Here is a 56,802-nt window from a genome sequence, read left to right on the forward strand (position 1 = left end):
CCATATTGTCAAGAGGGCTTCGCACCAAACAATTACTCGTAAAGCACGCCTCTTTAGGCTACTGTTGACGGAACAACAGGTTCAGACATCATGCTGAACAATTACTTGTACGACTTCTTGTCGCACGTATGACTGCAAAATTAGAAAAAATCATTAAAACGGCAAGTAAAAATTTCATTTTTGCTGTTTTAATGATTTATGTGTGTCAATTTGATGCCATCACTCTTGGTTTTCTATCTTTTTCAGGTAGCCAACAGGCATTTCTACCATTGCACACCCCAGCATGTTAAGTCTGACAGAAACTTGGCTTTTTCCGTCTATTTCTATTAGTTCACCTTTCAGTCCGCATAATGGGCCTTTAATTACTTCAACTTTTTCTCCCGGTTTTAATTGTTCATTAGTAAATTGTACAGCCTCATCTGAATAATCCAACATGAACATAAAGCGTTCCATTTCTTCGTCTCTTATTATAGCCGGTTTATGTGTGGCCTTATCTATCATTGTACCGTTTATGGAAGGGACATTCTTTAGAATTTCAATTCTGGTTTTTTCATTCGACTTTACAAATATAATCATAGGAATAATAACCACTTGTATTTTTTTCTTTCTGTCGCTCCATTGTCTGATGGTTTCCTGCAATGGCAAATAGTTAGTGATTCCCATATTGGAAAGTTTTTCTGCTGTTTTTTTTTCGTGATGCATTTTTACGTACATCGCATACCAATGTTCGTTTTCCATCTGTACTTTGCTGTTTAGTTCTTATTTTAAATTGTGCAAAAATATAAATAAAAATCAATACTACATTTTTATTCTGTAAAACTTTCTTTGTTATGTGTTTTCTATTATTTCATGATTTATAGTGTAAGCTATATTTTTTTCACTATATTTGTTATTGATATGGTAATAGCAGATTTATATGAATGAAATAGAAGTTATTTTAATAGGAATATCTAATTTATTAAAGCCGTCTACATCGCACGCTCTGATTTTGGAAGAAGTTACCAGTTGTGAGGTAGGAAGGCGTTTAGCCATGATTATAGGTGATAGGGAAGCTACAGATTTGAGGACATGCATGACAGGTTATAAATCTCCTCGTCCATTGACTTACGATTTTGTCAATTCTATATTGCATGAGGCAGGCGTTTCTATAGATAAGGCTGTTATATATGATGTAAATGATGGCATTTTCAATTCCTATGTTTATTGTAAACGCTCTGATGGAAGCACTTTTAAAATAGATTCACGTCCTACAGACGCATTGGCTTTGTCCTTTAAAATGGGATATCCTGTCTATGTTTTAGAAGAATTGCTTGAAAAGGAAAAAATACGCCTTGTAACACCCGATGGCTCCGGATTTAGTATGCCGCTAAATTCTGTAGGTACAGATATGTTGAAAATGGATTTGGAGGCTGCTGTTAATAATGAAGATTATGAGAGGGCTGCGATGCTTAGGGATGAAATTTCGAGGAGGAAAAGTAATACTTAGTGTTAATAAATATTCTTAAGAGGTGTATTAGTATAATTTTATTGTGTAAAAAAGTTAAATATAAAATTTTTCTTTTGTATTTTATATGTTACATAACATAAAACCTGTATATTTGCACTGTGTTTTTCATGGTATTAGATTTAAGGTTAATGAAGATTGGGAGTCTGGGAAGATTCCCTTTTTTTATGCCTAGCCTTTTTATTGGAAAAAAACAGAATAATTATGGAAACAGAAACTATAAAACTATTGAAAGAGTGGGCTGCCACTTACCATTGCGCATCGTTTATTCCGGACGATCCGGTGCAGTTTCCACACAGATATGTTGAGCAGAAGGATATTGAGATTTCGGGCTTGCTGACGGCAGTCCTCAGTTTCGGCAACCGCAAGATGATACTTCGCAAGGCGGACGAGCTGGACGTCATTATGGGGCATTCACCTCTTGAATATATTCTCTCCGGAAAGTGGAGAGATGATTTCTGTGCCGACGACAAGAGCAGTTTCTACAGGATGGTATCGCATTCCGACTTCCGTTTTTATCTTGAAAAACTTTATTCCGTCTATTCCGAAGGAAAAACTTTGGAAGACAGGCTATTGGAATATGCCGGAACACCTATGCAGAAACTATGCGCGTTTCTTGAGGTGTCCGACCGTTCGCCTCAGAAAAAGTTAAACATGTTCCTGCGCTGGATGGTACGTCAGGACTCGCCGGTTGACTTCGGTGTGTGGAAAAGGATGTCTGCCGCCGACCTGATTATTCCTCTTGACACCCACGTATGCCGTGTGGCTCATCTTCTCGGCCTTACGGACAAGCCCGTGTTCTCGCTCACAAACGCCAAGAGGATAACAGACGCCCTTAACGGGATATTCCCCGGCGACCCGTGTATGGGCGATTTCTCCCTCTTCGGCTATGGTGTGAACAACAAGGATACAGACGAACTGTAGAATAACAGATACAGATATGATATTACGTGAACCTGAAATATACTATGCGGCAGTCTGTCTGGTTATGGTCTGCTCGTCGCTGTTTTGTGCGTTGGTGCGTTATTTCCATTTATGCCGTCCTTTCGATGAGCATGAGGAATATTTCTATCCTGCCCGCAAGCTGATAACGTTTGTCTATACATGTTTTGCCATGCCCGCAGTATGGCTTTTCCGCATGGACAGTCCCGACGCGTGGCTTTTCGTACAGGTCTTTCTCGTTCTGTTCCTTCCCGGAGCCGCCGTTATTTCCTTCCGCCATTTTTTCTTTTATGAGAAGAAACATCGTTTGCCGGTGTTCTTCATTGTCGGTATCATGCCTTTTCTGCTGATAGCGGCATTGTGGGCTTTTGCGTGGATTGGGGGCGATGTGCTATATCGTCACCGTGGAATATTGATGCCTTTCATAGGTGCGTATTCCTTGCTTATAATGTTTGAGTTGCTTCACGTCACGTTGCGGCTTTACCGTCAGATAAGGAAACATCACAGAGAGGAATATTCCAACGACGATGATTTTCCTGTGCGTTTTGCCGGTTTTGTGGTGTTTCTTCCGTTGGTTTATATCATTGCCTCATGGATACTTTTCGTTTCCGGCAGTCGTGCCTACAACATGCTGCTTCAGGTTTGCGTTGCTGTCATGCATGTTGTGATTCTGATTAAGATACTTCATCCGCAGCGTAGCGGTCTCGGTAATGTGGTGGAAGAGACCGGAGCCGCAATTACCGAAAAAATTGAGGAGATTATTTCTTCCGTTCAGACTGCGGACAAGGATAATACCTTCACGCTTCCTGCCGCTACCATGGATGAGCTTGAGGAAAAAATCCGTCATGCTCTTACCGTACAGAAACTTTACCTTAATCCTAACCTTAAATTGTCGGACATTGCCGATGCGTTGGAGAGCAACAGTAAATATGTATCTTTGGTGATGAACGAACGTTTCGACTCGTTTTATGCCGAGGTGAACCGTCTTCGCATAAAGGCAGCCATCAAATATAAGGAACAGCATCCGTCGGCCGACAGGGAAGAAATAGCCGTGAACAGTGGCTTCTCGAATGTCAAGACATATAGCCGGAATTTGAAGTTGTATTCTTAAAATAACATGGCATTGGTGCGGTAAAAAAATACTGTTTTCCTTAAATTGTCCCTCATATTTTCATAGATTGTCCCTCGTGTGTCATTCATAGAGGTTAATTTTGCGCCGTTTTCCCGTAATAAGGGTGAACGGTTTTTTATTAACAGATTAATTTGAAAAATAGGATGAGAAATTACGAAGAGACAAAATCGGAGTGTAATATTTATGAGGCTCCCAAGTGTGAAATTATTTAAGTACAGAACGAGGGCGTGCTGTGCGGAAGCGTAGACAGTTATGGTTCCTCGAATGAATCTTTTGAAGAAACTCACTGGAATGGTGTATGGGACAACTAAAAAAACGGACGAAGACAATGAAAACAATGAAACATCTTTTCGGGGCATTGCCCTTAGTCGCACTGGCGCTGAGCTTTACCGCCTGCGGCAACGACGAGACTTTCGGCGAACCGGAGACCACGCCTGCGGGAAACCAAGTGACCATGACCTTTACCGCCAACGCCCCCGCCCCGGCGGCCGGCACGCGCACCTCGCTGCAACCGGGCGATGAGCAAGGTTCCCATGCGGTGTACTGGACTCCCGATGACGTGATAGGCGTATACTCCTGCACATCCGAAGAGTTTTATGTAGAAGAACCGGGCAGCCCCTTTACCACCGACCTGTCGGCAGCAGCTCCCACCGCTACCTTTACCGGCACAGCCGAAGCGGATGCCCTGCAATACATAGCCGTCTATCCGCGGGACATGTTTGCGGGATGTGAGTGGAGCTCTGCGATGACGATGCTTGGGTTTACCCTCCCGACCGTGCAGACGGCCGAGGCAGGAGGCTTTGACACCGGGCTGAACCCCTCGTGGGCAATGACTGCCGACATGGGAGGCGACCTGAGCTTCCAGAACCTCTGCGCGCTGGTGAAGTTCAGCATCAGCTGCGGAAATGCCGACGAACTGGAGAGCGTGACGCTGACCGACCTGGGAGGAACAGGCCTCTCCGGTACTGCACAGTATGGATATACGCCGAGTATGGAAATGGTTATGGCGGCAGTTCCCTACGTGACCCTGACCGGGTCTTTCACTACCGGTACGGACTATTACTTTGTGGTAGCGCCTTCGGTGAATACTGATAGCGGACAACCCGCCGCGCTGAAGAACGGTTTCTCCCTGACCTTTACCCGTCGGGACGGCACCTCTTTCACCAAGACTGCCAGCGGCGGCATCGGCGATACGAATCTCGCCTCAGGCATGATTCTCGACTTGGGAACCATCGACCTCAGCGGCGCCACCTACCAGGAGGCGATTACCAACCCGGCGTTTATCAATGCGGTGGGTAACCAAGTGGGATGGGAAGTGACCGGTGGCGGTGGCACCGTGCTCCTGACCGAAGAAAACAAGAAAGCAATAGAAGCGGTAACATCACTGAATATCGAAGGTAAGAATCTGACCGATATTTCCGGCATAGAATACTTTACCAATCTGACAAGCTTGTCTTGCGGTGACAACCAGCTAACCGCATTGCCTGTGGAGAAACTGACCAATCTGACAAACTTGTATTGCAGTGACAACCAGCTAACCGCGCTGCCTGTGGAGAATCTGACCAATCTGACACTACTGTATTGTTCCAACAACCAGCTAACCGCACTGCTTGTGGAGAAGCTGAGCAAGCTGACAAACTTGCGTTGCAACGACAACCAGCTAACTGCGCTGCCTGTGGAGAATCTGAGCCAGCTGACAGAATTGTCTTGCTCCTACAACCAGCTAACTGAGCTGCCTGTAGGGAATCTGACCGAGCTGACAGTACTGAATTGCGACAACAACCAGCTAACCGCATTGCCTGTAGAGAATCTGACCGTGCTGGAACAATTGAATTGCGGTACGAACCTGCTTACTGAGCTTGATATCGAGAAGCTGACCCAGCTGAAAAACTTGAATTGCGGTGACAACCAGCTAACCGCGCTGTCCGTGGGGAGCCTGACCAATCTGGCAGTTTTGGATTGCTCCGAAAACCGCCTTACCGAGCTTGATATCAGGAATCTTAACCTGAATAGCTTGTATTGCGGCAACCAGACGGACGCCGCGGGCGAGCCCCAGAATCTGAAACTTATCCTGACATCGGCACAGGAAACGAAGTGGAATAACATGTGGAAGAATTGGAGCTACAACGAACGCGTCACTGTGGAAGTGAAAGATTTAGGCAGCACCGCCCACTGGTAAACCCCTTCCTCATAACTGATTTTTGAAAACCGTACAGCGGTCTTAAAATTTGCAGAATGTGAAAGAGTAATATATCAGGCAGAAAAACGAAAGAATAAAATTTACAGCTCTTTTGTTTTTCTGCCTATTTTTGTATCTTTGTTCCAAACGTACGCCCGTTATTAATTGTAAATTGGTATCGTTGACTTTAGCTTCGCTGACCGTTGGTTCAGTTCTTAATTTTTAATTTTTAATTCTTAATTGAATAACATGAAATACCCCATAGGAATCCAGAGCTTTGAGCAGATAATCGAAGACGGTTATGTCTATGTTGACAAGACCGACCTGGTATATAAACTTACCCACGAAGGCAAGATTTATTTCCTTAGCCGTCCGCGCCGTTTCGGTAAAAGCCTCCTTGTCTCCACACTGAAGAACTATTACTTGGGGCATAAGGAACTTTTCAAGGGACTGAAGATAGACAGCCTGGAGAAGGACTGGAATGTGCATCCCGTGTTTCATGTGGACTTCAATGGATCGAACTTCTTGGAGGAAGGCGTTTTGGAGAAACGCCTGTATGCTTATGTGAGGGATTGGGAAAGGCAGTATGGTCTTGTTTCGGATGCTGACAGCCTTGATTTGGGAGGACGTTTTATGGAAGTCCTTCGTGCCGCCCACGAGCAGACAGGCCGTCGTGCCGTAGTCCTGATTGATGTGTACGACAAACCTATCTTGGATGTTCTGGATACAGATTCCGGTCTTGAAGACCGACACCGCAACGTCTTGAAAGGATTCTATTCCGTGTTCAAGGTGGCGGACAGTCATCTACAGTTCGTGCTTCTCACGGGAGTAACGAAATTCTCTCAGGTTAGTGTGTTCAGCGGCTTCAACCAGCCAGACGATATCAGCATGGACGGACGATACGAGACCCTTTGCGGCATAACGCAGGAAGAGCTCCGGACTTATTTCTCCGAGCCAGTCAGGGATATGGCATTCGTTTACCATTGTACGGAGGAAGAGATGATGCAAAGACTGAAAGGACAATACGACGGTTATCATTTCAGCGACAGCCTGACCGATGTCTATAATCCTTTCAGTCTGCTGAATGCTTTCAACAAGAAAAGTATCCGTGACTATTGGTTCAGCTCGGGCACTCCGACGTATCTTATCCGTCTGCTTGCCCATTTCAAGGAGAACATGAACGAACTGACAGGCAAGTATTATCGTACGGAAGAGTTCATCGACTACAAGGCGGATGTTGAACAGCCTTTACCTATGATTTACCAGAGCGGCTATCTTACCATCAAAGACTACAACATGCGCCGTAATACTTTTCTTCTTGACTTTCCGAACAATGAGGTAAAGAACGGTTTCCTGACTGCCATTGCCACTTCTTATCTACAGCCTAAGAAGCGTGTGGAGGGTTGGATTTTTGACGTGCTGGATGCTTTGGAAGGTGGCGATACAGGCAGACTTTGCAGTCTTTTCACCTCTTTCCTTTCGAGCATCCCCTATACGGTGCGCCGCAAAGACAATGAAGTGGAGCGTGAACGCTACTTCCAATATACGTTCTACCTGATTCTCCGCCTGATAAGCGTCTATACCGTTTATGTTGAGAAAGTGCAGAGCCAGGGCCGTGTGGACTGCGTGCTTGAGACACCTCAATATGTCTATATCTTCGAGTTCAAGCTGGACGGCACGGCGGACGATGCGTTGCGTCAGATAGAAGAGAAAGGTTATGCCAATGAATACGCTTCGGATACACGTACCCTTTATAAGATAGGCGCAAGCTTCTCTTCCGAAACGGGAACGATAGGAGACTGGAAATGTATAGAACCCAATAACCAATAACTAAGAACTAACAACTTATCTCTTAATTTTTAATTATTAATTTTTAATTCTTAATCGACCGACATGAAATACCCTATAGGAATCCAGAGTTTTGAGCAGATAATCGAAGACGGTTATGTCTATATCGACAAGACCGACCTGGTATATAAACTTACCCACGAAGGCAAGATTTATTTCCTTAGCCGTCCGCGCCGTTTCGGTAAAAGCCTCCTTGTCTCCACGCTAAAGAATTATTACTTAGGGCATAAGGAGCTTTTCAAGGGACTGAAGATAGACAGCCTGGAGAAGGACTGGAATGTGCATCCTGTGTTTCATGTGGACTTCAATGGATCGAACTTCTTGGAGGAAGGCGTTTTGGAGAAACGCCTGTATGCTTATTTGAGGGATTGGGAAAGGCAGTATGGCCTTGTTTCGGATGATGACAGTCTTGACTTGGGAGGACGTTTTATGGAAGTCCTTCGTGCCGCCCACGAGCAGACAGGCCGTCGTGCCGTAGTCCTGATAGACGAGTACGACAAGCCTATCTTGGATGTTCTGGATACTGATTACGGTCTGGAAGACCGTCATCGTAACGTATTGAAAGGATTCTATTCTGTATTCAAGGGAGCCGACAGCCACCTCCAGTTCGTACTTCTCACGGGAGTAACGAAATTCTCTCAGGTTAGTGTGTTCAGCGGCTTCAACCAGCCCAAGGACATCAGCATGGACGCCCGCTACGAGACCCTTTGCGGAATCACTCAGGAAGAGCTTGACAGCTATTTTGTCGAGCCTGTATCTGCCATGGCAGAAAGAAGCCGTTGCTCTTTTGAGGAAATGAAGTCTCTTTTAAAACAGAAATACGACGGTTACCATTTCAGTGACAACATGACCGATGTCTATAATCCTTTCAGCTTGCTCAATGCCCTTGACAGCCTTCGTCTTCAGGACTATTGGTTCAGTTCCGGCACTCCGACATATCTTATCCGTCTGCTTGCCCATTTCAAGGAGAACATGAACGAACTGACAGGCAAGTATTATCGTACTGAAGAGTTCATCGACTACAAGGCTGATGTGGAACGTCCGCTTCCTATGATATATCAGAGCGGTTATCTGACCATCAAGGATTACGACATGGAGTTCAATACTTTCCTTCTTGACTTTCCGAACAATGAGGTCAAGAACGGTTTCCTGACTGCTCTGGCTTCATCTTATCTGAAACCCTCAGAAGAGACGGGTGGTTGGATTCGTGATGTGGTACGTACGTTGCGGGCAGGCGATACCGACAGACTGTGCAGTCTTTTCACCTCTTTCCTTTCGAGCATCCCCTATACGATGCGCCGCAAAGACGATGAGGTGGAGCGTGAACGCTACTTCCAATATACGTTCTACCTGATTCTCCGCCTGATAAGCGTCTATACCGTTTATGTCGAGAAAGTGCAGAGCCAGGGCCGTGTGGACTGCGTGCTTGAGACACCTCAATATGTTTATATTTTTGAGTTCAAGCTGGACGGCACGGCGGACGAGGCGTTGCGCCAGATAGAAGAGAAAGGTTATGCCAATGAATACGCTTCGGATACACGTACCCTTTATAAGATAGGTGCAAGCTTCTCTTCCGAAACCGGAACGATAGGGGATTGGAAAACGGTCTGAAGGAAATGAATTTTTCTTTTTATCAGAAATTCATCGAAGCATAAACCCCGTAATGGCCGTCACCTGCTACGGGACTTATCGTAAGGTTATGTCTTTTTGCAAACGGGCGTGTGAATATGTATGAGCTTGCAGTACCGATAACGGCTCCAGCTGCGACGTCCCACCAGTCGTGTTTCTTGCCATAGACACGGCTCCAGCCTACATACGTGGACAGCACGTATGCCGGTGCTCCCCATTTCCAGCCATAGCGGCGCTGTATAAAAGACGCTGCCGCAAATGATACTGACGTGTGCATAGAAGGAAAGGAGTGAAAGTTACTGTGGTCAGGACGTTCTTTTTTAACGGCATATTTCAGTGCGTATGTCACTCCAAGAGTTGTTATTCCAGCAAACACTCCTTGTTTTAGTCCCTGCCAGTCCTTGTTTATAAGAATAGCGGTCAGTCCGGCTACAGGTAAAAGTACTGCGCCTACATCTCCCGATGTACGGACAGCCTTACGACTTCCGGTAACTTCGATGGTTTGTGCGCTTATGGAAAATGACATTGTACAAACCATAAATAATATGCTGATTCTTTTAATCATATTTTTATCATTTAGTATAGAAATGCAAATTTTGGTGTGTTAGTTTATCAGAGCATTTCCATTATTTTAGGGACAAATATTATCAATCCTACTATGGCTGCTGAAATGGCAAGAATCAGCACTGCTCCTGCAGCAAGATCTTTTGTACGTTTGATAGCTTCATTATATTCAGGCGAAACGAGGTCTGCAATGGCTTCGATGGACGAGTTTACAGCTTCTGCTGCGAGCACTGTTCCAATAGCAAACGTTACTGCTATCCATTCTGTAGTGGATATGTCGAAAGCAAATCCGGCAATTATGACGCAGAATGCAGCAGAGCAGTGTATCCATGCGTTGTGCTCTTTGGTTATGAGGAGTTTTATTCCGTTGAAGGCAAATTTGAAGCTCCTGAGTCTTTTTCTGAGTGTGAACCCGTCGTTCTTCATTTTTACTTTATAAATCGATGGTTACTTCTACCGGACAGTGGTCCGAACCGAATATTTCTGTATGTATTTTTGCTCCCTGAAGTTTATCAGCAAGGCGTGCAGAAGCCACGAAATAGTCAATACGCCACCCTGCGTTCTTTTCGCGTGCCTTGAAACGGTATGACCACCAGGAATAGATATTCTCCATGTCAGGATAGAAATGACGGAAAGTATCAATGAAACCGGCATCGAGCAATGTCTGGAATTTTTCTCTTTCCTGGTCGGTAAATCCGGCATTCATGCGGTTAGTCTTTGGATTTTTCAGGTCTATTTCCTTGTGTGCCACATTCAGGTCTCCGCAAACCAGTACCGGTTTTTTGCTGTCAAGGTTCTTGATGTATGCCCTGAAATCGTCTTCCCATGTCATTCGGTAGTCAAGACGTTTCAAACCGTCCTGTGAATTAGGGGTATATACTGTTACAAGGAAGAAGTTTTCCATTTCGAGTGTTATCACACGTCCTTCGTGGTCATGTTCGTCAATGCCTATGCCGTATGTTACGTTCAGAGGCTGGTGACGTGTGAATATTGCTGTACCAGAATAGCCTTTCTTTTCGGCATAATTCCAGTATGATGTGTATCCTTCGAAACTGAGGTCAAGTTGTCCTTCCTGCATCTTTGTTTCCTGCAGGCAGAAGAAATCGGCATCAAGTGCCTTGAATGAATCACGGAAACCCTTGTCGCAGCAGGCGCGGATTCCGTTTACGTTCCATGAAATAAGGCGCATATTTAATTAATAATTAAGAATTAATAATTGAGAGTTACGGGTTGTCGGTTGTTAGTTGTCATAACCATTCGGACAGAAACTAACAACTAAAAACTAACATCTCACTTCGTTATATCAAAAAGATAAGTGATTTTACCGCATATGTAAGTATGTGCAGAGCGTGAGAAATAATCTTTTTTTGTTGTGTTGAAGAAATCGCTAAGTCCGAAATAGTATCTGCCTTCAAGAAGGAAATGTCCTATGCCGGTACGTATCTCCAGACCTCCACCTCCAATCAGTCCATAGTCGAAACCGTTTTCTGCAGCTTTGCCGTATTGTTCATTTTGTATTGAAGGAATGGCATGAGTTTCCTTTTCATTAAGAAGGAAACCTATTTGCGGACCGAGGTTAAGGATGAAACGTGCTCCGTTGCCATATTCTTTTCCGAACGCCAGATGAGCCATGAGCGGTATTTCTACATAGTTCATAGCTCGTTGGTAGCTGTCACCACTTCCGTCTTCTATCACCTCTTTCCATCCGCGCTGGGAGTAGTTGACCTCCGCCTGAATACCGCAAATCATGCTGAAATATTTCTCTGATATATATCTGGCGGTAAATCCCATTTGCGGACCTATTAAGTAACCTTGTTTTATTCTTGGTGAGAAATCAACGTTTCCCAGATTGACTCCTCCGTTTATACCTATGGAAAAGTTATGTTTTTGTTCCTGCAACTGGGCGTTGGCTGTAGAAACATTAAAGCCAAGGATAATACCAAGCAAATAGAGTATATATATTTTTTTTATCATTCAAAGTCAAGTTTTATCAGTTCATAATCCTTAGAGAAGTGTACGAAGAATACTTTCCGGTTAATAAATCCTCCCCAGTTGTTTACCCTTTCAAACTTGAAACCGGTCTGTATAGGTGTCACCTGTATTGAGTTCAGATTTTCCTCCAACTTGTTTCCGTATTTAGACAGACCTTTTAGGAAGAAATATCCTGTGTCGTATCCCAACATTCCGTATTTCGGGTATATGTTTGCCATGTCCTTACTGTACCAGCGGCGGTATGAGTTGGTGAAATGGACAGCAGCAGGGAAAAGATTGTTTGTATAGAATGACGAATAGAAATAAGTATCTATTTCGTAAAAACTTGCAAGATAGTCGTTTGTATAAGTCTGCCATTCAGGATAGCCGAACAGGTTCATCATATAGTTTGGACGTTCGCGTCGGATCTGTGTCAATTGTGGAAGAATTTTTACCAGTGCGGTACTTTTTCCTGAAGTAGGTATGAATATGTTGTTTCTCAGCGTATCCATAACTGTAGTTATCTCATAAAAATTATCAGTTACGGTAAAATCGCGATAGCTTATGCCATTGTTCCTTAATTCTGTCTTCATACCTTTGATGAACTCATCCTTTTCTCTGTCACCATTGCTTGCGTTCAGGAATATCACGTTGCTGTCGCTGAACTTGCGTGTAAAGTGTTCGTAAACTTCGGAATACAGATATGACTGTGGAGTATTTATCTGATAGATGTGAGGATTTTTGAAAACCTCATCTACTTTAGGAGCAAACGGGACTACCAGACGTATGTTGTTCTTGTCGGCGAATGTTGCCAGAACATCAATATCCTGTGCTTTTGCCGGACCGAATATTATGTCCATATTCTTCATTTCCTTTTTTGAGAGGATGCTGTTCAGGGTAGCTTCTCTTCCTTTCGTGTCGTATGTGTAAAGATCTATGGATACACCTTGTTTTTTCAGACTATCCACTGCCATAAGGAAGCCTTCGTAATATTCCACCATTCGTACTTGCTCATCCATATTGGTGCTTGTACCTGCCATAAAAGGTAACATTACTGCCGCTTTGATAGTCTTTATGTTTTTTTTCAGTTCTTCGTTCTGACTGAAAACCTCTTCGTTGGTAAGTTCTTTTGTTATAGGTTGTGATTCTGACTCTTGTTTCTTGTCATTCTTTCCGTATGGTATGAAAAGGAATGTACCTTTTTTCAGCTTACCTTTCTTCAACTCAGGGTTTGCTGCTATCAATTCTTCTTCTGTTATGCCATATTCACGGCTGATGCTGAAAATGGTTTCTTTCCTTTCCACTTTATGCATGTCTTTCCAGTCGTTCATCTTCACGTTTGTGTTCTCCTGTTCTTCGATTTTAGGAGTCTCTTTTTGTGGCTTGGAATCTGACTGTACCGGAATTATTATTACCTGTCCCGAGCGGAAATTCTCTGTACTCAGTCCTGGATTGGCTTCGCATATAGCCTGTGTGGTGACATTATATTTCACCGATAGACGGTACAAAGTTTCGCCTGCTTGTATTGTGTGGAATACAGGTTTGTCGGAGTTTGTTGTAGCTGCCTGTGGAATTTTAAGTGCAGCTCCCTCTCGGATTTGCTTGTCGCTGCCTGGATTGAGACGTACAATGTCGTCAATGGTGACGTTGTACATACTTGATATAGAGTATAGGCTTTGGCCTTTGGTTACTGTGTGAAGGAAATATCCGCTCTCGGCTGTAGCCTGAGCCATTACTTTGATGCTGCTTCCGGCAATGATTGCCAGTGCAAGAAATACAGATTGAATAAATTTCATTTTTCAGCTATATGATTATTTACGGGCAAAAGTACGAAAAAAGCATTATCTTTGCAATGTTTCACTGAATATTAAGATATGACAGAAGGAAAAGAAACGATAAGCGTGCAGGGAGCACGTGTACATAATCTGAAAAATATAGATGTCGAAATACCGCGTAACAGCCTTACGGTTATCACCGGGCTGAGTGGAAGCGGTAAGTCGTCGCTTGCATTCGATACAATCTTCGCCGAGGGACAGCGCAGGTATATAGAGACATTCTCCGCATACGCCAGAAATTTCCTTGGTGGAATGGAACGTCCTGATGTTGACAAGATTACAGGACTGAGTCCGGTTATCTCGATCGAGCAGAAGACGACCAACAAGAATCCGCGTTCCACTGTGGGTACAACTACCGAGATATACGACTATCTGCGTCTGCTCTATGCGCGTGCAGCTACGGCATATTCCTATCTTTCGGGAGAGAAGATGGTGAAATATACCGAGGAACAAATCATAGAACTTATAAACCGTGATTATAAGGGAAAGCGTATCTTTATACTTTCTCCATTGGTTCGTACCCGTAAGGGACATTATAAGGAGCTGTTCGAGCAGGTGCGTAAGAAGGGTTACCTATACGTAAGGGTTGATGGTGAGGTGAGAGAAATAACTCACGGCATGAAGCTTGACAGATATAAGAACCACGATATAGAAGTGGTAGTGGATAAAACGGTTGTAACCGAGAAAGAGGATAAAAGATTGCGCCAGAGTGTGGCTACAGCCATGCGGCTGGGAGACGGCCTGCTTATGATACTTGATGCCCAGACAGAAAGCGTGCGTCACTACAGCAAGCGCCTGATGTGTCCGGTCACAGGACTTTCTTATCGTGAGCCGGCACCGCACAATTTCTCTTTCAATTCTCCGCAGGGTGCATGTCCGCGATGCAAGGGACTGGGATATGTCAATCTGATAGACGTTGACAAAGTTATACCGGACCGTTCTCTATCTGTATATGAAGGAGCTATCGCACCGCTCGGTAAGTATAAGAATGCAATGATCTTCTGGCAACTCAGCGCATTGTTCGAACGACATGAGGCTACACTGAAAACTCCTGTAAGCGAATTGCCTGACGATGCCATCAATGAGATTCTCTACGGTTGCGACGAGCGTCTGAAGATAGACAGTTCGCTCGTTCATACCTCGTCCGACTATTTTGTGGAATACGAAGGGATAGTAAAGTATATACAGATGATGCAGGAGAAAGATGCTTCTGCCACTGCTCAGAAATGGGCTGAACAGTTTGCCAAGACTGATGTCTGTCCTGAGTGTAAGGGGATGAGGCTTAATAAGGAGGCATTGCATTTCCGTCTGCACGACAAGAATATTTATGAGCTTGCTTCTATGGATATCAGCGAGCTTTATGAATGGCTTCAGGGAGTGGAGGAACATCTCGACAGTAAGCAGAAAGTCATAGCTCAGGAGATTCTGAAAGAAATCCGTACCCGTCTGAAATTCCTGCTTGATGTGGGACTTGAATACCTTTCTCTCAATCGTACTTCTGTCAGTCTTTCGGGTGGCGAAAGCCAGCGTATCCGCCTTGCAACACAGATTGGTTCGCAGCTTGTAAATGTACTTTATATCCTTGATGAACCTAGTATCGGACTTCATCAGAGAGATAATGTCCGACTGATAAACTCCCTGAAAAGTCTTAGAGATATAGGCAACTCGGTGATAGTAGTAGAGCATGACAAGGACATGATGCTGGCATCGGACTATATAGTGGATATGGGACCGAAGGCAGGACGATTGGGCGGTGAAGTGGTATTTGCAGGAACTCCGCAGGAGATGCTGAAGACACACACTATGACATCGCAGTATCTGAATGGTGAAATGAAGATAGAAATACCTGCCCAAAGAAGACCGGGCAACGGCAAGAAACTGTCTATGTTCGGAGCCAAGGGAAACAATCTGAAAGGAGTGGATGTGGAATTTCCTTTGGGAACACTTATCTGTGTGACAGGTGTTTCGGGAAGCGGTAAGTCAACACTTATCAACGACACTCTTCAACCTATACTTTCGCAACATTTCTACCGTTCGCTTCAGGACCCTTTGCCATACGACCGTATTGAAGGACTGGAGAATATAGATAAGGTGGTAAATGTGGATCAGTCGCCGCTTGGGCGTACTCCGCGTTCAAATCCGGCTACATATACCGGAGTGTTCTCGGATATAAGAAACCTGTTTGTAGGTCTGCCGGAAGCAAAGATACGTGGTTACAAGCCTGGACGTTTTTCGTTCAATGTAGCCGGAGGACGCTGTGAGGCTTGCGGAGGAAACGGATATAAGACCATAGAAATGAACTTCCTGCCGGATGTGCTTGTGCCTTGCGAGGTATGTCATGGAAAGCGATATAACCGTGAGACATTGGAAGTAAGATACAAAGGAAAGTCCATAGCCGACGTGCTTGATATGACAATAAACCGTGCTGTGGAGTTTTTCGAGAATGTCCCTCAGATACTGAATAAGATAAAGGTACTTCAGGAAGTAGGTTTGGGATATATCAAGTTGGGACAGCCCTCAACCACTCTTTCCGGTGGAGAGAGCCAGCGTGTGAAACTTGCTACCGAACTCTCGAAGAAAGATACAGGAAAGACTTTCTATATTCTTGACGAACCTACCACAGGATTGCATTTCGAGGATATCCGTGTACTGATGAATGTACTCAACCGTCTGGTGGACAAAGGAAACACAGTTCTGGTTATAGAACATAACCTTGATGTTATAAAGATGGCTGACTATATCATCGACATGGGACCTGAAGGCGGAAAGGGTGGAGGACAGTTGCTTTCGTGCGGAACACCTGAGGAAGTGGCTATGTCTGATAAAGGATATACACCTAAATTCCTTAAAGAAGAACTAAATCAGAAATAAATTGTTTAATCTATACAGACGTAATTATGAATGCTGTTTAACCAGCTTTTAAAAAGTATTTAAATAGCTTTTAAACGGCATTTAAACATTGTTTAAAATTATAACATTATAAAGTTATGGCTAAAGAAAAAATATCCAAGACCAATGTGGCAAGACTGTTGGACAAGGATAAGATAAAATACGAACTCGTGCCATACGAGGTCGATGAGAATGATTTGAGTTGCGTGCATGTAGCCGCTACGCTCGGTGAGAATATAGAACAGGTATTCAAGACACTTGTCCTTCATGGCGATAAGTCTGGATATTTCGTATGTGTGATTCCGGGAGAACATGAAATAGATCTGAAACTGGCAGCCAAGCTGTCCGGAAACAAGAAATGCGACCTTATCCCGATGAAAGAACTTCTTCCGCTTACGGGATATATTCGCGGTGGATGCTCGCCGATAGGTATGAAGAAACATTTCCCTACGTATATCCATCACACATGTAATGATTTCGATTATATCTATGTTAGTGCCGGAGTACGCGGATTGCAGGTTAAGATAGCTCCTGCAGATTTGATTAAGGTGAGCCGTGCGGAAGTCTGCACATTATTTGAGTGATGTGTTTCAAACCTGACATAACCTGATGTGCTCATGTCTCTGGCTTCAAACTATAGTTTTACGCACTTCAAACTACAGTTTTACGCATTACAAACAATAGCTTTACGCACTTCACACTACAGTTTTACGTAAAAAACGAACAGTCGTTTTTCCTATTTTTTATAATAACCATAATTAAAAACTATAACAATGATATTTACAGCAGAGAATATCCTTTTGATAGGATCGGTACTTATTTTCACCAGTATATTGATAAGCAAGACTGGTTATCGTTTCGGAATACCTACGTTGTTGCTTTTCCTCCTTGTCGGAATGCTGTTCGGTAGCGATGGATTAGGGTTGCAGTTCAACAGTGCCGAAGATGCCCAGTTCATAGGAATGATGGCACTCAGTATCATTCTTTTTACCGGAGGTATGGAGACTAAGTTCACAGACATTAAGCCTGTTCTTAAAGAAGGTATAGTTCTTTCTACCGTAGGAGTTCTTCTGACTACTTTACTTACCGGACTGTTTATCTTCTATATTTCGGGATGGAACAGCACGAATATCGAGCTGACATTCATGGTATCGCTGCTTCTGGCGGCTACAATGTCATCTACCGATTCGGCCTCTGTGTTCAGTCTTCTTCGTTCGCAGAAAATGAATCTGAAGGAAAACCTTCGTCCTATGCTGGAGTTGGAAAGTGGAAGTAACGACCCTATGGCATATATGCTTACTATAGTTCTGATTCAGGTTATTTCAAGCGGCAGTTCTCTCAGTATTGGTCTTCTGATTAAAGACTTGTTTGTGCAGTTTCTTATAGGTGGTGCTTTGGGATATTCCATGGGACGATTCATGTCGTGGCTTACCAATAAGATAGGACTGTCAAATTCATCTCTTTATTCCATACTTCTTCTCAGTATGGTTTTCATCACTTTTACGGCTACAGATATGCTGAAAGGAAATGGCTATCTGGCAGTTTACATTGCAGGTGTTGTGGTAGGCAACATGAAACTGTCATACCGAAAGGAGATAAATACATTTATGAATGGTCTCACATGGTTGTTTCAGATTATAATGTTCATTACTTTGGGATTGTTGGTAAATCCTCATGAGATGCTTGATACGGCTGTAGTGGCATTGCTTATCGGTGTGTTTATGATTGTAGTTGCGCGTCCGTTGAGTGTATTTGCATGCCTGCTCCCTTTCAGAAAAATAAGTACCAAGGCGAAACTTTTTGTGTCGTGGGTAGGACTGCGCGGTGCCGTGCCTATCATATTTGCCACATACCCTGTTATTGCGAATATCGAGGGTTCGAACCAGCTTTTCAATATAGTGTTCTTCATCACTTTGCTTTCACTCGTTATTCAAGGCATGACAATCTCTTCTGTGGCACGCTGCCTTAAACTTGATTTACCCTTGGAGAAGGAAGGAAACGAGTTTGGAGTGGAATTACCTGACGAGATAGATTCGCAGCTGCATGATATTACTCTCAATGAAGAAATGTTGGTACACGGTAACCGTCTGGCTGATATGAATATACCTAAAGGTTCGCTGGTTATGCTTATCAAACGTGGAAACGAGTTCCTGATTCCTAACGGACAGATGGAGCTGCATGTAGGTGACAAATTATTGTTTATAACGGAGAATACGAAAGATTAAATTTAAAATATGGTATTTTATTTTTCAGCTACAGGCAATTCTTTATGGGTTGCACAATACATATCCAATGCTTTCAATGAACCTTTATGTGAAGTCTCCGGGTTTATACGGAAACATTCGGCTGAAGGTCTGAAATATACGTTGCGTGATGAGGCGGAAATGTTGTTTTTCGTATTTCCTGTACATTCCTGGGGACCGTCATTGGTAATGCTGCCTTTTATCAGGGAGTTACAGTTGTCCGGATTGAAAGGAAACCGTGTATTCGCCATTGGCACATGTGGTGACGATTGTGGATATACAGACCGGATAGTGCGTAAGGAACTTGCAGATAAATGTATTCCTCTGGAAGCCTTCTTTTCTCTGAAAATGCCAAATAACTATATTCTTATGCGTGGTTTCGGTGTAGATCCTGAGCCGGTGAAGGATGAAAAACTAGCTTTGGCTCCAAGTGGTATGGAACAGATTGTAAAAGCTATAAATACACGTAGTTATTCTGAATCTCAGATTCTCCGTACAGGAATGTCGTGGCTGAAGAGTTATGTGGTCTATCCTGTATTTAAGAGATTTGTTATAGGCAGGCAGTCTTTCCGGAGTACTGATGCGTGTATTTCCTGCGGACTATGCGCTAAGGTCTGTCCAACAGGTACGATAGTTATGCAGAAAGGCAAACCGGTATGGCAAGGAAAGGATTGTGTACAGTGTACTGCATGCATACACCGTTGTCCGGCTAAGGCTATTGAATTTGGCAAGGTGTCGGTGGGTAAAGGAAGATATGTTCATCCGGTACTTGCAGGAAAATGATAATAAATAAACCATAAACTATAGATATGAATAACACATTGAAAAGCGACAGAATAGAAGTTGTCGATGCCTTACGAGGTGTTGCATTGTTTGCAATAGTGATTTTACATTGTTTTGAGCACTATAATCTTTATTATATGCCGGATTGTCAGCCTCATTGGCTTACGGCTCTTGATAAAGGTGTTTGGGATACGGTATGGTTCTTGTTTGGAGGAAAAGCCTTTTCCACTTTTTCTCTTCTTTTTGGACTTAGCTTTTTTATTCAGTTTGATAATGCAAAAAAACGTGGACTTCCTTTCCGGTGGAGATTTGTGTGGAGAATGATCCTTTTGATGCTTTTTTCTCAGCTTCATTCCTTATTTTATAATGGTGATATTCTTTTGTTGTATTCCGTTATGGGAATTTTCCTAGTATCAGTATCAGGCCTTTCCACAAAATCGGTGCTAATATTGGCTTCGGTTATGATTATTCAGCCTGTTGAATGGATAAGACTGATTTGTATCGGATGCGACATTCCTTTTCTGGAATATGGGAATAACTGGGTAGTGTATGGTAATCTGGCAAAGCCTGTAATGGAGTCCGGTAGTTTTCTGGAAATTCTGAGGTCAAATATCACCGACGGGCAGTTGTATGGTAATTTATGGCAGATAGAAAACGGTCGTGTTTTTCAAATAGGAGGACTGTTTCTGTTTGGAATGGCCGCGGGAAGGCTTTCTTTATTCAAGAAATCTGATTATTCTGTCATGATATGGAAAAAAGTATTGTTGTGGTCTGTAAGCCTGTTTTTAGTTTTCAATATAATCAAGATGACATATCCGGAAATGGTAGCCGGTAATGAAGCACTTATGGTGCCGTTGAATATTGCAGTAACGTCTATATGCAATTTCCTTTTTATGGCATTGCTGGTTTCATTCTTTGTTTTGATATGGTGGTTCGGAGCAGGAAACGGATATAGATTCCAACGTATATTTATCCCTTATGGGAAAATGAGTCTGACAAACTATATTGTGCAGTCAATAATAGGCGTGTCTTTATTTTATGGCTTCGGCTTGGGATTATATAAATATACAGGAGCAACTTCGTGCTTGGTTATAGCGATATTTGTATTTATGATACAGTTGTCATTTAGCAGGTGGTGGCTTTCATCTCACAGACATGGACCGTTGGAGTGGATATGGAAGAAACTTACATGGATTACTCTCAAGTAATGAATATTGTATTTAATAATTATATAAGCTTTTAAAGAAATGACTGAAAAGGAAAAATGCCATAAAGGGCTGCTCTATGATGCTAATTACGATGAAGAACTGTTACGTGAGAGGGCAGTATGTAAAGATTTATGCTATGAATATAACTCTTTGAGACCGTCAATGATTGCCGAACGTACTGAAATAATACGACGACTGTTCGGAAAAACGAGAAATAACTTTCTGATAGAGCAGCCTTTTTATTGCGATTATGGCTATAACATCGAAATAGGTGAGAACTTCTATATGAATGTGAATTGCGTCATCCTCGATGGTGCAAAGGTGACATTTGGTGACAATGTATTTGTCGCTCCTAATTGCGGCTTCTATTCGGCAGGTCATCCTCTTGACGCAGAGAAAAGAAATATGGGACTGGAATATGCTTTCCCTATTACAGTGGGTAACAATGTCTGGATAGGAGCAAACGTGACTGTTCTGCCTGGGGTGTCGATAGGCGATGATGCGGTGATAGGAGCGGGAAGTGTAGTTACCAAAAACATACCTTCGGGAGTTTTGGCAGCCGGTAATCCTTGCAGAGTAATTCGTGAACTGACCGAGGATGATAAAAACAAATACAGAATGGAATAAACACATAAAGCATTATAAATATGAAGAAACTGATTTTAAGTTTGTTTGGAATGATGGCTCTTTTGTCGGTATCGGCACAGAGTCTGGAGAAAATGATCTGGTTTAATGAACCGGAAAGTTGGGAGATAAAGGATAGTAAAACCATGACAATGTTCGTTACTCCACAGAGTGACTATTGGCGTATATCCCACTACGGATTTACTGTGGACGATGCTCCTTTCTATTATGCTACATATGGTGGTGAGTTTGAAGCAAAAGTAAAGGTGTCGGGAGAATACAAGACGCGATTTGATCAGGCCGGTATAATGTTGAGGATTGATCATGAGAATTATATCAAGGCAGGAATAGAATTTGTCGATGGCAAGTACAATCTTAGTACAGTGGTTACTCATAAGACATCCGACTGGAGTGTCATTACTCTTGACAAGCCTGTTCCTTATATCTGGATTAAGGCTGTAAGAAGACTTGATGCTGTAGAGGTGTTCTATTCTTTCGATGATAAAGAATACACAATGATGCGCAATACGTGGATGCAGGACAATATTCCGATGAAGGTAGGCATTATGGCAGCATCACCGGACGGAAACGGATTTGAAGCCAAATTCGAGAACTTTACAGTTAAACATCTGCCGGACATGCGCAGACAGGAATGGTTGAAAAAGAATGCGGAAGAATAATTACATAACAAATGTTATAATGTAAATAATTGATAGGATTAATCATTCAGATGCTTAATTTTGTCAATTATTTTTTTGTGTCCTTTTAAGTAAAAACATATATGAAACTAAAATCAGTTGCTATTTTATTGTTGGTTTTTGCCTCTGTTGTCTCAAATGCCAATTCCTTGAACTCATTAAGAGATGAAATCCTACAAAGTATCATAAAATACGATGCTAAGATTGGGGTAGCAGTTATGATAAACGATACTGATACACTGACTGTGAATAATTGCGATAAATATCCTATGATGAGTGTCTTCAAGTTTCATCAGGCATTAGCTGTATGTGACTATATGCAGAAGAACGGAAAAGCCTTGGATTCAGTCCTGAATATCTCAAAAGATGAGCTTAGGGAGAATACTTACAGTCCTTTGCGCGACCGATATCCGGAAGGAAACTTCGGAATAAGCATATCTGAACTGATGAAATACACTCTCCAGATGAGTGACAATAATGCCTGCGACATTCTGTTCAACCGTATTCTCAGTGTAAAAGATACTGACAAATATATCCGTTCATTGGGTATTGATGATTTTTCAATAGAAATGGATGAAAACGACATGCATGAGAATCTTGACAACTGTTACAGCAACTGGACTACACCTATGGCTGCTGTAAATCTAATGAATCTATTTCTTGACGGTGATGCAGTTTCCGGTGAATATTATGATTTTATATATAGAACAATGACGGAATGTACTACGGGCACTGCCAGGCTGCCGTATCCATTGAAAAACACTGGTGCCATAATAGGGCATAAGACAGGAACCGGTGACAAGAACTCCGATGGACGGTATATTGGCATAAATGATATCGGATTTATTGATTTGCCTAATGGTGACCGTTATCTGATAGCTGTATTAGTGAAAGACTCTGCTGAGGATTATGAAACTACGGAAAGGATAATTGCTGAAATATCTTCTATGGTATATAAGAATATTAGTAATCAATAAAAACTGTTCGTTGCTTTTTCAGTACCGTACATCTGCGGCTACGGATATAGAAGAATCCCGGTTCGGAATTGTTTTTAAGTTTCCGAATCGGGATTTCTGTCGTTTATAATTGGGATTGTGTCATCAATTACAGGTTGTCATTAGTAAGAGTCTTACCCTTGTATTCACCTGTAAGAGTTTTCAGGAACTTCACGATATTGGCAGTTTCTGTTTCAGTAAGTGTGATACCAACTTCGTATTTAGCCATGTCAATTACAGCTTCTTCAAGAGTCTTCTTTGTTCCGTCGTGGAAATATGGAGCTGTCAGCTCGATGTTTCTCAGGCCAGGAACCTTGAATCTGTGCATGTCGCGTTCTGTTTTTGTTTCCTTGTTACGTCCATGGTCTTCGAATGTGATTTCGGTACCTCTGTCTCCGAAGTAGTCAGCTCTGATACCCATAAGCTCGTACGACTGTCCTCCAAGGTTTTCACCTACGTGGCATGTGGCACAGTTGTATTTCTTGAACAGGTCGTAGCCGTTAATCTCTTCTGCTGTAAGGATATTCTTGTCTCCCTTCAGATATTTGTCGAACTTAGAGTTTGGAGTTATCAGTGTGCGTTCGAATTCCTGAATAGCGTCAGTGATAGTTTCCTGAGTAAATCCCTCAGGATATACTTCCATAAATGCTTTTTCAAAGGCTTTGTCTTCTGAAAGGACTTTACAGATATCATCGAATGATTTGTGTCCCATTTCTATAGGGTTGAGTGGAGGACCACCTGCCTGTGCTGCCAGTGTAGCGGCACGTCCGTCCCAGAACTGAACGAAGTTGTAGTGAGCATTGAACACAGTAGGTGCGTTTACACCTCCAACCTGTCCGTCAACACCTTCTGAGAAACGCTTGTTGTCCACACCTGCAGTGTTCAGAGCATGACAAGTTGCACACGATACAGTATTGTCTATAGAAAGACGCGTGTCGTGGAAAAGCATATCTCCAAGGATAACCTTACGGATATCTACAGGAATAGAATCGTGTATAGGACGTATTGGCTCGTTTGCAAACTCAGCTGCAGCCAGAGTATTTGGATATGCCTGAGCTCTGTAGTTTTTTACCCAGTCCAGAGCAATCTCTGCCTTCTTGCCGGTCATAGACGATCCCCAGTGTACGAGATAGTATTTTGCCAATGGCATTGTACCGTCCTTTATTACCTTTTCTACTTTTGCCAAATCGACTTCGCCCACTTTTTCTCCATTCTTGAGAGCAGTCATCATAGGCTCTACGTCAAACTCTCTGTATCCTTTCTCTAAGTCCTCTTTCACCAGTTTTCCTGCTATAGGGAAGTTGGCATAGAAAGGAAGTTTCGGATCTGCCGAGTGGCATTCCATACATCCTCCGTCAGTAAGTATTGCAAGCATCCTTTCGTTTGCCGCAAGCGATTCTGATGGAGCCTGATTCACAAGGCGGTAAACTGCCACAGCTCCCGCCGCAATCAGTAATGCTGCCAAGATAATCTTCTTCTTCATAATCTCACTTTTTTAAAATGTTAGTATTAGTAGTTTCCTTTTGGGATTATTGTCTGTTATACAGATGTACACTTTTCTGTGCTGCCGGAAGATAGTTTACTCCATACCAGCACATCTGCAGTGACAGGAATCCTGCAATGAGGAGTCCGTACAGAAGTCTTTTGCTTTTATACGTTCTTTGCAGTCGTATGTGTATATACATCAGATATATGGTCCATGTAATGGCTGCCCATGTTTCTTTCGGGTCCCAGCTCCAGTAGTTGCCCCATGCATCCTTGGCCCATATTGCTCCAGTCAGCATACCTATGGTGAGGAAGGCTGTTCCGGTATATACCAGTTCGTCTGCAGTAGTGGTGTAAATCTCTTTATGCTTTTTCATTCCTATACATCCGATTATGAATGCGCATCCAAGCACTGAGTATGAAAACATGTATACTGTCACATGAGGAATGAACCACACACTTTGGAGTGCAGGCATCAGCGACTGGTCGTGTATCTCCGGTTTGAGTATGTTGATGATGCAGAACACTGTCGATACCAAAGTGGAGAAGGAGAGTATCCATCTGTATTTCCATCTCCAGTAGGTGATAAGCCCCGATATTCCCATGAATAGTGAATACCATAATCTGGTTTCTCCCATTGTTCTGAGCGGTGGCCTTTGCAGATAAATCCACAGGCCTATGATAAATCCTAAAAAGACTATACATCCTGCCATGCCTGTGGCAACAGCAGTTTTGGATATTCCGTTTCTGGTAGCCGATGCGACAGAGCTTATAATCCATAGAATTACGGATATAATTGTGAATATATAGAATACGTCCCAGTTAATTGTCATTTCTCAATTGTTGTTAGGTTTGTTATTACTTTTTGAAAGTATGTTTCTGAGGCCCACCGATAAACATTCCAGCCGCTCCGGCTATTGTCATTATTATACCTATGAGTTGGATATATTTCCATGGCTGATGTACTATTTGCAAGATACAGTATTGTGGTTTCTCGCCGTGTGTGTCGTAGCTGACCAGATATATGTCTTCACCGATTTTATATTCGTAGGGATGGTTTACCTCAAGGCTAATATGTGATGACTCTCCGTTCTGCCGGTCGGAAATATTTACATTGGCTACATAGCTTTTGGGCATTCCGTTTGGATAGTATTCTGCATGGAAATCCATCAATTGCATGTTATAGTCAAGAAACAAACGCTTGCCTTCCATCGTAAGAGCTTCATTGTTTTCTGTATCGAAGAATACTGGTATTCTGGCTGTTACCACATCGCTACTTCCTAAGAAGCCACCGGCCAGTGCAAGCCATACTCCGACATGATTGAGCAGAAATCTCCATCTTTTCTTTTTTCTGGTCTTAAATCCTCTGATGGTAATGGCCGCAAGATGTGAAAGCAAAATAAACAGTATCGATACAAAAATCCATGAGGACATGAAATTGTAGAATCCAAGTTGTCCCAAAATTCCTTCTTTTTGTTCTGCTTCTATAGCTGACAGTTGTGGAAACATTCCAATGACGAGTGTTCCGCAAACAAACAAGAAAAGGCTGAATGCTGTAGTTTCGGGAGATACAAGAACTCTTGTTATATTATTGGTACAGTTATTTTTGCGTAAGAGTATATAAACGGAATAAATCCATATTGCCCCAAGAATAATATTCAGTGGGAATTCAAAGAAATGGAACGGGAAATTTCCTGCAAAATATTGTATAATGACTGCTGCCATTATAGGATATAATAATATCAGGTAGATATTTTTCGCCATTTTTGTGTCGTTATAAGTCTTAAGAAAGTTGTTTCTGTGTATTTGAGTGCAAAAATAGTAAAAACAATCTATTTTCAATATATTATTATATGAAAATTGTATTTGTTACAAAAAGGTAATAGTGATACTGCTGAAAACAGATAATGAGAATGGATATATAAAACGAAAAGCAATGACACCTATTGTTGTGTATAAGAGTCATTGCTTTATTTTTTATATAGTTTGAGTTGTATTAAATGTTTTTCAAAGCCTTGCAAAGCTGGTCTGGACATGAAGTGTTCTTGTTTCCGCAACGGATACCTTCAAGGCGAGAGATAACTTCATTTACTTCCATTCCTTTTACGAGTGAGCAGATGCCTTTAAGATTTCCGTTACATCCGCCAGTGAAGCTTACTTCTTTAATCTTGTTGTTTTCTACTTCAACTTCGATAAATGAACTGCATGTTCCTTGTGTTCTGTAGTTTATTTTCATCGTTTTTGCTTTTTATCTTATTATAAAAAAACAGATTTCACACGAAGAAAACTTTATGCGAAATCTGTTTTTGTAATTATCATTAAGAATGATTACTCTTCTTCCGGCTTCATGTTAGTGTAAACATTCTGCACATCGTCGAATTCTTCAAGACGTTCTACCATCTTGTCTATAGTTTCGCGCTGTTCAGGAGTAACTTCTTTCAAATCGTTTGGTACGTATGTGAACTCACCACCGACATCCTCGAAACCACATTCTTCAAGGTGTTTCTGGATAAGAGAGTAGCTCTTAGGATCACCGTAGATAGTGATTGTTCCTTCTTCCGGATCTTCGTCGTATTCATCTTCTACGTTGTAGTCGATAAGATCAAGGATTAGTTCTTCCATGTCAAGACCATCTTTCTTCTTGAAAGTGAATACACACTTGTGATCGAACAAGAAAGCAAGTGAACCTGTAGTTCCAAGGTTACCGGCAAATTTGTTGAATACTGAACGAACGTCTGCTACTGTACGAGTAGTGTTGTCAGTAAGAGTATCAACAAATACAGCAACTCCGTGAGGACCATATCCTTCGTAAGTCATGCTCTTGTAGTCGCTCTGGTCTTTACCCTGTGCGTTTTTGATAGCACGTTCGATGTTGTCCTTCGGCATGTTTTCACGCTTGCAGACAGCGATGATAGAACGTAGTGTAGGGTTGTTTTCAGGTTCAGGACCACCTGCTTTTACAGCAATTGCGATTTGTTTACCCAGACGTGTAAAGGTCTTAGCCATGTGACCCCATCTTTTCAATTTGGCAGCTTTTCTATATTCAAACGCTCTTCCCATTGGTTTATAATTTTATATTGTTATTTTTATTGTTGTATTATTATCTCAATTTAGCATCAAGCTTGTTCTGCAGGTTAGTGATAAGTTTCTGCATGAACTTGTCAATCTGCTTGTCGTTCAATGTTGCATTCTCATCCTGAAGCATGAAGCTTACTGCGTAGCTCTTCTTGCCTGCTTCGAGGTTCTTGCCTTCGTAAACGTCGAACAGTTCAACAGATTTCAGGAGTTTCTTGTCTGTTTCGTAAGCTATCTTTTCGATTTCAGCGAACTGTACTTTCTTGTCGATAAGCAATGCAAGGTCACGTTTAACAGCAGGGAATTTAGATATTTCCTTGTAAGTTACTCTGTTGCCCTTAATTGATTTCATAAGTTCATTCCAGCAGATGTCGGCAAAATAAACTTCATTGTCGATATCGAATGCTTTCTGAATCTTCTTGCTTACTACTCCAAATGTAGCCAACAGTTTTCCTCCACGAGTATGTACAGATATCGCTACAGAGTAGATATCGTCTGTAAGATTTCCGAATACAAGACCACCGAAGTTTACACCAAGACGACGGAAGATATTGAAAACGTATGCTTTAAGTTCATAAACAGAAGAATTTTCGTCTGCGTGTGCCCATGAGTTGCTTACGCGCTTACCTGTAACCCACATACCGAGGTGAAGTTCTTCAGAATATGCAGCAAGAATTTTTTCAGGGTTCTTCTTTTCTTCGTTGAAGTGGTAGCACTTACCGAATTCGAAGAATTTCAAGTCAGCATTCTTACGGTTTGCATTGTGCTGGATGCTTTCAAGACCACCGAACAGCAGAGTTGCACGCATTACGTTCAAGTCGTTGCTCAATGGGTTCATCAGGCGAACCAGGTTTTCAGGCTTGTAAGTTTCAAGTCCTTCGTAATAGGCAGCTGCAGTAAGCGAGTTGTTCATTATTTCATTGAATCCGCATCCTACAAGCTGTTCTGAAACGATGTTCTGAAGTTTTACAGACTTGTCTTCTGCACCTTTAACATTGATGCTTGATTTCAGGCTGGTAGGGATCTCTACATTGTTGTATCCATATATACGGAGGATATCTTCCACTACGTCGCATGGACGCTGTACGTCAACACGATAAGGAGGAACAAGAAGAGAAAGACCTTCAGCTGTTTCGTTTACAATCTTCATTTCAAGACTGCTTACTATGCTCTTGATTGTTTCGGTTGGTATAACCTTTCCGATAAGTGTATTTACATAATCGTATGAAAGTTCGATAGCGAAATCAGCGATAGGAGCAGGGTAGTTGTCCTTGATTTCAGAAGCTATTTCACCGCCGGCAAGTTCTTTCACCAGCATAGCAGCTTCTTTCAGTGCATAGATAGTGATGTTAGGGTCGATACCGCGTTCGAAACGGAATGAAGAGTCTGTGCTCAGTCCGTGACGGCGTGCAGTTTTACGAACCCAAGTAGGGTTAAAGTATGCACTTTCAAGGAATACGTCTGTTGTAGATTCAGTAGTACCTGAATCAAGACCACCGAATACTCCGGCAATACACATTGGTTCTTCTTCGTTGCAAATCATAAGGTCGCGTTCAGAAAGTGTACGTTCCACTTCATCAAGTGTAACGAACTTAGTACCTTCAGCACATGTTCTTACTACTATTTTGCCACCTTTAATCTTGTTTGCATCGAAACAGTGCATTGGCTGTCCGTATGCATGAAGTATATAGTTTGTAATATCTACGATATTGTTGATAGGGCGAACACCGATAAGGCGAAGCTTGTTTTGAAGCCATTCAGGACTTTCCTTTACGGTTACGTTCTTGATGGCGATACCAGCGTATCTTGGACATGCTTCAGTGTTTTCCACTTCGATGTCGATATTCAGATTGTTGCTATCTACTTTGAAAGCATCTACTGAAGGACGTTTCAACTCAGCTTTGTAGCCATTCTGGATTAACCATGCATAAAGGTCGCGAGCCACACCATAGTGTGAGCATGCATCCGAACGGTTTGGAGTGATATCGACTTCAAGTACGTATTCGCTCTTTATATTGTAGTATTCTTTTGCAGGAGTTCCCGGAACAGTGTCTGCAGGAAGAACGATGATACCGTCGTGGCTTGTTCCCACACCGATTTCATCTTCCGCACAAATCATACCGTTTGATTCTACACCACGGAGTTTTGATTTCTTGATAGTGAAACATTCGTCGCCATCATAAAGCTTTGTTCCAAGAGTTGCTACGATTACTTTCTGAACTGCTGCTACGTTAGCTGCACCACAAACTATCTGTACAGGCTCTCCCTGTCCCAAGTTTACGGTAGTGACGTGCATGTGGTCTGAGTTTGGATGAGGTTCGCAAGTCAGGACTTCACCTACTACAAGTCCTTCGAGACCTCCTTTTATAGTCTGAACTTCCTCTACGCCTCCGGTTTCGAGACCGATTGAGGTAAGTGCGGCTGCTACTTCATCTGGAGTCAAATCGAAATTGACATATTCTTTCAGCCAGTTATAAGAAATATTCATATATAGATAGTTTTATGTATTTTTATGAATGATGCGCAAAGTTAATATAAATATTTGGTTTACAAGACTGCGTAAAAGTTTTTTTGCGAAATCAGAACGGTACGTCAGGCAATGGTCCGCCAAACGGATTTCCATCCTGCACTGGAGCCATATCTGCCGGTGGGGGAGGTATGGAGCCATTTCCTTTGTTCATCTTCGAACGTATGACCGGTGTCGCATTCTCTTCGGTAGGCAATGGTACAATCATTTCGTCTTCCGGATTTTGGAATCGTGCAAATTCGCCGCGGAATCGCAGAAGCACGTCGCCCACGGCACCGTTACGATGCTTTGCAATAATGATTTCGGCCATACCGTGTAGGTCATTACCCTTTTCGTCGGTATATATCTTGTAGTATTCAGGACGGTGGATGAAGCAAACCATATCGGCATCCTGCTCGATGGCTCCGGATTCACGGAGGTCGCTTAACTGCGGACGCTTGCCATCTACACCCTCACGGTTTTCCACACCACGGTTCAACTGACTCAACGCTATGATAGGAATATTTAATTCCTTGGCAAGACCTTTGAGCGAACGTGATATGGTGCTGACTTCTTCCTGACGGCTACCGAACGACATACCGCTGGCATTCATCAGCTGCAAGTAGTCGATGATGATTATTTTCACATCATGCTCTCTTACCAGACGACGCGCTTTTGTTCTTAGTTCGAATACTGACAACGAAGGGGTATCGTCCACATAGAGAGGAGCATCATACAGTTCCTTAATCTTATAGTCCAACTGCCCCCATTCGTATGGGGCAAGCTGTCCGCTCTTGATCTTCTCGCCCGGTATCTCACACACGTTTACAATCAAACGGTTGACCAACTGGACGTTGCTCATTTCAAGCGAGAATAATGCTACCGGCACCTTATTATTTACGGCTATGTTCTTGGCCATAGAAAGCACAAACGCGGTCTTACCCATCGCAGGACGTGCGGCAATGATTATAAGGTCGGAGTTCTGCCATCCGGAAGTCATCTTGTCAAGTTTATGGAAACCGCTTGCAAGACCACTCAAACCGTCGGTACGGGCGGCAGCAGTTCGAAGCATCTCATACGCTTCCTGTATCACAGGATTGATCTGCGTATAGTCTTTCTTCATGTTCTGCTGCGAGATTTCGAACAGACGTCCTTCGGCTTCCTGCATTATGTCATCCACGTCTTCAGTCTCGTCGAAAGCCTTTTTCTGGATGTTGCTGGTGAAAGTGATAAGCTCTCTGGCCAGGAATTTCTGTGCGATGATGCGTGCGTGGTATTCGATATGTGCCGACGATGCCATCATACCGCTCAACTGGGTGATATAGAACGGACCTCCCACTTCATCAAGGTGTCCCCTGAAGCGCAGGTGTTCTGTCACTGTAAGCAAGTCGATAGGTTTCTGCTGTATAGCCAGGTCTGTTATGGCGGCATATATCAGCTGATGTCTGTGCTCGTAGAAAGATTCCGGTTTAAGAATTTCACTAACAAGCGAATATGCATCCTTTTCAATCATCAGTGCACCAAGCACAGCCTTCTCCAGTTCCGGAGCTTGAGGCTGAAGGTGTCCGTATTCATCCGTAAGCTTTTCTTTGCTTACCTTTGTTGTTCGTGCGGGTCTTTTCTGTGTAGTAGCCATTATCTATGGTATAATTTTTTGCAAAGATAAGATTTTCCTATTTATAATGCAGGAAGATGATATGCAGAAATAAAAAAAGTAGGAAGAAAGCTTCGTACGAGCTTCCTTCCTACTTTAAATATGTCATAAGACAAGGATTATTTTACTGGAATCTTATCTATTCTGTTCTGATGACGTCCGCCTTCAAATTCAGTATTGAAGAATTCGGTCATTATCTTGTCTGCCATATCAGTATCGATAAATCTGCCTGGCATAACAAGTACGTTTGCATTATTATGCTGGCGTGACAGTTTGGCTATTTCAGGAATCCAGCAAAGTGCTGCGCGTATTCCCTGATGCTTGTTAAGAGTTATACCGATACCTTGACCACTACCACAGATGGCAATACCTGGGTAACATTCGCCGGCTTCTACAGCTTCTGCCAATGGGTGTGCGAAGTCAGGATAATCGCAACTTTCAGTAGAGTAAGTTCCAAAATCTTTGTATTCTAATCCTTTTGCTTCCAACCACTGCTTAACATACTGTTTCAGTTCAAATCCTGCATGATCGGATGCGAGTCCTACTATTTTCATTATAACATTGCTTTTACTTGGTTATATACATTTTCTGCTGTGAATCCCAGTTTTTCGTCCAATACTTTGTATGGTGCAGAGAAACCGAATGATTCAAGACCCCAAACCTTTCCGTTAGGACCTACAAGTCCTTCGAGGTTTACAGGAAGACCTGCTGTAAGTCCGAACACTTTAGCACCTGTTGGGATTACACTTTCCTGATATTCCTTACTCTGGCTACGGAACAAACCTTCAGATGGAACAGAAACGATACGAGTCTTGATACCATCTTTGTGCAAAAGTTCAGCACCTGCAACCAATGTAGAAACTTCAGAACCTGAAGCAACCATGATAACGTCTGGAGTACCTTCTGAGTCAGTTACGATGTAACCACCCTTTGCAGCTTCAGCATATTTAGTACCTTCTGGAAGGTCTGTGATGTTCTGACGAGAAAGAATCAATGCAGATGGAGTGTCGATGTTTTCCATTGCAAGCTTCCATGCTTCAGTAGTTTCTTTAGCGTCAGCAGGACGAAGAACAAGCATAGAGTTCTTTCCGTGGTGATTTTTCAGTTTTTCCATCAAGCGGATCTGTGCTTCCTGTTCTACCGGTTCGTGAGTAGGACCGTCTTCACCTACGCGGAATGCGTCGTGAGTCCAGATGAACTTAACAGGCAACTGCATCAAAGCGGCCATACGTACAGCTGGTTTCATATAGTCTGAGAATACGAAGAATGTACCGCAAGCAGCGATTACACCACCGTGAAGAGCCATACCAATACAGCAGCAAGCCATAGTAAGCTCGGCAACACCTGCCTGGAAGAATGCTCCAGTGAAGTCGCCTGGCTGGAACGAGTGAGTTTTCTTCAAGAAACCGTCAGTCTTGTCTGAGTTAGAAAGGTCGGCAGAAGAACAGATCATATTAGGAACCTGTTCAGCAAGAGCACCAAGAACAGTTGCAGATGCGTTACGAGTAGCATCGTTAGCTTTCTGCTGGATTCCTGCCCAATCAACTTTAGGAGCAACACCGCTGAACCAGTCTTTCAACTGAGCGGCTTTTTCAGGATTTGCAGCAGCCCATGCTTTTTCTTCTTCGTATCTTGCAGCAACGATAGTTTCAAGTTCCTGTGCGCGTTTTGCGTAAAGTTCTTTCACATCGTCGAAGATTACGAATGGGTTTTCAGGATCAGCACCCAAGTTGATCATTGTATTCTTGTAAGCATCACCACCAAGAGGAGCACCGTGAGTCTTGCAGTTGCGTTCGTAAGAAGAGTTGTCGTCTTTACGTGCACCCTTACCCATGATACATTTACCGATGATAAGAGTTGGGCGTTTTGTCTCAGCTTTAGCAGCGTCAAGAGCCTTGCGGATTTCGTCGCAGTCATTACCGTTGATTTCCAAAACATTCCATCCCCATGCACGGTATTTCATGGCAGTGTCTTCAGTCATTACATCTTTAGTTTCAGTAGAAAGCTGGATGTCGTTTGAGTCGTAGAACATGATAAGGTTATCAAGTCCCAGATGACCTGCTATACGTCCGCTACCCTGAGAGATTTCTTCCTGGATACCACCGTCAGAGATGTATGCGTAGATAGTTTCTTTAGCGAAAGTAGGGTTACCTGTACGTGCAGCAAGGAATTTTGCAGCAATAGCAGCACCCACAGCAAAAGTATGTCCTTGTCCAAGTGGTCCGGATGTGTTTTCAATACCACGTTCTACGTCCACTTCAGGGTGTCCTGGAGTAGGAGAGCCCCACTGACGAAGCTGTTTCAATTCGTCGATAGTGAATTTTCCGGCTAAAGCTAATTGAGAATACAACATAGGAGACATGTGTCCCGGATCGAGGAAGAAACGGTCTCTTCCTTCCCATTTAGGATTTTTAGGGTCATACTGCAGATATTCTGAATACAGAACATTGATAAAGTCTGCACCACCCATAGCACCACCTGGGTGTCCTGACTTAGCTTTTTCTACCATTGAAGCTGCCAGAATACGGATGTTGTCGGCAGCATGGTTCATTACTTGTTTGCTGTTCATATTAATTGATTATTTTGTTGAATGTTTCTATTCGTTTTCTTACGTTTTCTGAATTTTTGAGCAAAAATATAACATTTATATGTAAATCACAACCTGAATAAAAGGTTTTTTTTATCATTAATTTGATAGAATTATCAGATATTCAGGCTGTTTCATGTATACTTATTGTCAAAAATACTCTTTACTTTTTGTATTTTACAGCAGCCTCTTCCACAGGGATACAAGCCTTGTAGTTTTCTATGTATTTGTTGAATCCGGCTACATCTTCTGCCGTAGGAGATACTTCTGTACCTGTATTTCCGGCAAATACCTTTTCATCCAGGAAGTCGGCAAGCGACAGATTCTTGTCATTGTTTACCAAATATGAGCCGAGTAGTGCAATTCCCCATGCACCGCCTTCACCTGCAGTTTCCATTACTGATATAGGTGAGTTGATGGCAGCAGCCAGAACTCTCTGTCCTACACCTTTAGTTCTGAACAAACCTCCGTGTCCTGTAATTCTGTCTACCTTGATTTTCTCTTCGTTGAATAGGATGTCGTTACCTATTTTCAAAACTCCAACTGAGGCATACAAATGTGCACGCATAAAGTTTGCAAGATTGAATTTATCGCTTGCATTACGAACGAACAGTGGGCGTCCTTCTTCAAGACCTGTTACAGGTTCGCCAGAAAAGTAGTTGTATGAGATAAGTCCGCCGCAGTCGGCATCACCGGTAAGTGCATTATTGTAAAGTTTTCCGAATATTTCATCCATATCTACAGGCATACCCATCAGTTCCTGATATTCCTTGAATATGTTTACCCATGCGTTAAGGTCGGAAGTACAGTTGTTGCAGTGTACCATAGCCACAAGGCTACCGTCAGGGGTAGTAACCATATCAATCATTTCGTATGGCTTAGACAAATCTTTTTCCAGTACAATCATTGAGAATGAAGAGGTACCTGCAGATACATTACCTGTACGCTGTTTTACAGCATTTGTTGCCACCATACCTGTTCCGGCATCACCTTCAGGAGGACATACAGGAACCCCTGCTTTCAGATGTCCGGAAACGTCAAGTTTCTTGGCTCCCTTTTCTGTCAGGCAACCTGCGTTTTCGCCAGCAAGCAGAACTTTTGGAAGGATATCCTCGAGTGTCCAGCTAAATCCGTATGGCTTGATAAGGTTATTGAATTTCTTAACCATTTCGGCTGAATAGTTCTTAGTCTCAGGGTCGATAGGCAGCATACCTGAAGCATCACCTATACCCAAAACCTTTTCTCCAGTGATTTGCCAGTGAACGTATCCTGCCAGTGTTGTAAGGAATGTGATGTCTTTTACGTGTTCTTCCTTGTTCAGGATAGCCTGGTACAGATGTGAGATACTCCATCTCAGAGGGATGTTATATACAAAAAGTTCGGACAATTCAGCGGCAGCTTTGCCAGTATTTGTATTTCTCCAGGTACGGAACGGAACGAGGATTTCTTCTTTGTCGTTGAAAGCCATATATCCGTGCATCATGGCGCTGACACCAATTGCAGCCAGGTTTTCGATTTCAATTCCGTATTCTTTTTTTACATTGGCTCTAAGGTCAGAGTAGCAATCCTGTACTCCGTTCCAGATAGCATCGATACTATATGTCCACAAGCCGTTTTCCAGCTGGTTTTCCCATGTGTGGCTACCTTGTGCAATAGGTTTGTTTTCTTCGTCAATCAGAACGGCCTTGATTCTTGTTGAACCAAATTCGATACCCAATATGGCTTTACCGTTTTCTATTGTAGATTTAGCATTAAGACTCATAGATTTTAAGTTTTTAAGTTTACGAGTTTCTAAGTTTTTGAACTCTTAAGTTTTAAAAAATTAAAAGTGCTGCGAACGATTGCTCGCCGAGCACTTTTAATTTATATTATGACTTGTTTATTAGCAAAGAGCTTTGTTCAGCATGTAGTAAACTTCGTTCATACGGAGTTCTTTCTTGAATTCGCTGATTGTAGTGTCTTTGTTGATATGAACCATTTCGATGCCAGCGATTTCTGCATAGTCTTCCCAGTATTCAGCTGTCAGATCGTATGAGAAGCAAGAGTGGTGAGTACCACCTGCAAGAATCCATGCGCCTGCACCTACTTCGAAGTTAGGCATAGGTTTCCACAAAGCAGAAGCTACAGGAAGTTTTGGCAATGGTTTTGGTTCGATACATTCTACATCGTTTACAATGAGGCGGAAACGGTTTCCGAGGTCAACAACTGTAGCTGTACATCCAGTACCAACTTTAGAAGTAAATACAAGGCGTGCAGTCTGGCTCTTGCGTACACCGATACCGAGGAAGTGAACTTCCAGACGAGGTTTCTTGGCAGCGATCAGTGGACAAACTTCCAACATGTGTGCCTGAAGAATTGAACTGTTCTTTCCGTCGAAGTTCAATGTATAGTCTTCAAGGAATGAGCAACCGTTTGCGAGTCCCTGGTTCATTACCCATACTGTACGGTAGAGAGCTGCAGATTTCCAGTCACCTTCAGCACCAAATCCATAACCTTCTGCCATCAGACGCTGTGATGCAAGTCCAGGAATCTGGTCGAAGTAGCTGCCGTCTGTCTGTCCGAGGTCATCGAAGTTTGTAGTGAAACCTTTTGCACCTTTAGCTTTCAAGATAGCGCGAAGAGCAAGTTCAGCCTTAGCTGCGTTCCATACTTTCTGATATGCTTCTGTAGATTTGTCTTCAAGTTCAGCATCGTGGTCGTATTCGCTGAAGTAAGTTTTAACCAAAGCTTCAACTTCTTCGTCCTTGATATTCTTGTGGTATTCCATCAGTTCGCTTACCGGGCAGTAATCTACGTGGTAACCCATGCGCTGTTCAGCTTCTACTTTGTCACCGTCTGTTACGGCTACATTGTTCATTTGGTCGCCGAAACGCAAGATAAGCATATCCTGTGAGTCAGCCCATGCAGCACATACTCTCATCCATACAGCAATCTTGCTGAGAGTTTCTTCGTCTTTCCAGTAACCTACAACCACTTTGCGGCGTACACGCATACGAGTGCAGATATGACCGAATTCGCGGTCGCCGTGTGCACTCTGATTCAAGTTCATGAAATCCATATCCATAGTATCCCAAGGAATTTCCTTGTTGAACTGAGTGTGAAGGTGCAGCAAAGGTTTCTTCAACTGCTGCAAACCGTGAATCCACATTTTAGCAGGAGAGAATGTGTGCATCCATGTGATTACACCTACACATTTTTCATCATTGTTTGCTGCCTTGAATACTGCTTCCACTTCTTTAGAAGAGTTTGCAGTGCCTTTATATACAACCTTAACAGGAAGTTTTCCACTTTCGTTAAGACCTGCTACCATTTCGTTACTGTGTGCGTCGACTGCTATTACTGCGTCGCCTCCGTAAAGGAGCTGAGCTCCGGTTACGAACCATACTTCATACTGATTGAATGCGTTCATAATTTTTGATTTTATTAAAAGGTAATAATTTGTTTATTTCAGTATTTATTAATTTCTGTTGTTTTTACTTTTTCTGTCCGTAATAAGCGTTAGGACCGTGCTTGCGGTTGAAATGTTTTTCTACCAGCAGAGGATTCATTGTAAGATTAGGATTTGCAGCGTAAGCAATGCTTGCCATCTTTGCAACTTGTTCCATAACAACAGCATTGTGTACCGCATCATTGGCATCCTTACCCCATGAGAAAGGACCATGATTTTTCACTAATACTCCCGGAGTGTGTACCGGGTTCATACCTTCGAAACGCTTAACTATTACGTTTCCTGTTTCCTTTTCGTATTCTCCTTTTACTTCAGCCTCAGTCATATCGGCTGTACAAGGAATAGCTTCGTGGAAATAGTCGGCATGAGTTGTTCCTATATTTGGAATATCAAGTCCTGCCTGGGCCCATGCAGTGGCATAAGTTGAGTGAGTGTGAACCACACCGCCGATTTCAGGGAATGCCTTGTAAAGTACCAGATGGGTAGGAGTGTCGCTTGATGGACGAAGTGAACCTTCCACTACATTGCCTTCAAGGTCTACTACCACCATATCGTCTACTTTCATCTCATCATATGATACTCCGCTTGGCTTTATCACTACAAGTCCGGTTTCGCGGTCTATTGCCGAAACGTTACCCCAAGTGAAAATTACAAGTCCATGTTTCACCAAATCCAGGTTAGCATGGAATACTTTTTCTTTTAATGCTTCTAACATATATCTGAGTCTTTTATTGTTTAAATCTTGAATTTAGGATCTTTTTCGTATGCCTTGTCGTTGAATTTGTAAAGACGTGCACCTCTTTTTGATCCAGTCTTGTCTATTTTGTCTGTTTGTTCTATAAAATCCATTTCTGCTATACGCTTACGGAAATTTCTTTTGTCCATTGTTTCTCCGTAGATAGCTTCGTACAGGTTTTGCAGTTGTGTCAGTGTGAATAGTTCCGGAAGAAGATTGAAACCTATAGGCTTGTGCGAAGATTTTTCTTTCATCATTTTCCTGGCTTTTTTCACCATCTCAGAATGGTCGAAAATCAGTTCAGGTACTTCGTTTATATTTATCCAGTGTGCATTATGCTGTTGAACCAGCTCACGGTCATATTCATTTATATTTATCAATGCATAGTATGCTAATGATATAACACGTTCTCCCGGATCTCTTTCTACGGCACCAAATGCGCCAATCTGTTCCATATAGACATCTTCCAGTCCTGTCAGTTCGCTCAATACTCGTTTAGCTGCATCATCTGCACTTTCGTTTTCCTGTATAAATCCTCCCATAAGAGACCATTTCCCTTTAGCCGGCTCAAAATTTCTCTTTAGAAGGAGGAGATTCAGTTCGCCTTTGTCGAAACCGAATATGATACAGTCAATGCCGACATAGAATTTTGGATTATGTTTGTAATAAGCTGTCATGTAAATACAGATTTTATATTGTTCTACATTTATTCGGTTGCAAATGTAGAACAATATTTATAGTTTTTACCAGAAATATGCGTAGAATAATCCGCAGAGAACCACAACACCAAGTGTAGCTATTACGTCCCACTTGTTCCAGCTCTTTCTGATAAGTTCCTTATAGCTGCCGGTGAATGTGATTGCTTCAATCTGTTGTGCAGTTGGTTTAGGAGTGAAGCAAGACACTACGGCCATCATTATCATAAGGAAAACAAGCAACCATATTTCGAAAATCAACCAGTTAGTCTGCCAGAACCATGCTGTTGCATCCCAAAATGCTCCTTCCATAGTTGCTGTACCACTCTTTGTTATTACGTTTGTAACTAGTCTTACCATACCAATAATGAAACCGCCGATAAGACCCCATTCACCAGCCTTTGGAGTGATTCTCTTAGAAAAGATACCCAATGTGAACACTGCTACCATGGCTGGAGCCAACAGAGACTGGATGTCCTGCAGATAGCTGTATAGGTTGTCCATGTTCATCATGATAGGCAGCCAGAGCAAACCGAGGATAACTACTACCACTGTAGCTACACGACCAACGAATACATAGTGTGCTTCGCTCTTACCCTGACGCATAGGTTTGTAGAAGTCTTCTGTAAACAGTGTCGCACAGCTGTTGAAGAATGCTGCAAGTGAAGTAACCAATGCACAGATGAAACCGATTGTTACCAGACCTTTCACACCTGCAGGAAGGATGTTCTTCACCATCATGGCAAATGCACCGTCTGTGTCGTGCTGGTTGTTAAGGTCCATTACGATACCGCTATTAGGGTCCTGTGCCAATGCCACAGCTACCATACCAGGGATAAGGAACATGAATACAGGAAGCAGTTTGAAGTAACCTGCAGCGATTGTACCGCGGCGTGCACGTTTCATAACTACATCGTCCGATTCACCTTTCTGCTGTCCAAGAACACGCTGAACGATATGTTGGTCTGTACACCAGTACCAGAAACCGATGATAGATGCTCCGATGAATACTGCAAATCCGGGGAATTTAGGATACATAGGATCGCCTTCGTCCCAGTGGAACATGTGGTTGATTCCGTAACCGTCGTGAGCAGAACGTGCATAGTCCATCATGTTGCTCCATCCATCTACAATGCTTCCATGTCCAAGTGCAGATAATCCTAAGAATAGTACAAGGAACGAGCCTATGATAAGGATAGGTGTCTGAATAGCAGACATTGTCATAACTCCTTTCATGCCTCCCAATACTGTAAATACGGCAGTAATGGCAATCAGTCCCAAAGCTCCCCACCAGAAAGGAAGGCCGAGCAGATATTCGAAGAAGATACCGCCTGTGAAAGCTGTAACGCTGACTTTTGTAAGAATATATGCAATCAATGTGATGATACTCAACCATGAACCTGTTCTCTGAGTATAACGGTATTTCAGGAAGTCAGGCATAGTGATAATCTTGCCCATTTTGTTGTTCAATAACTGATAGAATGGAACAAACAACCATCCCAAAATAAGAATCATCCAACCCTGCATTTCCCAGTGTGCCATACCTACACCGTCTTTTGCTCCTGTACCTGCAAGTCCTACTAAGTGTTCTGAACCGATGTTGGCTGCAAAGATTGCAGCACCGATAACGTACCATGGTTCACCTTTTCCAAACAAATAATCCTGACTGTCGGCTCCCTGCATTGCAAGCTTGTCCTTACGTACTGCACGCCAAACAGCCCATGCTACTCCTAAAATACCTATGACCAGAACAGCCCAGTCCAACCAAATAAATTCTTTTGAACTCCAATTCATGATAAAAGTGTTTTTATGATATTATACTATATGTTATTTTTCAACTCCGAATTTGAAAATGCAGTGGCTGTAGTATTTTTCTCCTGGTTTGAGGATTACTGAAGGCCATTGAGTCTTGTTAGGACTGTCAGGATAATGTTGTGATTCAAGACATACAGAAGCACGCTGTGGATATGCTACACCGTGTTTTCCTTTTACTTCTCCAGTCAGGAAGTTTCCTGTATATACCTGTATTCCCGGTTCGTTGGTATAAACTTCAAGTGTTATGCCGCTTGTTGGGCTTGTAAGTTTGGCTGCAACCTTTGTATCGTCACCTTTGGTAGACAAGACCCAGTTGTGGTCGAAACCATTTCCGAACTTAACTTGCTCATTGTCAAAAGCTGTTACGTCCGGAGCAATTGTTTTAGGCGTGTTGAAGTCGAAAGGAGTGTCTTTAACGGCCATAATTTCTCCTGTAGTCATATAAGTGCTATCTACTGGAGTTATGCTATCCGAAGCTACATATAGGATATGGTCTGTAGCCGGTTTAGACATGTCACCGCTAAGATTGAAATATGAATGGTTTGTCATATTAATAATTGTAGTCTTATCAGTAGTGGCATCATATTTTATGTCAATTGCATTGTCTGGAGTCAATGTATAAGTAACGTTTGCAGTGACATTTCCAGGGAAATTGTTGTCGCCGTCGGCTGACTTCATAGTAAGAACGATAGTGCTGTCGTTAGTCTGGTTGGCTTCATATACCTGATACTGCCATCCTGTAGGTCCGCCGTGCAGACAGTGTCCGAAATTGTTTGTCGGCAACTGTATCTCCTGTCCGTCGATATTGATTTTACCTTTGTTGATACGGTTTGCATATCTTCCTATGCTTGCTCCGAAATCGCTTGGTATGTTCTGATAGTCATTAATATTGTCGAATCCGAGAACTACATCTGTCATATTACCGTTTTTGTCCGGTACCATAACGGAAACTATTCTACCTCCGAAGTTTGTAACACAAACCTCCATTCCATTTTTGTTGGTAAGTTTGTAAAGACCTGTTTTCTTACTGCCGTCAATCGTTGTCTCAAAATTAGCAGGATTAAGTCCTGACAATGTAAGTTCAACCTTTTTCTCTTGTGATGCGCATCCGCTTAATAAAACTACAGCAGCACCAACGCTTAAAAATGATTTCTTCATGTTTCTCATTATATATATTTTTATGGTGTTTTCTTTTTACGGTGTAAAAGTAACACTTATTTTCTTAAGTTGTTCCTGTTTGAATATGTTTGACAACATTAAAGTGTTGTTTTTACACTTTTGGACAGTAAATATAGTATGTGGTATTTAAAATATTGTGTAATAGTAATAAATAAGTTCTTATAATGAAATAATATTTTGAATTTTAAGAATAAAAAAATACTATCTTTTAATAAAAGACTGAACTTAAATGTATTTTTGCAACTAGAGAAAACAAAAAACATTTTTATCCTATGATGATTTATATATCCTGTGCAAAAACAATGACAGCACGCAGTAAAAAGCAGATACCTTTTACTACTATTCCTAGATTTTATAATGAAGCTGCATGTAATATAAGATGTTTATCACAATTCAATAGCAGCGAGATAGCCAAAATGTTGAGGGTAAATTCAAAACTGGCAGCAGAGAACTATTTCAGATTTCAGAATTTTTTTTCTGAAGACAATATAGGATTGCCTGCCATTTTGTCTTATACCGGTATGGTCTTCAAACATCTTTCCGTAAATGATTTTTCTGAAGATGATTTTAAGTATGCCCAGGATCATTTGTTGATTACTTCATTTCTTTATGGTTTATTACGTCCGTTAGATATTATAAAGAATTATCGTCTTGAGGGAGATGTAAAATTGCCGGAAAGGAGTGGTGTTAATATGTTTGATTTTTGGAAACCGATATTGACAGATTTTTTTATCGATGAAATAAAGAATCAAGGTGGTATTCTAGTAAATCTTGCCAGCAATGAGATGAAAGATCTTTTTGATTGGAAGCGAGTATGCAGCGAAGTTAAGGTTGTAACTCCGGATTTTCAAGTATATAAAAACGGCAAGTTATCGACAGTTGTAATATATGCCAAAATGTGTCGTGGTGAGATGACCCGCTTTCTTCTGAAAAAACGAATAGAGGATCCTGAACAGATTAAATCGTTTGAATGGGAAGGATTCTGTTATAATGAGCAGGAGAGTACTGATGACCATTTGGTGTTTACAATGGGGTGATTGTTTCTTTAAATGGTATTTAATTATTTATTTTACATTATCTACTAATTTGTTGCGATACAAATATGGTACAATTATTCCATTAAAAAGCCAATAAACAAACAAACAAAAAGTAAAGAAAAATAAAAAAGGTGTGAAACCGCTTGAGTTTCACACCTTTATTTATGATAATTAATATTAATCTGTCTATAGTTTACTTAACTTCCTCGAAATCAGCGTCCTGGACGTCGCTCTTGTCATTAGCGCCACCATTGTTTGTCTGACCTGCGTTAGGACCTGCCTGAGCACCGCCCTGTGCGCCTGACTGAGCATACATTTCAGCGCTTGCTGCCTGGAAAGCTGACTGGAGTTCTGCGCTTGCAGCGTCAATACCAGCCAAATCCTGTGCCTTGTGAGCGTCTTTCAGTTTCTGAAGAGCAGCTTCGATAGGAGCTTTCTTGTCTGCCGGAAGCTTGTCGCCAAGATCTTTCAACTGATTTTCTGTAGAGAAGATCAAGCTGTCAGCCTGGTTCAATTTGTCGATACGTTCTTTTTCTTTCTTGTCTGCTTCTGCATTTGCTTCAGCTTCAGCCTTCATGCGGTCGATTTCTTCCTTGCTCAAACCAGATGAAGCTTCGATACGGATAGCCTGTTCCTTACCTGTAGCCTTATCCTTAGCAGATACTTTCAATATACCGTTAGCGTCGATATCGAATGTTACTTCAATCTGAGGAACACCACGACGAGCAGGAGCGATACCTGTCAAGTTGAACTGACCGATTGATTTGTTCTGTGCTGCCATAGGACGTTCACCCTGAAGTACGTGGATTGTAACTTCTGTCTGGTTGTCGGCTGCTGTGGAGAACACTTCGCTCTTCTTGCAAGGGATAGTAGTGTTGGCGTCGATAAGTTTTGTCATCACTCCACCCATTGTTTCGATACCCATTGACAATGGAGTTACGTCAAGAAGAACAACACCCTTGATTTCGTCTGTCAATACGGCACCCTGAACTGCTGCACCTACTGCAACTACTTCGTCTGGATTAACACCCTTAGAAGGAACTTTACCGAAGAAGTCTTCTACAAGTTTCTGAACTGCTGGGATACGTGAAGAACCACCTACAAGGATAACCTCGTCGATATCTGAGTTGCTCAAACCTGCATCGCTCATAGCTTTCTTACATGGTTCAAGACAAGCCTGAATCAAGTTGTGTGCCAACTGTTCGAACTTAGAACGAGTCAAAGTCTTAACCAAGTGCTTTGGAACACCTGCTACTGGCATGATGTAAGGCAAGTTGATTTCTGTAGAAGTAGAAGATGACAATTCGATTTTTGCCTTTTCTGCCGCTTCTTTCAGACGCTGCATTGCCATTGGGTCCTGAGTCAAGTCAGCACCTTCGTCGTTCTTGAATTCCTGAACCAACCAATCGATGATTACCTGGTCGAAGTCATCACCACCAAGGTGAGTATCACCGTTTGTAGAAAGTACTTCGAACACACCGCCACCGAATTCAAGGATTGAGATATCGAATGTACCACCACCAAGGTCGAACACTGCAACCTTCATGTCCTTGTTTGATTTGTCAACACCGTATGCAAGTGCTGCTGCTGTCGGTTCGTTTACGATACGTTTTACATCAAGACCTGCAATCTGGCCGGCTTCTTTTGTAGCCTGACGCTGTGAGTCTGAGAAGTATGCCGGAACTGTGATGACAGCTTCTGTAACTTCCTGTCCAAGGTAGTCTTCTGCAGTCTTCTTCATTTTCTGAAGAATCATAGCTGAGATTTCCTGTGGAGTGTAAAGACGTCCGTCGATGTCAACACGTGGAGTGTTGTTTTCGCCACGAACTACTTTATATGGAACACGTTCAACTTCTTTTGATACCTGATCGTAAGTTTCACCCATGAAACGTTTGATTGAGTAAACTGTACGAGTTGGGTTTGTGATAGCCTGACGTTTTGCAGGGTCACCGATCTTACGTTCGCCGCCGTCAACGAAACCTACTACTGATGGAGTAGTACGTTTACCTTCGCTGTTAGCGATTACAACTGGTTCGTTACCTTCGAACACTGCTACACATGAGTTTGTTGTACCTAAGTCAATACCAATAATCTTTCCCATAATTTTATCTGTTTTTTATTATTATCTAATTAAGTTATTTCTGTAACTTTTGCGTTACGCTGTACTATAAACAAATCGTGTGCCACGGCATAAAAATGTTTTGGCGCGGACAAAAACTGACATTTTGGCTGAAAGAGCTGTTCACCATACTGACAAATCTTTATTTTTGTCACGATTCTTTTCAGGTAAGTTAATCTGTACATCATTTTTATATAAGGGAAAGATTGTCTTGTACTGATATTAATTGTTTTTTTTCGCCATATTATCTATAAATGTAATCTGTGTTTTTATAAATACAAGTTATATTTATAAATACTCAATCTATATTTATATATATATAATCTGTGTTTATAGAAAAAATCAGCACGAAAACATCTTTTTATGGGGAAGAACGAGCTATTGTTTCGGTAGAAACAAAAAATGGAGCCACTGTGGTAACTATGCCACCGTGGCTCCATATACTATATAATAATGTATAATGTCAGATTATTTCTATACCTTTCTGTTTGCAGAGTTCCAAACCTATATCTTTCAGCTTGAATTTCTGAATCTTTCCGCTTCCTGTCAGAGGGAAACCATCTACGAAGAAGATATATTTCGGTATTTTGTATCTTGCAATCTTGCCCTGACAGAATTCGCGAACGTCGAATTCGTTCATTTCGCATCCTTCGTGCAGGATGATGAATGCGCCTACTGCCTCGCCATACTTCTTCGACGGTATTCCAGCTACCTGCACGTCCTTTATGCCGGGCATCTGATAGAGGAATTCTTCGATTTCGCGCGGATAGATATTCTCACCTCCACGGATAATCATATCTTTGATACGCCCTGTTATGCGGTAGTTGCCGTTTTCGTCTTTCACACCAAGGTCGCCAGAATGAAGGAAACCATTCTTGTCGATGACTTCAGCTGTAGCTTCAGGGTTCTTGTAGTAACCCTGCATGGTATTATATCCGCGGTTACACATTTCTCCCTGAACACCTACAGGACATTCTTCGCCTGTTTCCGGGTCAAGAACTTTCACTTCGGTGAATTCGAAATCACGTCCTACTGTTGTACAGCGCACTTCAAACGGGTCGTCTATGCGAGTGTGTGTCATACCCGGCGATGCTTCTGTCAGACCGTAAACGCTGGTGACGCGCATGAACATCTTTTCCTCAACCTGACGCATCAGTTCCACAGGACATAGAGAGCCTGCCATGATACCGGTACGCAGACTGCTGAGGTCGAACATATCGAACATAGGGTGGTGGAGTTCGGCGATGAACATTGTCGGTACACCGTATAGTGCCGTACAGCGTTCTTTATGCACTGATGCAAGGACGAGCAGCGGGTCGAAGCGTTCCAGCATTACTTGTGTACATCCGTGGGTGAGGCAGTTCATTGTGGCAAGCACTACACCAAAACAGTGAAACAGCGGTACGCACACACACAGTTTGTCGTCTGATGTAAACTTCATGTGTTCGCCTGTCAGGAAGCCGTTGTTTGTGATGTTATAATGGCTCAACATAACTCCTTTCGGGAAACCTGTTGTTCCAGAGGTGTATTGCATATTCACGGTGTCGTGACAGTTTACCTGCTTTTTCGCGTTTTCAAGAACCTCATCATCTATGTTGTTTCCCAGAAGAAGAATTTCCGGAGTGTTATACATTCCTCTGAATTTCTCCTGACCGATGTAAACTACATTACGCATGCATGGGAAACGTTTGCTCTTCATATGTCCGCGGCTGAATGTTTTCAGTTCAGGGAGCATATTGTATGTCATCTGGACGAAATCGCTGTCTTTCTCTCCGTTTACGATACATAGTGTGTGCATGTCAGAGTTCTGGCACAGATATTCAAGCTCTGCCTGTTTGTAGTTGGTGTTTACTGTGACTGCCACAGCACCAATCTTGGCACATGCATACAGGAATGTCAGCCAGTCCGGTACATTTCCTGCCCATATACCTACGTGAGTTCCTTTTTTCACTCCGATGGCGAGCAGACCTTTAGCCATATTGTCCACGCGCTTGTTGAACTGGCTCCATGTGAAGCGCAGGTTGCGGTCGGAATAGACTATATATTCTTTGTCGGGGGTGACTTCGGCCCAATGTTCGAGCCAGTCGCCAAGTGTTCTTTCTGATAACTGTAACATGGTTTCCGGCTTTTGATTAGATTGGTGTATAGATTACTGCAAGAATACGTGCCGCCTGGCCTTCGTAGGCATGAACGTGATGAGGCACGATAGAGTCGTAATAAATTGTGTCGCCTTCTTCAAGAACGTAAGTGTTCTTTCCGTATGTGATTTCCACCATACCTTTCAGCACCATAATGAATTCTTCTCCCTCATGAGCCGACTGGTTGAACACCGTTTCCTTATTCTCATCGATATCAATGATGAAAGGTTCCATGTGGCGGTCAGTCTTGCTGCGCGAAAGTGAGTGATAGTGCATGTGCTGTCGTGCGTCTGTAGCATTGTTTGAGAAGCTGATAGTGTCGTCGGCTTCCCCTCTGCGGCATACTACAGGACCGGATTCGCTATTCTGATCGTCAAGGAAAGTACCCAGGCGTACTCCCAATGCACGTGCTATTTTGATAAGCGGTGCGAGTGATGGAATATCAATGTTTTCTTCAATGCGTGTGATTTGGTCTGTTGTCAAACCTGTGCTTTCAGCCAATTCTTCTATACTGATTTCTTTGATGTCTCTTAGCGATTTGATTTTTTCGCCGATGATATTTGTGTAATCCATGGTAAAAAAGTTTTGATTTATATGTTTGTAAGCGCAAATATAATCAAAATTTTATAACTCAATTGGTTTTTCTTACTTTTTGTAGCCAGAATATGTTGGATATGATTATTTTGGCACTGAAAGTATGCCGTTTTTCTGGTGAATGATTTCTTCTGCAAGTAGATATGACAATACTTTCGTAACATTCTCCCTGTCGTATGATTCCAGATTTTCCATAAGTGCGGATGTTGTCATATCCTTTTCTTTAAGAGTTTCTTCAATGACTCTCGATATCTCGTCGAACACTCCCTGCTTGATACCTGATGAATGTGACGAAAGGCATACGTCGCACTGTCCGCAGTTATGTTCGTTTTTTTCTCCAAAATACAGCAAGAGCATACGGCTTCGGCATTTGTCATCTGATTCTGCATATTCCGTCATTGCCTCAATGCGGCGGATGAAGCTTTCCTTTCTGTCTTCATACACTTCTTTGGTGAATATCAGTCGGTCAGCTTCCTGCCTTTCACGCGTATATATAATATAAGGAGTCTTTTTGCCCGGTATGTAGTGAAGAATGTGTCGGCGGGTGAGTGAGATCAGTGTGTCATACACCTGCTGGCATGTCATGCCGGTACGCATGGATAGAGTCTCTTCGTTTATATAGGCGTATTCGGTGAATACTCCTGTGTATGAACGGAGTATGATGTTTATCAGTTTTTCGGTTTCGGGGCTTGTCTCATGTATGCGGTAAAGCTCCTCTTTCGTTAGAGTGAACATAAGGCGTGAATTGTTGTCCTGCTCGTCAGTGTATTCCAGATACCCCGCACGGGTAAGTATTTTCAGGGCACTATCTACCTGGATAGGGAAGTGCTTGAAGTTGCGACAGAACTCATCGATATTGAACTCTCTTGTGCAACCCAGTCCGTCGCCCATTGCCATCTGATAGTAGTAGTTCAGATGCTCATAAACTGTGCGGATATAGTCTTTCTCGGGGAATGTGTCTGATATTCTTTTCTTCAGTGTGGCTTTGTCGCTTCTGGCATAAAGCAATACAGCATACGCTTTTTCACCGTCACGTCCTCCACGTCCGGCTTCCTGGAAATATGCCTCCGGAGAGTCCGGTATGTCTACGTGTACCACTAGTCTTACATCCGGCTTGTCAATACCCATACCGAACGCATTGGTGGCAACCATCACTCGAGTTTCTCCTTTCACCCACGATTTCTGTCGCTGGTCTTTCGTTTCATTATTGAGTCCTGCATGATAGAATGTAGCCGTTATACCTTTCTCGTTCAGCAACTGGGCATATTCTTTTGTGCGCTTGCGGTTGTGGGCATATACTATGGCTGAACCCTGAACGTGCTTTAGGATATGAAGAAGCTCCTCCTGCTTGCTTTCTGTTCTGCGGACAATGTATGCAAGATTCTTGCGCTCGAAACTCATGCGGAACACATTCTCTTCCTTGAAGGCAAGACGTTGCTGTATGTCATTAACCACTTCGGGAGTGGCTGTGGCTGTCAGTGCCAGAACTGGAACGTCCGGCAGCAGGTTTCTTATTTCTGAAATCTTGAGATATGCAGGGCGGAAATCGTAGCCCCACTGCGATATACAGTGTGATTCGTCAACAGTTATCATGCTGACTTTCATGCTGCGGAGCTTGATGCGGAATATCTCCGTGTCAAGTCTTTCAGGCGATATATAAAGAAATTTGTAATTGCCGAAAATACAGTTCTCAAGTGCTATGATAATCTCCTCGCGAGTCATGCCGGAATATATGGCAACGGCTTTGATTCCGCGGTCACGGAGGTTTCTCACCTGGTCTTTCATCAAGGCTATCAGTGGAGTTATGACAATGCACAGTCCGTCTTTTGCCATGGCAGGAACCTGGAAAGTAATGGATTTTCCGCCTCCCGTAGGCATCAGTCCAAGTGTGTCGCGTCCGCTTCCTATGCTTCGGATAATATCCTCCTGTATTCCGCGGAAATTGTCATATCCCCAATAGTCCTTAAGTATTTTACGGTATTCGTCTGTCATTTAAAATCCGCTAGGCTTAATGTCTTCTATCTGTAACTGAATATCACCGCGCTTGTGTGAGTTTTCTTCTATCGTATAGCAGATGTTGAACGATTGCTTCGTCTTGATATATCGCACCTGCGAGCTTTGTCCGAAAGCAATTCCGTTCATCACATTGTTCGATTTGTTATCTACAAGTTCCATCTTGATGTGTTCCTGTTCGCGTCCTACAACCTTGCTTGTACCGTAATCGTACACATTCAGTGTGGCGAATACCGGTTTATGGTTTTCCGGTCCGAACGGGTTGAACTTCTTCAGGTCGAAGAAGAATTTCGGAGTGATGTCGCGGAAATCAAGCTGTGCGTCAATATCTATTGTCGCGCTTGTCTGCTCCGGCAGAATATGGTTTGTCACATATTCCTCAAATCGTCTTGTGAATTCTTCCACATTTTCCACCTTCATCGACAGTCCGGCAGCGTATGTATGTCCGCCGAAGTTCTCAAGCAGGTCTCGGCAATGCTCTATCGCACTATAAACATCGAATCCGGAGACCGAACGTGCCGAGCCTGTGGCAAGTCCTTCGGTACGTGTGAGTACCACAGCAGGGCGATAGTAAATTTCTGTAAGTCTTGAAGCTACAATACCTATCACACCTTTGTGCCATTCCTCATTGTAAATTACTATACTTCTTCTTTCTGAGAGGTTTTCAAGAGAATCGACAATCTTGTTAGCCTCTTCTGTCATAGTCTTGTCCAGGTCCTTGCGCTGTTCGTTGTAACTGTTGATGAGATTACCTTTTTCGTGCGCCTGTTTATAGTCCTTCTCTATGAGCAGGTCAACAGCCTCTTTACCTTTCTGGATTCTTCCCGAAGCGTTTATTCTCGGACCAATCTTGAACACGATGTCACTCATGTTTATTTCCTTTTCGGTAAGTCCGCATACATCGATTATAGCTTTCAGTCCCATGCATGGGTTTGCGTTCAGCTGTCTTAGTCCGTGGTACGCCAGGATTCTGTTTTCGCCCATGATAGGAACTATGTCCGAAGCTATGCTTACTGCCACCAGGTCAAGCAATGGGGTGAGTTGGTGAAACTCTATTCCATTGTTCATGGCAAAAGCTTGCATGAACTTAAAGCCCACACCGCATCCTGAAAGGTGTTCGTATGGGTAGGTTGAATCTGCTCTTTTGGGATTAAGTATAGCGGCCGCATCCGGCAGAACATCGTCCGGCACATGATGGTCGCAGATAATGAAGTCTATTCCTTTCTCTTTTGCGTAAGCGATTTCCTCCACAGCCTTTATTCCGCAGTCGAGAACAATCACAAGTTTTACTCCTGTTTCGTAGGCATAATCCACTCCCTTGGTTGTTACTCCATATCCCTCGTTGTATCTGTCTGGGATATAATAGTCTATGTTAGAGTAGAATTGCTGAAGAAACTTATACACCAATGCCACGGCAGTAGTGCCGTCAACATCGTAGTCGCCATATATAAGGATGCGCTCTTTCCTGCCCATTGCCGTGTTGAGCCTTTTCACAGCCGCCTCCATGTCGTTCATCAGGAACGGGTCATGCAGGTCATGCAGTTGCGGTCGGAAAAACTTCTTTACCGCGTCAGCTGTTTTTATGCCCCTCTGTCGCAACAAGTGGCAGAGAATAGGGCTAATCCCTATTTCCTTGGCCAAAGCTCTTGCTTCTTCTCTTTGCTCTAGAGTAGGAGGTTGATAATTCCATTTGTATCTCATTATATTATTTTTTTTCTTTTTTCCTGAGTATGATGGGGTGGAACATAATGTTCCTGTATTTTTGTGTGGCATTACTTGGTATGCCTGTTCAATTCAATTTGTAAAGTTAGGAAAAAGAAAGAATAAAAATGCCGGTTTAGTATAAAAATTAACTAAACCGGCATCATATTATTTGTAATCAGTCTATATTACGATTATTTCAGGCCTAATTTCTTGGCAATTTTTGAAGGGATTGCATCTTTGTGTACAAGGATGTTCATAGTTTTGTAAGCAACGAATGCTTTTGAAGCATACCATATACCTTTGTATTTTCCAGCTTCACCCCAAGAGTTCTTTACCATGAAGTATTCTTTTCCGTTCTGGTCTTTAGCCAAACCGTAGATAAGCATACCGTGGTCGTCAGTAGTTTCCCAGTTGTCGAAAGCTGTCTGACGCATTTCCTGTGTTACATTTACTTCAGGAAGAGGTTTGCTTGTAAGTTCCTTACGCTTGTCAGCAGCGCTCAGACCCAACCAGTGAGCCATGTCTGAACCTGTAAGTTCTGCACCCTTAGATGCATCAGGGAATACGGCGATACCGTCACGAGTGAATCCCTGTTCGCTTACGTCAGAGCCCCATGCGAATGTATATCCTTTTCTTACAGCGTTATCCATAACTTCCATCAACTCTTCGATAGGCAGGTTGTATGAAAGAGCGTTACGCCAGTTATCCTGTACTTCTACATTGAACTGAGTATAGAAAGGATGATGAGTATAAGAAGTCAAAGAGATATAATCGTCCATGTTCAGTTTCAGAACTTCATCAGCAAATGTTCTTGGAGTATAAGTCTTGCCGTTGTAAGTAAATTCTTTCGGACATTCACCAAGGTATGTATCATATATAGAACGTAGTCCGTCTTTCCATACCGGAGTAAGTTTTGAGAATTTTCCTTTACCGATAGCCTGAACATATGCTCCTGCTACTGCGTCAAGTTCGTTGTGTACTGGGAGTGAGTCGCCGTACATGATACCAGGCATAGCATCCTGTGGCACAAGACCATGCTGTCTGTAGCATGCTACGATATCTTCAAAGCTACCACCAGGAGAGAATGAAGCATCGCCGTGATAACGCACATAGTTCACAGCGCGTTCTTCCATAGTATGGTGTACGATGAACATTTCTGAAAGATCGAATTCTCCTTTACCCTGACGAAGCAATTCTGATTCGAAGAATGCTACAGATGAGAACGACCAGCAAGTGCTCGAACGGTTCTGGTTCTTGATAGATGTAATAGGGTTTTCCTTGATTGTTGTAAACACAAAGCCTTCTTCAGCTTTTTTGTCTTCTTTCGCTTCCTGAGCGTTGATGCTGCTGAAACAAAGTCCAAGTGCAGCCAGTGTGATAAATTTGTTCATGCTATTTTGAGTTTTTAAGTATTTAATCCTTCATTATCTCCTCTACGTCTTCCACTCTGATAGGAATACGTTTTTCTCCTGTAAATCTTGAGCCTTCAGGAGTAATAAGTATATCGTCTTCAAGACGAATACCGCCAAAATTTTTATATTTATCTATAATGTCGTAGTTTAGGAAGTCTGTATGCATTCCTTCTGCTCTCCATTTGTCAATCAGTGCCGGAATGAAATAGCATCCAGGTTCGTCTGTCATGACAAATCCCGGTTGCAGACGGCGTCCCATACGCAAGGATGCCAGTCCGAACTGATCCGAAGGACGAACTTCATCATCATATCCCACGTAGATTTGTCCAAGGTCCTCCATGTCGTGAACATCAAGCCCCATCATGTGTCCCAGTCCGTGAGGCATGAACAGAGCGTGTGCTCCTGCTGCGACGGCTTCGTTTACATCTCCCTTCATCAGTCCAAGGTCTTTAAGCCCCTGAGCCAGAACCTTGCAGACATCAATATGTACAGATTTATATGTTATTCCCGGTTTTGCCAGTTCAAGTGCCTTCTGGTGGCAAGAGTAAACAATATTGTAGATGTCTTTCTGACGTTGAGTGAATTTTCCTCCAACAGGAACTGTACGTGTGTGGTCGGAACAATAGTTGTTTATATTCTCCGCCCCGGCATCTGTAAGCATCAGTCTTCCTTCCTGCAGTATGTGGCTGTGGTCGTGGTTATGCAGTGTCTGTCCGTTCTGAGTGAGGATAGTAGCGAATGAAGTCATGCTGCCGTATGAAGCGGCGATACCTTCCAGAATACCTGCAATATATTGTTCCGATACTCCAGGCTTACACAGGCGCATGGCTGTGGTGTGCATTTCGTAACCGATGTTGCATGCCTTGTCTATTTCATCGATTTCGCATTGCTCTTTTACCGCTCTTAATGATACAACAGCTTTAATCAACTCTACAGAAGCATGTTTTTTTACCATAGATGCCTTTATGCCTGTCAGATCTTCCAAAAGCATCATGTTGTCATAACGGTATGGAGGCAGAAAATGAACTTTTCTACGCTGAGACAGAGCTTTTCCGATTACATCCTTCAGCTTGTCGAATGGGAAACTTTTGCTCACACCGACTCTTTCAGCCAGTTCTTTTATGCTTGGTTGAGGTCCCATCCAGATTATGTCGTCCATATCGACATCATTTCCGAAGAAATATTCTTCGTCATTGTCTATGTCAATAACTCCGGCATATCCAGGGTGAGAATGTCCGAAAAAATATAGGAACGAACTGTCCTGTCTGAATTTGTATGTATTGTCAGGATAGTTTGCCGGAGCCTCATTATTCCCAAGAATAAGAATAAGACCGTTGCTCATTCTTTCCCTCAAGGCTTGGCGTCTTTTTTGATATGTTAAGGTTTCAAACATAACAGTAATATTATACAGTAATTTATAGAATATGATATTTATGTTGCAAAAGTAAGAAAAAAATGTCTTATTTTCTATCTGAATGTATTTAAAAAACATATATTTGCATTTGGCGTGTCTGTTTTAAAAGAAATATGTTATGAAAGTAGATTTTAGTAAAATGGGCTTAGTGCTTGAAGGTGGTGGCATGCGTGGTGTATTTACCTGTGGCGTGCTTGATTTTATGATGGATAACAATATCGAATTCCCTTATGCGGTAGGAGTGTCTGCCGGTGCTTGCAACGGACTTTCGTATATGTCGCATCAGCGAGGTCGTGCCAAATACAGTAATATAGATATGCTTGAAAAGTATAACTATATAAGCTTTAAATATCTTTTTCATCAGCGTAGTATTTTAGACCAGAAACTTCTGTACGAACTTTTTCCAGAAGAAATCCTTCCGTATGATTATGATGCATATATGAAGAACCCCAACCGTTTCGAGATGGTTACTACTAATTGTGTGACAGGAAGGGCCTGCTATCTAGAGGAGAAGCATGACAAGGAACGCCTGTTGCGTATAGCCAAGGCTTCAAGCAGTTTGCCGTACGTTTGTCCGATAGTCTATGTGGATGGACGTCCTATGCTTGATGGCGGTATTATAGATTCCATTCCGGTATTGAGGGCCATAGAGCAGGGGTATGAAAAGAATGTTGTAGTCCTGACCCGTAATCGTGGGTATAGGAAGACTGAGAGAGACATAAAGGTACCTCATTTTATATATACCAGATATCCTCGTCTGCGAGTTCTTTTGAGTAATCGTTGCCGTGTTTATAACGAACAGTTGGAGATGATAGAAAGAATGGAAGATGAGGGAAAGATTATAGCAATCCGTCCTGAAAAGAAAGTTGTGGTAAACAGAATAGAGAAGGATATAAAGAAACTGACGGAACTTTATGAAGAAGGTTATTTTTGCGCTGAAAAGGTGTTGAAGCCTTTGATGCAGGATTAGGGACAAGGAATGAGTGTTTGAATAGAAAGTGTTTAAGCAGTGTTTAAATAGAATTTAAATATTGCCTAATTATGTTGTTTGCTAATTTTTAAGATTTAAAACAAGTGATGAGAAATATTTTGATGTTGCTTTTTTTGTTGGTTTCGGTGGAAACCTATTCTATTAATTCTGAATTGGAACAATTGTTGTTAAGGCTTGATTCAGTATTGGCATGTAGTGATAAATACGTGGTGGATAAAGAGGCCAGAATTGAGGAATTGAGGAAAAGGAAATCTTCAGCTCTAAAACCAGAAGAAAGATTGTGGCTTAACAAGATGTTCTACGATGAGTTTTATGTTTACAATGTGGATTCAGCAATGGTCTATGTAACTGATAACATCAGTATTTCCCGACAACTTGGAAGAAAAGAATGGGAGCAGGAATGGCTTCTTAATAAAGTTTTTTTGCTAGGGTGTCCAGTTCTACGTTCCTAAAAACGTAGTACAAAACGCCCTCGTTATTGTTAATACAATGCTCTTAAATTCAATGCTTTAATAAGCAAAATTGCTCTTTGAAAGTTTGTGTATTTCATTGATTTTTAGTATCTTAGTTGAATAATTTAGAACTAAAAGCAATGAAAAAAGTAGATTCAAAATCCCATAAAGAAACCCTGGAAGAAGAGGTTAAACGTCTTCGTAAAGAAAATGCCAAACTCAAATCTCAGAAAGCAGCCAAAGAGGCTAAGCTTAAGGAGACAAGGAAGGAACTTAAAAAAAAAGGTTCATCCGACATTTCGCGTGATAGTTTATTAAAGAAGAAAACCGCTGCACAAATTGTATATTTGAATAAGCACAAGCAAACGTACAATTATGAACAGCAGTTTTCTATATCATGCGTGGGGTCTATACACCCACCAATGTACTCGTGAGGAATACAAAGATAACACAATAATCTTGCATATCGAATCCAAAGAGCGTGAAAAAGTGTGTCCGAAGTGCGGGCATCGCCAATTGGTCAAGAACGGTTTTCGCATCCGTGACTTTATAGGACTTCCGATAGGCGGTAAAAAGGTGATAATCCGTATGAAAGTCCAACGCTATAGGTGCAAGAACAAGGATTGTGATTATGACCGTCAGGAGAGCATACCCTTTGCCACGGGTAGTTGCGGCTACACCCACCGTTTCGCGAAATATGTAGT

47 protein-coding genes are annotated in these 56,802 nt (G+C 42.4%); 19 read left to right on the forward strand and 28 right to left on the reverse strand.

Translation table 11 applies throughout. The annotated features are described in order from the left end of the window. Positions 1–219: 219 nt before the first annotated feature. Positions 220–738, reverse strand: coding sequence for a UpxY family transcription antiterminator (locus I6E24_RS01705; protein ID WP_235325742.1), 519 nt, complete (start codon positions 736–738; stop codon positions 220–222). Positions 739–916: 178 nt separating this feature from the next. On the opposite strand from I6E24_RS01705, the gene I6E24_RS01710 reads away from it, so the two are divergent. The 6 genes from I6E24_RS01710 (at position 917) to I6E24_RS01735 (ending at position 9,216) form a co-directional block, all read left to right on the forward strand. Then, entirely contained in the window at positions 917–1,486 is a 570-nt protein-coding gene (locus I6E24_RS01710; protein WP_235325744.1) for a bifunctional nuclease family protein, read from the forward strand. Positions 1,487–1,708: 222 nt separating this feature from the next. After that, positions 1,709–2,428 (forward strand): TIGR02757 family protein, encoded by a 720-nt coding sequence (locus I6E24_RS01715; RefSeq protein WP_235325746.1) that lies wholly within the window; start codon positions 1,709–1,711, stop codon positions 2,426–2,428. Positions 2,429–2,444: 16 nt separating this feature from the next. Further along, positions 2,445–3,557, forward strand: coding sequence for a hypothetical protein (locus tag I6E24_RS01720; protein ID WP_235325748.1), 1,113 nt, complete (start codon positions 2,445–2,447; stop codon positions 3,555–3,557). 349 nt (positions 3,558–3,906) lie between these two features. Further along, positions 3,907–5,757 carry a leucine-rich repeat domain-containing protein gene (locus tag I6E24_RS01725; RefSeq protein WP_235325750.1) on the forward strand — a complete coding sequence of 617 codons (1,851 nt, stop codon included), beginning with the start codon at positions 3,907–3,909 and terminating at the stop codon, positions 5,755–5,757. Between the two features lie 249 nt (positions 5,758–6,006). Further along, complete coding sequence (locus I6E24_RS01730; RefSeq protein ID WP_235325752.1) at positions 6,007–7,587, forward strand: ATP-binding protein; 1,581 nt, start codon at positions 6,007–6,009, stop codon at positions 7,585–7,587. Between the two features lie 63 nt (positions 7,588–7,650). Continuing rightward, positions 7,651–9,216: an ATP-binding protein gene (locus tag I6E24_RS01735; protein WP_235325754.1), complete on the forward strand. Its 1,566-nt coding sequence runs from the start codon at positions 7,651–7,653 to the stop codon at positions 9,214–9,216. Between the two features lie 22 nt (positions 9,217–9,238). Here I6E24_RS01735 and I6E24_RS01740 read toward each other — a convergent pair whose 3' ends face one another. The 5 genes from I6E24_RS01740 to I6E24_RS01760 all read right to left on the reverse strand — a co-directional run bounded on the left by I6E24_RS01740 (position 9,239) and on the right by I6E24_RS01760 (position 13,565). Then, entirely contained in the window at positions 9,239–9,799 is a 561-nt protein-coding gene (locus tag I6E24_RS01740; protein WP_235325756.1) for a phosphatase PAP2 family protein, read from the reverse strand. Positions 9,800–9,846: 47 nt separating this feature from the next. Next, entirely contained in the window at positions 9,847–10,224 is a 378-nt protein-coding gene (locus I6E24_RS01745; RefSeq protein ID WP_235325758.1) for a diacylglycerol kinase family protein, read from the reverse strand. A gap of 7 nt (positions 10,225–10,231) precedes the next feature. After that, the gene (locus tag I6E24_RS01750; protein WP_154044093.1) at positions 10,232–10,987 is read right to left on the reverse strand and encodes an exodeoxyribonuclease III; all 756 of its coding nucleotides are present in this window, start codon (positions 10,985–10,987) and stop codon (positions 10,232–10,234) included. A gap of 101 nt (positions 10,988–11,088) precedes the next feature. Next, positions 11,089–11,772, reverse strand: coding sequence for a porin family protein (locus tag I6E24_RS01755; protein ID WP_235325760.1), 684 nt, complete (start codon positions 11,770–11,772; stop codon positions 11,089–11,091). Next, positions 11,769–13,565, reverse strand: a complete 1,797-nt coding sequence (locus I6E24_RS01760) for a PBP1 and LysM peptidoglycan-binding domain-containing protein (RefSeq protein WP_235325762.1) — start codon at positions 13,563–13,565, stop codon at positions 11,769–11,771. The genes I6E24_RS01755 and I6E24_RS01760 overlap by 4 nt, the downstream gene beginning before the upstream one ends. 78 nt (positions 13,566–13,643) lie before the next feature. On the opposite strand from I6E24_RS01760, the gene uvrA reads away from it, so the two are divergent. The 8 genes from uvrA (at position 13,644) to bla (ending at position 23,026) form a co-directional block, all read left to right on the forward strand. Continuing rightward, on the forward strand, positions 13,644–16,475 hold the full coding sequence (uvrA, locus tag I6E24_RS01765; RefSeq protein ID WP_235325764.1) for an excinuclease ABC subunit UvrA: 2,832 nt from the start codon (positions 13,644–13,646) through the stop codon (positions 16,473–16,475). A gap of 116 nt (positions 16,476–16,591) precedes the next feature. After that, on the forward strand, positions 16,592–17,077 hold the full coding sequence (gene ybaK, locus I6E24_RS01770; RefSeq protein ID WP_154044089.1) for a Cys-tRNA(Pro) deacylase: 486 nt from the start codon (positions 16,592–16,594) through the stop codon (positions 17,075–17,077). Between the two features lie 189 nt (positions 17,078–17,266). Then, positions 17,267–18,718, forward strand: coding sequence for a potassium/proton antiporter (locus tag I6E24_RS01775; protein ID WP_235325766.1), 1,452 nt, complete (start codon positions 17,267–17,269; stop codon positions 18,716–18,718). Between the two features lie 9 nt (positions 18,719–18,727). Next, a complete protein-coding gene (locus I6E24_RS01780) occupies positions 18,728–19,519 on the forward strand; it encodes an EFR1 family ferrodoxin (protein WP_235325768.1) in 792 nt (263 codons plus the stop codon). A gap of 26 nt (positions 19,520–19,545) precedes the next feature. Then, complete coding sequence (locus I6E24_RS01785; protein WP_235325769.1) at positions 19,546–20,727, forward strand: DUF418 domain-containing protein; 1,182 nt, start codon at positions 19,546–19,548, stop codon at positions 20,725–20,727. A gap of 39 nt (positions 20,728–20,766) precedes the next feature. After that, positions 20,767–21,354 carry a sugar O-acetyltransferase gene (locus tag I6E24_RS01790; protein WP_154044085.1) on the forward strand — a complete coding sequence of 196 codons (588 nt, stop codon included), beginning with the start codon at positions 20,767–20,769 and terminating at the stop codon, positions 21,352–21,354. Between the two features lie 20 nt (positions 21,355–21,374). Next, complete coding sequence (locus I6E24_RS01795) at positions 21,375–22,031, forward strand: DUF1349 domain-containing protein (protein ID WP_235325771.1); 657 nt, start codon at positions 21,375–21,377, stop codon at positions 22,029–22,031. 101 nt (positions 22,032–22,132) lie between these two features. After that, positions 22,133–23,026, forward strand: a complete 894-nt coding sequence (gene bla, locus I6E24_RS01800) for a class A beta-lactamase, subclass A2 (RefSeq protein ID WP_235325773.1) — start codon at positions 22,133–22,135, stop codon at positions 23,024–23,026. A gap of 127 nt (positions 23,027–23,153) precedes the next feature. On the opposite strand, the gene I6E24_RS01805 is transcribed toward bla, so the two are convergent. From I6E24_RS01805 to I6E24_RS01875, 15 genes are all read right to left on the reverse strand, one after another. Continuing rightward, positions 23,154–24,527 carry a cytochrome c peroxidase gene (locus I6E24_RS01805; RefSeq protein WP_235325775.1) on the reverse strand — a complete coding sequence of 458 codons (1,374 nt, stop codon included), beginning with the start codon at positions 24,525–24,527 and terminating at the stop codon, positions 23,154–23,156. 46 nt (positions 24,528–24,573) lie between these two features. Further along, positions 24,574–25,362 (reverse strand): cytochrome c biogenesis protein CcsA, encoded by a 789-nt coding sequence (ccsA, locus tag I6E24_RS01810; protein ID WP_235325777.1) that lies wholly within the window; start codon positions 25,360–25,362, stop codon positions 24,574–24,576. 25 nt (positions 25,363–25,387) lie between these two features. Further along, positions 25,388–26,293 carry a cytochrome c biogenesis protein ResB gene (locus I6E24_RS01815; protein ID WP_235325779.1) on the reverse strand — a complete coding sequence of 302 codons (906 nt, stop codon included), beginning with the start codon at positions 26,291–26,293 and terminating at the stop codon, positions 25,388–25,390. A 232-nt stretch (positions 26,294–26,525) separates the two neighbouring features. Beyond that, complete coding sequence (locus tag I6E24_RS01820) at positions 26,526–26,765, reverse strand: TIGR03905 family TSCPD domain-containing protein (protein WP_204404744.1); 240 nt, start codon at positions 26,763–26,765, stop codon at positions 26,526–26,528. Positions 26,766–26,857: 92 nt separating this feature from the next. Continuing rightward, positions 26,858–27,589, reverse strand: a complete 732-nt coding sequence (locus I6E24_RS01825) for a YebC/PmpR family DNA-binding transcriptional regulator (RefSeq protein WP_154044077.1) — start codon at positions 27,587–27,589, stop codon at positions 26,858–26,860. Positions 27,590–27,629: 40 nt separating this feature from the next. Beyond that, positions 27,630–30,092 (reverse strand): phenylalanine--tRNA ligase subunit beta, encoded by a 2,463-nt coding sequence (gene pheT, locus I6E24_RS01830; RefSeq protein ID WP_235325781.1) that lies wholly within the window; start codon positions 30,090–30,092, stop codon positions 27,630–27,632. A 91-nt stretch (positions 30,093–30,183) separates the two neighbouring features. Continuing rightward, a complete protein-coding gene (dnaB, locus tag I6E24_RS01835) occupies positions 30,184–31,746 on the reverse strand; it encodes a replicative DNA helicase (RefSeq protein WP_235325783.1) in 1,563 nt (520 codons plus the stop codon). A gap of 137 nt (positions 31,747–31,883) precedes the next feature. Further along, a complete protein-coding gene (rpiB, locus tag I6E24_RS01840) occupies positions 31,884–32,318 on the reverse strand; it encodes a ribose 5-phosphate isomerase B (protein ID WP_235325785.1) in 435 nt (144 codons plus the stop codon). Further along, positions 32,318–34,333 (reverse strand): transketolase family protein, encoded by a 2,016-nt coding sequence (locus I6E24_RS01845; RefSeq protein WP_235325787.1) that lies wholly within the window; start codon positions 34,331–34,333, stop codon positions 32,318–32,320. The genes rpiB and I6E24_RS01845 overlap by 1 nt, the downstream gene beginning before the upstream one ends. A gap of 181 nt (positions 34,334–34,514) precedes the next feature. Further along, positions 34,515–36,113 carry a xylulokinase gene (locus I6E24_RS01850; RefSeq protein ID WP_235325789.1) on the reverse strand — a complete coding sequence of 533 codons (1,599 nt, stop codon included), beginning with the start codon at positions 36,111–36,113 and terminating at the stop codon, positions 34,515–34,517. Between the two features lie 120 nt (positions 36,114–36,233). Beyond that, positions 36,234–37,760 carry an L-arabinose isomerase gene (araA, locus tag I6E24_RS01855; RefSeq protein WP_235325791.1) on the reverse strand — a complete coding sequence of 509 codons (1,527 nt, stop codon included), beginning with the start codon at positions 37,758–37,760 and terminating at the stop codon, positions 36,234–36,236. Positions 37,761–37,824: 64 nt separating this feature from the next. Further along, positions 37,825–38,514, reverse strand: a complete 690-nt coding sequence (locus I6E24_RS01860) for an L-ribulose-5-phosphate 4-epimerase (protein WP_235325793.1) — start codon at positions 38,512–38,514, stop codon at positions 37,825–37,827. 20 nt (positions 38,515–38,534) lie between these two features. After that, positions 38,535–39,212 (reverse strand): NUDIX hydrolase, encoded by a 678-nt coding sequence (locus I6E24_RS01865; protein ID WP_235325795.1) that lies wholly within the window; start codon positions 39,210–39,212, stop codon positions 38,535–38,537. 66 nt (positions 39,213–39,278) lie between these two features. Next, a complete protein-coding gene (locus tag I6E24_RS01870; RefSeq protein ID WP_235325797.1) occupies positions 39,279–41,024 on the reverse strand; it encodes a sodium:solute symporter in 1,746 nt (581 codons plus the stop codon). 33 nt (positions 41,025–41,057) lie between these two features. Beyond that, the gene (locus I6E24_RS01875; RefSeq protein WP_394800347.1) at positions 41,058–42,203 is read right to left on the reverse strand and encodes an aldose epimerase family protein; all 1,146 of its coding nucleotides are present in this window, start codon (positions 42,201–42,203) and stop codon (positions 41,058–41,060) included. 293 nt (positions 42,204–42,496) lie between these two features. Between I6E24_RS01875 and yaaA the strand changes: the two genes are divergently transcribed. Beyond that, the gene (gene yaaA, locus I6E24_RS01880) at positions 42,497–43,261 is read left to right on the forward strand and encodes a peroxide stress protein YaaA (protein ID WP_235325801.1); all 765 of its coding nucleotides are present in this window, start codon (positions 42,497–42,499) and stop codon (positions 43,259–43,261) included. 193 nt (positions 43,262–43,454) lie between these two features. On the opposite strand, the gene dnaK is transcribed toward yaaA, so the two are convergent. The 7 genes from dnaK to I6E24_RS01915 all read right to left on the reverse strand — a co-directional run bounded on the left by dnaK (position 43,455) and on the right by I6E24_RS01915 (position 54,634). After that, on the reverse strand, positions 43,455–45,362 hold the full coding sequence (dnaK, locus tag I6E24_RS01885) for a molecular chaperone DnaK (RefSeq protein ID WP_235325803.1): 1,908 nt from the start codon (positions 45,360–45,362) through the stop codon (positions 43,455–43,457). 481 nt (positions 45,363–45,843) lie between these two features. Next, positions 45,844–47,496: an AMP-binding protein gene (locus I6E24_RS01890; protein ID WP_235325805.1), complete on the reverse strand. Its 1,653-nt coding sequence runs from the start codon at positions 47,494–47,496 to the stop codon at positions 45,844–45,846. A gap of 16 nt (positions 47,497–47,512) precedes the next feature. Then, positions 47,513–48,091 (reverse strand): helix-turn-helix domain-containing protein, encoded by a 579-nt coding sequence (locus tag I6E24_RS01895; protein ID WP_235325807.1) that lies wholly within the window; start codon positions 48,089–48,091, stop codon positions 47,513–47,515. A 105-nt stretch (positions 48,092–48,196) separates the two neighbouring features. Beyond that, on the reverse strand, positions 48,197–50,104 hold the full coding sequence (locus I6E24_RS01900; protein ID WP_235325809.1) for a RecQ family ATP-dependent DNA helicase: 1,908 nt from the start codon (positions 50,102–50,104) through the stop codon (positions 48,197–48,199). Beyond that, positions 50,105–51,826 (reverse strand): single-stranded-DNA-specific exonuclease RecJ, encoded by a 1,722-nt coding sequence (recJ, locus tag I6E24_RS01905; RefSeq protein WP_235325811.1) that lies wholly within the window; start codon positions 51,824–51,826, stop codon positions 50,105–50,107. Between the two features lie 194 nt (positions 51,827–52,020). Further along, the gene (locus I6E24_RS01910) at positions 52,021–53,220 is read right to left on the reverse strand and encodes a C1 family peptidase (RefSeq protein WP_235325813.1); all 1,200 of its coding nucleotides are present in this window, start codon (positions 53,218–53,220) and stop codon (positions 52,021–52,023) included. A 22-nt stretch (positions 53,221–53,242) separates the two neighbouring features. Beyond that, entirely contained in the window at positions 53,243–54,634 is a 1,392-nt protein-coding gene (locus I6E24_RS01915) for an aminopeptidase P family protein (protein WP_235325815.1), read from the reverse strand. Between the two features lie 139 nt (positions 54,635–54,773). Here I6E24_RS01915 and I6E24_RS01920 point away from each other — a divergent pair, with 139 nt between their 5' ends. The 4 genes from I6E24_RS01920 to I6E24_RS01935 form a co-directional block, all read left to right on the forward strand. After that, a complete protein-coding gene (locus I6E24_RS01920; protein ID WP_235325817.1) occupies positions 54,774–55,625 on the forward strand; it encodes a patatin-like phospholipase family protein in 852 nt (283 codons plus the stop codon). Positions 55,626–55,729: 104 nt separating this feature from the next. Beyond that, positions 55,730–56,098 (forward strand): hypothetical protein, encoded by a 369-nt coding sequence (locus tag I6E24_RS01925; RefSeq protein ID WP_235325819.1) that lies wholly within the window; start codon positions 55,730–55,732, stop codon positions 56,096–56,098. 140 nt (positions 56,099–56,238) lie between these two features. After that, positions 56,239–56,532: a hypothetical protein gene (locus I6E24_RS01930; protein ID WP_235325821.1), complete on the forward strand. Its 294-nt coding sequence runs from the start codon at positions 56,239–56,241 to the stop codon at positions 56,530–56,532. Then, the coding region (locus tag I6E24_RS01935) for a transposase family protein (protein ID WP_235325822.1) at positions 56,474–56,802 on the forward strand (329 nt) is incomplete at its 3' end. The genes I6E24_RS01930 and I6E24_RS01935, both read left to right, overlap by 59 nt.

The sequence above is a fragment of the Bacteroides caecigallinarum genome (assembly GCF_021530995.1).
Lineage (GTDB): Bacteria > Bacteroidota > Bacteroidia > Bacteroidales > Bacteroidaceae > Phocaeicola > Phocaeicola faecigallinarum.

Excerpts from the sequence above, each read along its gene's own strand:
- I6E24_RS01705 (WP_235325742.1), bottom strand. The coding sequence starts at position 738 with ATGGAAAACGAACATTGGTATGCGATGTACGTAAAAATGCATCACGAA.
- I6E24_RS01710 (WP_235325744.1), top strand. The coding sequence starts at position 917 with ATGAATGAAATAGAAGTTATTTTAATAGGAATATCTAATTTATTAAAG.
- I6E24_RS01715 (WP_235325746.1), top strand. The coding sequence starts at position 1,709 with ATGGAAACAGAAACTATAAAACTATTGAAAGAGTGGGCTGCCACTTAC.
- I6E24_RS01720 (WP_235325748.1), top strand. The coding sequence starts at position 2,445 with ATGATATTACGTGAACCTGAAATATACTATGCGGCAGTCTGTCTGGTT.
- I6E24_RS01725 (WP_235325750.1), top strand. The coding sequence starts at position 3,907 with ATGAAAACAATGAAACATCTTTTCGGGGCATTGCCCTTAGTCGCACTG.
- I6E24_RS01730 (WP_235325752.1), top strand. The coding sequence starts at position 6,007 with ATGAAATACCCCATAGGAATCCAGAGCTTTGAGCAGATAATCGAAGAC.
- I6E24_RS01735 (WP_235325754.1), top strand. The coding sequence starts at position 7,651 with ATGAAATACCCTATAGGAATCCAGAGTTTTGAGCAGATAATCGAAGAC.
- I6E24_RS01740 (WP_235325756.1), bottom strand. The coding sequence starts at position 9,799 with ATGATTAAAAGAATCAGCATATTATTTATGGTTTGTACAATGTCATTT.
- I6E24_RS01745 (WP_235325758.1), bottom strand. The coding sequence starts at position 10,224 with ATGAAGAACGACGGGTTCACACTCAGAAAAAGACTCAGGAGCTTCAAA.
- I6E24_RS01750 (WP_154044093.1), bottom strand. The coding sequence starts at position 10,987 with ATGCGCCTTATTTCATGGAACGTAAACGGAATCCGCGCCTGCTGCGAC.
- I6E24_RS01755 (WP_235325760.1), bottom strand. The coding sequence starts at position 11,772 with ATGATAAAAAAAATATATATACTCTATTTGCTTGGTATTATCCTTGGC.
- I6E24_RS01760 (WP_235325762.1), bottom strand. The coding sequence starts at position 13,565 with ATGAAATTTATTCAATCTGTATTTCTTGCACTGGCAATCATTGCCGGA.
- uvrA (WP_235325764.1), top strand. The coding sequence starts at position 13,644 with ATGACAGAAGGAAAAGAAACGATAAGCGTGCAGGGAGCACGTGTACAT.
- ybaK (WP_154044089.1), top strand. The coding sequence starts at position 16,592 with ATGGCTAAAGAAAAAATATCCAAGACCAATGTGGCAAGACTGTTGGAC.
- I6E24_RS01775 (WP_235325766.1), top strand. The coding sequence starts at position 17,267 with ATGATATTTACAGCAGAGAATATCCTTTTGATAGGATCGGTACTTATT.
- I6E24_RS01780 (WP_235325768.1), top strand. The coding sequence starts at position 18,728 with ATGGTATTTTATTTTTCAGCTACAGGCAATTCTTTATGGGTTGCACAA.
- I6E24_RS01785 (WP_235325769.1), top strand. The coding sequence starts at position 19,546 with ATGAATAACACATTGAAAAGCGACAGAATAGAAGTTGTCGATGCCTTA.
- I6E24_RS01790 (WP_154044085.1), top strand. The coding sequence starts at position 20,767 with ATGACTGAAAAGGAAAAATGCCATAAAGGGCTGCTCTATGATGCTAAT.
- I6E24_RS01795 (WP_235325771.1), top strand. The coding sequence starts at position 21,375 with ATGAAGAAACTGATTTTAAGTTTGTTTGGAATGATGGCTCTTTTGTCG.
- bla (WP_235325773.1), top strand. The coding sequence starts at position 22,133 with ATGAAACTAAAATCAGTTGCTATTTTATTGTTGGTTTTTGCCTCTGTT.
- I6E24_RS01805 (WP_235325775.1), bottom strand. The coding sequence starts at position 24,527 with ATGAAGAAGAAGATTATCTTGGCAGCATTACTGATTGCGGCGGGAGCT.
- ccsA (WP_235325777.1), bottom strand. The coding sequence starts at position 25,362 with ATGACAATTAACTGGGACGTATTCTATATATTCACAATTATATCCGTA.
- I6E24_RS01815 (WP_235325779.1), bottom strand. The coding sequence starts at position 26,293 with ATGGCGAAAAATATCTACCTGATATTATTATATCCTATAATGGCAGCA.
- I6E24_RS01820 (WP_204404744.1), bottom strand. The coding sequence starts at position 26,765 with ATGAAAATAAACTACAGAACACAAGGAACATGCAGTTCATTTATCGAA.
- I6E24_RS01825 (WP_154044077.1), bottom strand. The coding sequence starts at position 27,589 with ATGGGAAGAGCGTTTGAATATAGAAAAGCTGCCAAATTGAAAAGATGG.
- pheT (WP_235325781.1), bottom strand. The coding sequence starts at position 30,092 with ATGAATATTTCTTATAACTGGCTGAAAGAATATGTCAATTTCGATTTG.
- dnaB (WP_235325783.1), bottom strand. The coding sequence starts at position 31,746 with ATGGCTACTACACAGAAAAGACCCGCACGAACAACAAAGGTAAGCAAA.
- rpiB (WP_235325785.1), bottom strand. The coding sequence starts at position 32,318 with ATGAAAATAGTAGGACTCGCATCCGATCATGCAGGATTTGAACTGAAA.
- I6E24_RS01845 (WP_235325787.1), bottom strand. The coding sequence starts at position 34,333 with ATGAACAGCAAACAAGTAATGAACCATGCTGCCGACAACATCCGTATT.
- I6E24_RS01850 (WP_235325789.1), bottom strand. The coding sequence starts at position 36,113 with ATGAGTCTTAATGCTAAATCTACAATAGAAAACGGTAAAGCCATATTG.
- araA (WP_235325791.1), bottom strand. The coding sequence starts at position 37,760 with ATGAACGCATTCAATCAGTATGAAGTATGGTTCGTAACCGGAGCTCAG.
- I6E24_RS01860 (WP_235325793.1), bottom strand. The coding sequence starts at position 38,514 with ATGTTAGAAGCATTAAAAGAAAAAGTATTCCATGCTAACCTGGATTTG.
- I6E24_RS01865 (WP_235325795.1), bottom strand. The coding sequence starts at position 39,212 with ATGACAGCTTATTACAAACATAATCCAAAATTCTATGTCGGCATTGAC.
- I6E24_RS01870 (WP_235325797.1), bottom strand. The coding sequence starts at position 41,024 with ATGAATTGGAGTTCAAAAGAATTTATTTGGTTGGACTGGGCTGTTCTG.
- I6E24_RS01875 (WP_394800347.1), bottom strand. The coding sequence starts at position 42,203 with ATGAAGAAATCATTTTTAAGCGTTGGTGCTGCTGTAGTTTTATTAAGC.
- yaaA (WP_235325801.1), top strand. The coding sequence starts at position 42,497 with ATGATGATTTATATATCCTGTGCAAAAACAATGACAGCACGCAGTAAA.
- dnaK (WP_235325803.1), bottom strand. The coding sequence starts at position 45,362 with ATGGGAAAGATTATTGGTATTGACTTAGGTACAACAAACTCATGTGTA.
- I6E24_RS01890 (WP_235325805.1), bottom strand. The coding sequence starts at position 47,496 with ATGTTACAGTTATCAGAAAGAACACTTGGCGACTGGCTCGAACATTGG.
- I6E24_RS01895 (WP_235325807.1), bottom strand. The coding sequence starts at position 48,091 with ATGGATTACACAAATATCATCGGCGAAAAAATCAAATCGCTAAGAGAC.
- I6E24_RS01900 (WP_235325809.1), bottom strand. The coding sequence starts at position 50,104 with ATGACAGACGAATACCGTAAAATACTTAAGGACTATTGGGGATATGAC.
- recJ (WP_235325811.1), bottom strand. The coding sequence starts at position 51,826 with ATGAGATACAAATGGAATTATCAACCTCCTACTCTAGAGCAAAGAGAA.
- I6E24_RS01910 (WP_235325813.1), bottom strand. The coding sequence starts at position 53,220 with ATGAACAAATTTATCACACTGGCTGCACTTGGACTTTGTTTCAGCAGC.
- I6E24_RS01915 (WP_235325815.1), bottom strand. The coding sequence starts at position 54,634 with ATGTTTGAAACCTTAACATATCAAAAAAGACGCCAAGCCTTGAGGGAA.
- I6E24_RS01920 (WP_235325817.1), top strand. The coding sequence starts at position 54,774 with ATGAAAGTAGATTTTAGTAAAATGGGCTTAGTGCTTGAAGGTGGTGGC.
- I6E24_RS01930 (WP_235325821.1), top strand. The coding sequence starts at position 56,239 with ATGAAAAAAGTAGATTCAAAATCCCATAAAGAAACCCTGGAAGAAGAG.